Genomic DNA, 53,464 nt, shown 5'->3' with positions numbered 1-53,464 from the left:
CACGGCCGCGACTTCGCCGTCTTCGCCGGCGTAGTCGCCGCGCATGACCTCGACGGTGTCGCCCGCGTTGACGCGGACGTTTCGCTGTCCGTACTCCTCGCGGAGGTCGTCGGACAGCGTCGCCCGCACCTGCTTTTGCTTCTCGTGCAGCGGGGCGCGCCGTTGGTTCGTTCGCTGTTTGCTCGGTTGTCGAGTCATACTATCATCGTCGCGGTGGACGCGACGCTACCGAACCGCTCGGCGACCTCGCGGGCGATCGGGCCCTTGATCTCGGTCCCCTGCGGTTCCTCGTTTTCGTTGATGATGACGGCGGCGTTGTCCTCGAACTTCACGCGGGTCCCGTCCGGTCGGCGGATGGGCTTTCGCTGTCGGACGATGACTGCCTCGAGGACCTGCCGGCGCATTTCCGGCGTCCCCTTCGTCACCGAGACCGTGATCTTGTCGCCAAGGCCCGCCTTCGGGTGGCGGTTCTTCGTCCCGGAGTAGCCCGAGACGCTGATGACCTTGAGCTCTCGCGCGCCCGTGTTGTCGGCGCACGTGATCAGCGAGCCCTTCTCCAGGCCCTGCGTGACGTCGGCTTTCAGCGCCTCCATCACTCTTCACCTCCCGAGTCGGCAGAAGCCACGCTGACTACCACGTGGCTCTTCGTCTTCGAGAGTGGTCGACACTCTGCAATCGTGACCGCGTCGCCGACCGCGAGGTCGAGACAGTCGGGTGCGTGTGCCGGGATGCGGCTCCGCCGCTTCATCTGGCGGTCGTATTTCGGCACCTTGACGTCGTACTCGCGCTCGACGACGACGGTCTTCTCCATATCTGTGGACGCGACGTCCGCCTCGATGGTCTGTCCTCGCACGGAGAGGTCTCCGTGGAAGGGACAGTCTGCATCGGAGCAGGTCTCGTCCGGTTCTGCTACGTTCAGTCCTATCGCCATTGTGAATCACCTGTCGTTTCCGTGCGTCGAGCGGGTCGGGCGACGAGCTTCGACCCCTCCACCCGGGTGCGGTCACCCGACGGGAGGTCGAAGGTAAACGTCGCGCCGTCCTTCGGCACGTGCCACACCCGGTCTGCTCCCTCGATGCCGAGAGTCCGCGTCGTCTCGGTGACGACCCGGCCCTCGATGCCGATTGCGTCCGGGTTGGACGCGGCGACGACCTCGACGTCGAGGCCGACGAGTTCGTGACGCGGGAGCGTCTCGGGCGTGAGGGGCATCAGGCTGCCTCCTCAGCGGCTTCGTCTTCGAAGTCGCCTTCCTCGTTCTGGATCGTCTTGATCCGCGCGATCGCTTTCTTCAGCTCCTTGATGCGGCCGGGGTTCTCCGGCGCACCGCCCGCCGCCTTCACGGCGCGGGTGTTGAGCAGTTCCGTCTCGAGGTCGTCGAGCTCCGCCTCGCGTTCGGCGGGCGTCATGTCGCGGACCTCCTCGACGTGGATGACCGTCATTCGTCGTCACCCTCGTCGTCGGCGTCCGCGTCGTCCTCGGCTTCCATCTCTTCCATGAGCTCGGCCGCCTCTTCGGCGGTCTCCTCGTCGAGGTCGTCTTCGACGGCGTCCTCGGCGTCCGCGGATTCGGCCTCGGTGGCCTCCTCGTCCGCCTCGGGCTCGTCGACGACTTCCTCGACCTCCTCGAACTCTTCGTCTGCCTCGGCGTCGTCCGCGTCGGCCTCGTCGGCCTCGGCTTCGTCTTCGTCCTCCTCGGGCTCGCCCTCGAGGAGCTCCTCGACGGACTCGCCGTCCGTGTCGGCGACGTAGTCCTCGACTTCGGCGTCCTCGTAGACCTCGAAGTCGTCGGGGAGTTCGGCGTTCGGCGGGATGATCTTCACCTGGACACCGATGGTGCCCAGCTTCATCACCGCGGTGCCGACGGCGGCGTCGACGATGGTCTCGGCGGGTTCACCGTTGTGCTTGATGTAGCCACGGTTGAACTTCTCCACGCGTGAGCGTGCGCCCGTGACCTTCCCGGAGAGGACGATCTCGGCGCCGAGTGCGCCGGACTCCATGATCCGGTCGATCGTCGTGTGACCGGCCTTGCGGAAGTACCAGCCGCGCTCGAGCGCGTTGGCCAGGCGGTCCGCGACGATGGCTGCGTTGAGGTCCGGCTCGTCGACCTCCTGGACGTCGATCTGCGGGTCGTCCAGGTTGAATCGCTCTTCGAGCGTGGTCGTGATCTTCCGGATGTTCTTCCCGCCCTTGCCGATGACCATCCCTGGCTTCTCGGCCTTGAGCACGATCTGAGTACCCATCGGCGTCTTGGCGACGTCCATGCCGCCGTAGCCGGCGCGACCCAGTTCGTCCTGGAAGAACTCGTCGATCTGCGTCCGCTGGAGCCCGTCCTCGATGAACTGCTGTTCGTCCGCCATTATTCCTCACCCTCCGGTTCTTCCAGGATGAGTTCGACGTCGACCTGCATCGTGTTCCAGGCCGAGGCTCGTCCCATCGCACGGGGCTTGCGGCCCGGGGACTCGCCGACCTTGTGGGCGGCGACGTGCATGATCTCCATCGTGGAGCCGTCGAGACCCTGGTGGTCGGCGTTGCCGATGGCGTTCTCGAGGAGGTCCTGGAAGGCCTTGCTGGCCTTCTCGGGGAAGCGACCGGCGTCCCAGCCCTCGATATCCTTCCGGTGGCCGACGCCCGAGTTGTGGGACTTGAAGGGGACGGACCGCTCGCCCTCGATGACCGCGTCGAGGTACGAGACGGCGTCCTCGGCCTTCATGCCCTTGATCTCGCGGGCGATGGCCTTGCTGTGCTTGTGGCTCATCTGACGCTCCCGGAGCATCGCTTTCGCCGTCGTGTCCGGGTCCGCGTCGACTGAGTAGCTGATTCCCATGATTTACTTGAGCGGTACGAACTTCGAGGACCGTGTCGCCCCGATACCGGCCTGTCCGTGTTCGACGGACGTGCGGGTGAGCTGGAACTCACCGAGGTAGTGGCCGATCATCTCCGGTTCGACGCTGACGCGCTCGAAGCTCTGCCCGTTGTGGACGGCGAACGTGAGGTCCACGAACTCCGGGACCACCGGCATGTCGCGCAGGTGGGTCCGGATCGGGTTGTTCGCCGTCTCTTCGGACTCTGCGTCGCGGGCCTTCTCGAGGAGCTTGTGTTTCTCCTCGCTCAGGCCGCGTTCGATACTTCGCCGCTGTCGTGCGGGGAGCAGTTCCGCGACCTCGTCCAGCGACAGGTCCTGCAACTCCTCGAGCGTGTGACCACGGTAGGAGAACTCCCCCTCGTGGCCGATTTGATACTCTGAACTCATTCGTCACCACCTCGTCCGGTCCGCTTCGAGGAGATGTCCCCGACCTTGCGGCCCGGCGGTGCGTTTCGCGAGATGGACTTGGGCTTGCCCGGGTGCTGGCGGCCGCCGCCACCGAAGGGGTGGTCGACGGCGTTCATCGCGACACCGCGGACGTTGGGCCACTTCGTCCCTCGCGCCTTCATCTTGTGGTGCTTGTTGCCGGCCTTGACGAACGGCTTCTCCGTCCGTCCACCGCCGGCGACGACACCGATAGTGGCTCGACACTGCGGGTCGAGCCGCTTGACCTCCCCGGAGGGGAGCTTGACGACCGCGACGTTGCGGTCGTGGGTCATCAGCTGCGCGCTGACGCCGGAGGCCCGGGCGAATCGACCGCCGTCGCCCTGGTTGGCCTCGACGTTGCACACCGGGACCCCTTCCGGGATCTCGGCGAGTGGCAGCGTGTTACCCGGTTCGATCTCGGCGGAGACGCCAACCTGAAGGTTGTCGCCCACGCCCACGCCCTCGGGTGCGAGGACGAGGCGCTGGTCGCCGTCCTCGAACTCGACGGCCGCGAGCGGCGCCGAGCGTGCCGGGTCGTGTTCGATGTCGACGACCGTCCCGTTGACGACGTCGCCGTCTTCGACGTTCCGGTGCGACAGGTCCGCCTTGTAGCGGTGCGAGGGGGCCCGGAACGTGGGCGTCCCGCGACCGCGGCGTTGTCCCTGAATGCGTCGTCCCATGGTTAGAACACCCCGATCCTGGAGGCGACTTCCTGGGCGTCGTCGTCGTCGGAGAGTCGGACGACCGCCTTCTTCTCGCCGTCCATCGTGTTCTGCGTGGTGATTCCCTCGACCGAGACGTCGTACTGGTCCTCGATGGCCTCGGAGATCTCGGGTTTCGCGGCATCGGAGTCGACGATGAACTGGAGCTTGTTCTGGAAGTCCATGTCGTTCATCGCCTTCTCCGTGACGTGGGGATGCTTGAGGATATCCCACGTCATCGCTCTGCCACCTCCGAGAGCGCGCTCTGGGTCCAGACGGTGAGTCGGCCCGGGAGTGCGCCCGGTGCGAGGTCTTCCGTGTTGACCTCGCGGGCGGTCGTCACATCCGCACCGGCGAGGTTGCGCGCCGCCTTCGACGGCTCCTCGCTGGTGACGAACAGGATGGAGCTGGGTCGGCGGTACTTGCGTCCGCGCGACTTGCCCTGTCCGGCCTTGATCTTCGTCTCGTCCGCGCGCTCGATGTCGGAATCGACGCCGAGCGCTTCGAGAACGTCGACGACCTCCTGGGTCTTCTCGAGGTCCTCGAAGTCGTCGGAGACGACGAGCGGCAGGTCGAGACCGTCGTCGAACTGGTGACCGCGGTCGGCCACGAGTTCGGCGTCGGCCGTCGCGGCGATGGCCGAGCGGGTCGCGAGCTGGCGCTCCTTCGTGTTGAGGTCGAGCGACTGGTCCTTCTCCGCTTTCGGCGGGTGTGCGCGGCGGCCCGACACTGCCTGGGGGACGCGTCGCGCCTGCCCGTTCTCGCGAGGGACGTGGGCCATGCCACGGCCGCTGCCGTGGGACTCGGCCGGGGTCCGGAGACCCGCGTACTCGTCGCTCCCGTAGTCCTGTTTCCGGTTTGCCTGGGCTGCGCGAACGGCGCGGCCGATGAGGTCCGGTCGTACCGTGGTCTCGAAGACCTCGGGTACGTCCACATCGTCCACGTCGTCGCCGTCCAGGTCGTAGATAGTTGCCTGCATAGATTATCCCTGGTTCGATGCGGTGGAGACGAAGCGCACCTCGGGGTCGAGGCGCGGCTGGTCGTTCGGACGCACCGCCGGTCGGAAGCGCACGACGCGCTGGTCCGGGCCGGGCACCGAGCCCTTGACGAGCGTGTACGGCCCGTCGACCTCGCCGTAGTTGACGAAGCCGCCGTCGACGGAGGCGTCGTCGCCCTCGCCGATGTCGATGATGCGCTTGTTGAGTTCGGTGCGCTGGTGGTAGCCGGTCTGGCCCTGCTGGGGGACCGTCGAGCGGACCCGCGAGGGGTTCCACGGGCCGAGGTTGCCGATACGTCGGCGCCAGCCCTGGCGGGCGTGCTTGCCCTTCCGCTTCTGGACGCCCCATCGCTTGACGGGGCCCTGGGTCCCTTTGCCCTTGGTGACGGCCGCGATGTCGGTGTACTCACCGGCGCGGAAGACGTCGTTCATCGAGTGGTCGCCGCCGTCGGCGAGCAGGTCGAGGGCGTGGTCGAGGCGGTCCTCGACCGATCCACCGCCGACGCGAGTCTCCATCACGTCGGGCTTCTTCTTGGGCACGTTGACCAGTTCGTCGGGGACAGTGTGCGTGATGACGCGCACGTCTCCGAGGTTACCGGCTTCCAGTGCGTCTCTGATCTGTTCCTCTGCGGCGTCAGCGTCGTTGTTCTCGGGAACGTCCAGAGCGCGATCGAGTTCCGAGTGGAACTCGTCGGCCCAGACTTCCGTGAGCGGACGCTGGCCGTACGGCGTGTCTTCGTAGGCTCGGACTGCGACTGCACGCACAGGCGGCGTCTCGACGACCGTCACCGGGACGGTCTCCTCCATCCCTTCGCGGGCGGAGTTGGGTTCGTCGTTGACGAGCGTGACGTGTGTCATGCCCGCCTTGTAGCCGGCGAACCCCTGGACGCCTGGCTGGCCGTCGTCGTCGGGCCAGCTGTTGAAGCGCGGCGTTTCGCTTTCCGCGCGCTTGCGTGGGCCGAAGCCCAGCGAGCCTTTTCGTGGTCTGCTTGGTTGTGGCATCGGATTCTCACTCCGTGAGGGTCAGCGGGGCGAGGGAGGCGAACATCGCTTCTTCGGTTCGCACGACCTCGCTCCCCTGGTTTGGAACCGTATTCAGCCAGAGGTCGAACCCTGTGTCGTCGTCCGCGTGGTCTCCGCAGACGTCGTCCGGGTCCAATCCGAGTATGGGGGGCAACCCGCGCTCGGGTGCCCCGAAGGCGACTGTCAGGTCGCCGTCGGCCTCACGCTGCTCGACCAGATCGCCGAGCCGTGTGACGGTCAGGCGCTCACCGTACCGCGAAGCGGCGATAGTGAGCCCTGCGTCGTCACGCGCGAGCGCCGTAGAGAGGTCCGAAGCGTCGACGACGTACCCCGGTGGGGCTACGTCGACGAGTTTCGCCCGGACTGGCCGTCGCGAAGAGACCCTGACGGTGACGCGCTCCCCCTCGCCCACGTCCATACCGTCTGGAACGGGGAGGGAGGCTGGGTGTTGCAGTCCGCAATTGACCCGAACGCGCCCATCAGCTCCGACCTCGGTCACGATTCCCTGTCTTAACGACCCCGAACCCTCAGATCCGGAGCCGGTCTGTGAACGGACGCGGAGCGGCGGCAGGACGCCGACGTACTCCAGTTCGCCCCGCTTGCCCCAGGCCTCCTTTCGGAGGTAGGGGGGCGTCGCGGCGTACCGCAGGACGGTACGAACGAACCCGTCTTCCCACTTCCCGGCCCCGTCAGGGTCCGGGAAGACCGTTAGCCGATCGACGTCGAATATCGTGGCCGCGCGGGCCACGTATCCGATTTTGCGAGTCGCCTCGCGTCTGTCCTCGGCTTCCCGTACGAGGGAAGACGGCACGAGTACGCTGGTCGTCATGCCGTGACGCTTCCACGTCACGCCACTAGACTGTAGCGATAACACATCTTGCCTACCTTAAAAAGAGCCCGCTTCGCGCACGCGTTGAGAACCGTTCACACGGCTCTAGATGGCCAGTATTCGGGAAATTCTCCGTTCGGTTCGCGTCCAGAGCGGGACAGTCTGGACAAGAAGCTGTCGGCGATGGAGAACCTGTGATCCAGTGTCCCGGGGAGCCTTGCCACGGTTTAGGCCTCAATTCGCAACCCTTTTATCCCTCTCCCCCGCCACAATTGAATGCAGACAGGGCGACGGTAGTGTAGTGGTATCACGTGACCTTGCCATGGTCACAACAGGGGTTCAAATCCCCTCCGTCGCACTTCTTCCGAACGCTACTTCGTGAGCGACCAGCTTGCTGTGTCGCTCACTCGCGTGAGGAGAAGTCGAAGAGAGGGATTTGAACCCTGGCAGTCGCAGCGGCCAAACGTAGTGAGGCCGACCGTCTGCCTCCGGTTCAAATCCCCTCCGTCGCACTTCTCTCACGAACAAACTCGCCGAGCACCGCGTAGCGTGTGCTCGGCTACCGTGAGCGAGTGTGTGCAGAAGATGGATTTGAACCCTGCAAGTCGCAGCCCGCGCAGCCGAACGGAGTGAGGCGAGCAGGACCGTCTTGCTCCGGTTCAAATCCCCTCCGTCGCACTTCTTCCGAACGCTACTTCGTGAGCGACCAGCTTGCTGTGTCGCTCACTCCGCGTGTACACGAAGCTGCGAGGTACGTCCCAGAAAGAGATGACTGATTTGCGTGAACGGCCTACGGACGGGTGAGAGAATGGAATCCCCGCCAGGACGTCGGGTGACCCGGCGGCGATTCGTTCAGATAGCGGGCCTGGGAGCGACGGCTGCGCTCGCTGGATGCGTCGACGAGGTGAACGAACTGGTCGCCGGCTCGACCCGGCCGCTCGAAGTGCTCCACGGGTGGGCCGAAGGCGACGGTGCGGTCGCAGTCCGCGCACTCGTCGACGCCTTCGAGGAGACGGCCCCGAACGTCGAGACGGAGTTCACGGCCATCGAAGGAGGCGGGAACGAGAACCTCAACACCGTCGTCGACTACCGCCTCTACGACGACGATCCCCCGAGCGCGTTCGCGAACTGGCCCGGGAAGAACCTCCAGCGGTACGAGGGAGCGCTGGGGTCGATCGACGACGTCTGGGCCGAGAACGACTTCGCGTCCGTCCACGTCGAGGAGGCCGTCGACCTGCACCGCCAGGACGGGTCGTTCCGCGCGGTGCCGGTGGGCTCGCACCGGCTCAACAACCTGTTCTACAACGTCGAGGTCCTGGAGGAAGCCGGGGTAAAACCCGAAGGGATCGCCAGTCTGGACGCGCTCTTCGACGCGATGGACGCCGTCGCCGCCGAAACCGACGCGGTGCCGATGACCCACGCGATGGCGGCCCCGTGGCCGACGACGCAGCTCTGGGTCGCCGTCTTCCTCGGACAGGAGGGCTACGAGCCCTACGTGGACTTCGTCGAGGGAAGACGGCCCGAGGCGGCGGTCCGAGCGAGCTTCGAGACGACCGCCAGGATTCTGGAAGCGTACGTCACGTACGACGCGGAGTCGCTGGACCTGCCCGCCTCGAACCAGAACGTCGTCGACGGCGACGCCGCGTTCATCCACCAGGGGAACTGGACCGCCGGCGCCTTCGCCAACGCCACTGACTTCGAGTACGGGGACGACTGGGGTGCCAACGCCTTCCCGGGGACGGAGAACATGTACACGCTCCACTTCGACTCGTTCCTCTATCCGGGAACCAACCCGACGCCGGAGCGTGCGAAACGCTGGCTGGCGTTCGTCGGCAGCGAGACCGCACAGGTGGCTTTCAACCAGCACAAGGGCTCGATTCCGACCCGGACTGACGTCGACGTGAGCGAGTTCGACCCGTATCTCCAGGCGGTCGCCGAGGACTTCGAGAACGCCGAGTATCGGCCGCCGACGCTGCAACACGGCCTCGCGCTGGCCCCTGAGAAGGTGACGGCGCTCAACCGCATCGTCGCCAACACGTTCATGGGACCCTACGACGTCGAGGCGGCGACGGCCGGTTTTCTGAACGTCGTCTGAACAGCGGGCTGAAGAAAGCACAGTCCCCCGACGATTATGGTCACGGGCCCGTAGCGTCAGCTATGACCTGTATCGGATTCCTCTCCGTCGCACCGGTCGTCGAAGGGAGCATGGCCGAGTACGTCGCCGACGCCGTCGACGCCCTGGAAGACTTCGACGTCTCCTACGAGACGACGCCGATGGGCACCATCGTCGAAGCCGACGACAGCCGGGAGCTGTTCGACGCGGCTCACGCCGCCCACGAGGCGGTCGACGCCGACCGGGTCGAGACGTTCCTGAAAATCGACGACAAGCGGACGGTCGACCAGTCGGCCGCGGAGAAGGTCGACGCCGTAGAGGACGTGCTCGGCCGTGCGGCGCGGTCCGAGCGGGCGGGTCCGGGCGAGTGACCAGAAAGGAAGTAGCGCGCGACAGAGCGCCAGGCGACCGAAAGTGACGTATTGCAGGGTCGACGAACGGTCGTCATGCCAACTACGGTCGAACTCGTCGCCGGAATCCTCGGCATCGTCGTGGGCGTGGCGTGGGCCATCTGGCCGACGCGGATGCGGGATCTGCAGGCGAAGTACCTCTACTTTGGGATGGCCGAGACGAACGACGAGCAATCGACGACCGAGGTCCTGATCGGTCGGATAACCGGTGTGGCTCTGGCGCTGCTCGGTCTAGTTCTCGTTCTCGGTCTCGTTCCCTGACGGCGAGTCTCGGACGACTCGGTCCCTGAGATCCCGATGCAGCGACGGGCGCCGACCACAACAATCAGCCTAAAAGGGAGGCCGGCCGAATCACCGGTATGGAGAGTCTCAACCGGATGGCGACCGAGCTCGTCGACGAGGCGATCGACTTCGCCGACGAACTCACGATCGGCGTCCACCAGCAGGAGGGGGACGCCGCCGTCCTCGACTTCGGCGTCGAGGTCCCCGGCGCAGTCGAGGCCGGGCTACTGCTCGCCGAGATCCAGACCAGCGGCCTCGCGACCGTCCAGACGGCGATGGACGAGGTCGCCGGCGCGCCGCTGACCCACGTCGAACTGTCGACCGACCACCCCGCCCTGGGGCTGCTGTGCTCGCAGAAGGGGGGCTGGGAGCTCAGCGTCGACGACTTCGAGGGGCTCGGGAGCGGTCCCGCCCGCGCGCTCGTCGCCGAGGAAGAGGAGTTCAACCGCGTCGGCTACCACGACGCCTCGGACTTCGCCGTCCTCGTCGTCGAGAGCGAGGAACTTCCCGACGAGGACGTCGCCGCCCACGTCGCCGAACGAACCGGCGTGCCCGAACCGGCGGTCTTCCTCCCGACCTTCTCGACCGCCAGCGTCACCGGCAGCGTCGTCGCAGCGGCGCGCGCCGCCGAACTGGCCACCTTCCGCCTCTCTGAACTGGGCTACGACCCCATCGAAATCCTTTCCGTGACGGGCAAGGCACCGGTCGCCCCCGTCGCGGGCGACGAGGAGGCCGCCATCGCCCGAACGACCGACGCGCTGTCCTACGGCGCCCAGGTCCACATCACCGTCGAGGAGGAGTTCGACCGCTTCGAGGAGGTCGTCTCCACCGCGGCCGAGGAGTACGGCACGCCGTTCGGCGAGACGTTCGACGACGCCGACTGGGACTTCTCGGAGGTCCCCGTCGACGTGTTCGCGCCCGCCCAGGTCACCGTCGACGTCGTCGGCGGCGACACCTACGTCTTCGGCGACACGCACGAGGACGTCCTGGCCGAGAGCTTCGAACTCTGAAGCGGAGGTCGGAGGATCACCGCCATGCGTTACAAGATCGTTCCCGAACCCAGATCCGTCGAGTTTCTGCGAGACGTGCAGGCCGCGCTCCCGCTCGTCCCCGGCACCGTCGAGGACTGCTGTAGCCGTATTCGGGACCGAACCGGCCTTCCGTCGCGCGACGTCGCCCGCGAGTACCTGACCTTCGCCCAGGCGCTCGGATTTGCCGCGGAGGGTGACCGCGGATTTCACCGGACGCGGGAGGACCCCTCTGAGGACGAATTGGCCCAGCGGTTTCTGGAGCACGTCTTCGGCGCTCGGGAGGTGGTCGAGTCTGTGGACGAGGGCCCCAAATCCACCGAAGAAGCCTTCGACGAGATTCGAGACCTGGTTCCCCGGTGGGAACGCGACCGGCACACGAACTGGGAGGCCGAGTGGCTCGACCGCACCGAACGCCTCCTGGAGTGGGCCGTCGAATTTGGGCTGGTGGAGCGTTCCGAGGAGGGGTATCGGCAGTCAACCACGGCGCTCTGACGGAAACCAACGACAGCAAGAAAGCCCCCGGGCGGTCACGGCGCGGAGCGCCGTTTCCTCGGGAGAGCAAAGCTCTCCCGGCGCTCGTGGGCTGCGACCGCACCTGCGCGCGCCTTCGGCGTGCTTGGTGGGTCTCGCTCCACGAGCGACCGGCCCCTTTCAGTCCCGCCCGGTGATAGTTCAGGCGGGGCTTTCTTGCTGTTCCCGGAACCAGTCTTTGCGGTTCTCACGCAACTCGAAACTCCTCCAGATCATTGAAGCTCAATCAGACAACACTCTCACACATGAGCGAACCAGTCGAGGCGCTCATCTTCGACGTCGACGGCACGATTTGCGAGTACTGCCGGCCGGGGTCGGAGGTACTCACGCTCGCGTTCGAGGACGTCGGCGTCGACCCCGTCTTCACGGCGGAGGACTACTACGCCGTCTTCGACGATTACGTCGAGGACAGCGAGGACGTCGTCGAGAACCGGGAGCGCTGTTTCGCCGCCCTGGCAGAGGAGGCGGGGTACGACCCCGAGATCGGTCGGGCCGTGGCGGAGGCCTACGCAGCAGAACGCGACCAGACGAACGTTCAGTTCCTCCCCGGTGCGCGCGAGGCGCTCGAAACGCTCCGGGCGCGATACACCGTCGCGGCGGTGACCAACGGCGGGCCGGAGATGCAACGAGCGAAGATGGAGGGGCTGGGCATCCACGACCACTTCGAGACTGCCGTGTACGCCGGGTACGGTGTGGCCGCGAAGCCCCATCCGGAGCCGTTCGAGGTCGCACTCGACGCCGTCGGGGTCGGCCCCGAACGAGCGATCAAGATCGGGAACTCGCTGAAAAACGACGTCAGAGGTGCCCACAACGCCGGCCTGCGGTCGGTCTGGATCGACCGGGAGGGAGTAACGAATCCGGACCCCGAACCCCACTACCGCATCGAGGGGATGGACGAGTTGCTGGACGAGCCCTGGGCGTGACGTGCCAGTGCGAGCGCGATGAGCGCGCCGATACCGTCCGCCAGCGCGACCCAGGCAGCCGTCCACCGGAACGGGGTACGCCACCAGCCGGCCGGAATCGCGCCGACGTGGTCGGGGGTCGACAGTAGGTAGTGGAACGCGACGCCGAAGAGAAACGACGCGAGCAAGACCGCTGCGAGAGCGAGGCCGCCAGCGACGGGTCGGCCCCGCCAGAACAGCGCCGCGCCAGCGACCGGACCGACGGTGACGACGAGAACGACGAACGCCGTTTGACCGGGCGTCAGCGGGACGGGGACGCCGCCGTGGGCAACACCGTGAGCGATGTTCGCGACATAGTGGAGTGTGAGTACGCCGGCCAAGATACCCCTCAACCGGTCCATTCGACACCCCCGTCCCTCTCGCGAACGACACCGTCCGCTCGCCACCGGTCGACCACCCGTGCGAGCCCGGACTCGTACGTGGCGTGCTCGGGCTCCCAGTCGAACGCCGCCCGGAACCGGTCGTTGGTCGTCGGCATCGAGTTCGTCACCAGCTCCACCGTGTCCGGACCGGCGAGGAAACGCGCCAGCCAGCCCGGAATCCGTCTCGGCGTCGGCGCCTCCAGGTATCTGGCGAAGGTCCGGAGGAACTGCGCGAAGGTCACGGGTTCGTCGTCGACGACGTGATACAGGCCCATCGCGTCGCCCTCGACGGCGGCCGCGAACGCTCGCGCAGCGTCGGCGACGTGGACCGTGGAGAGCACCGCGTCCCGGCGACCCAGGAGACCGCCGCCCGGTATCGGCATGCGACGGGCGATCAGCGCCTCGCCCATCTGTCTGGTGTGTGCAGCGTCTGGACCGTAGAACCAGCCGCCACGGAGCGTGAGGACGTCGAAGCCGTGTTCGTCGGCGGCGTCGGCAGCGATCTCCTCACCGTCGAGTGCGGCAGCAGTCGTCCGCACCGGGTGGGGCGTCGAGGCCTCGTCGAACTGCGACCCGTCGGGTTGCCGAGCGACCCAGACGACGCTCTGCTGGACGTACCGGTCGACATCCGCCCGCGCCGCGGCGGCGGTGAGGTGCTCGGTCCCTTCGCGACGGAGACGGTCCGTCGCCTCCCAGTCAGCGGTATCAGGCTTGCGCTTCGTCGGGATGGCTGTCGCCGCGTGGACGACGCCGTCCACCGAGTCGGGCATCGCCTCGCTGACTGACGTCGCGTCGAGGAGGTCGCCACGGACCGGTGTTCCGCCGTTCTCCCGAACCGTCACGTCGCCGGCCTCGTCGCGCGTGAGGCCGACGACGTCGTGTCCGCGGTCGGTCAGTCGCGCGACCAGTCGGTGGCCGAGGACGCCAGTCGCGCCAGCGACGAAGACTCGCATCGTGTGTCTATCGAAGCGTCCACCCCGGGAATGCGTATCGCCGAGCCTGCTCGGTGGGTTTATGAGCGCCCTGGTCGAGCCTACGCGCGTGCGTCACCTCCGCCTGCACCTCGACGTGGCCGGCGTCGACGTTCACCCGCTCGTCTCCCTGTGGACCGGCGGCGACGCCGTCGAGCGGGCCCTGGGCCTCCACTGGAACCTGACGAACGACGCGGTGACCGTGATGGGACTCGTCGAGGGGGACCGCGAGCGCGTCGTGGCCGTCGCCGAGTCGACGCCCGTCGTCGCCGACTACGACGTAGTCCCCGTCGACGACGACCGGTTCTACGTCTACTTCGTCGACGAGGGAACCCCGGTCGCCTGGCAGTTGTTCGAGGCGTTCACCGTCGAAGGCCTGATCGTCATCCCGCCCATCCGCTACGACGAGCGTGGAATCACCCTGGAAGTCGTCGGTGCCGACGCGGACCTCCAGGCGGCGCTCGAGGAGGTCCCCCACGGTATCGGAACCACCGTGGAACGCGTCGGCGGATACGACGGAACGGCACCGGACGACGAAGTGACCGACCGCCAGCGCGCGGCGGTCGAAGCGGCCATCGAGGTCGGCTATTACGACGTCCCGCGAACCGGGAGTCAGGACGACGTGGCCGAGCGACTGGACTGTGCTCCCTCGACGGCGGCCGAACACCTGCAAAAGGCCGAGTCGAAGGTGCTGCGGTCGCTGTTCGGCTGACTCTCGGATCGCGGATAGGCAGCAATTTGGTAATCGGTATCTGGGCGGTTGTCGCCCACACACCATCGAAAGAGAGAACCAATTCGAAGCAGTCACCGACGCCTATGGGGGTACTGGTAACTCTTCACGACGACCGGGAGGACAGGTATCCCGGTTATCTCTCTTCGCGGGCCGCTCTCCGTTCGGACATCGAATTCCCGGATTCGATCGAGCGGTACGAGTTGGGACGCCTTCCGGATGACGGCGACCGAATCGAAAGAGCCGGATTCGACCCGCTTCGGTACTACCGGCTGCTCGGCTACGACATCGACGAACGGCCTGCGGATGAGACTACCCTCAGAGAATCGTTCGTCCTGACCGATGACAGCTGTCGAGAGTGGACGACCGAAGAGACTGGATGGATGTCTGAGGCCTGCCACGAAGCGGGAATAGACGGCCTCGCGAAACTCTGTTACGCCGCCATCGTCCTCGGCTACACGTGTCGAGCAACCCGGTCCTGAAAGGGCGAATGTCGTTCTGATAAAGAGGTCTCCCTCGTCGAAGACTCCTTTCATTTGCCAGCAAGAACCTCTTTTGGATATCCGCCGAAGTCTCGAACATGCCCCAGATATCCGCACAGGGCGTCGAAGCGGGCGACGAGTACTACCACGTCACGTACCGCGACCCCGACGACTTCGACGAGATACGGACGCCCGACTGGGCGGCGAACGTCGCCGGATCGGTCGTGGAGGGCGGCGAGGTCCGTACCGGCGACGAGCACGGTAACGAGGACTGGACCGCTCAGAGCGTGCTGATCCCGATAGACGGCGTCGCCGACGAAGACGAGGCCAGGGACAAAGCCGACCAGATCATCGAGAAGATGGAGTCCTGAATCGGCCGATCACTGAACGCCGGTCACGTCAGTCACCGTCCCGACGCCTTTCGACCGCCCTTCCCGGAAGACGAACCGCTGGCCCTCCTCGACGAGGTAGGGTCGGAACTTGAACCGGACGCGGGTGTAGCCCGAGTCGCCGGGGAGGAGCTGACCGCCGTCGGGATAGAACTGGGCGGCCTCGCTGACAGTCTCGAGGTGAACCACGGGCTCGTACCCGTCGCCGATGCGGGTCGGGTGGTTGAGGACCATCACCTCCGCCTCGAACTCCCGGACGGGGTCGGGGTCGGCGTCTCTCGGCAGGAGCACCATTCCCCGTTCGACGTCGGCCTCCTGGACGCCCTTCAACGCGATGCCGACGATGCGACCCGAGCGGGCCTCGTCGACGCGGTGGTAGTGCATCTCGATGGATCTGACGGTCACCTCGCGGAAGGCGCCGTCCTGCATCGGGCCCAGCAGGAGTTCGTCGCCGGCCTCGACGGTGCCGGACTTGATGGTGCCGGAGGCGACGGCGCCGACGCCCTGGACGTTGTAGCTCCGGTCGACGTACATCCTGAACTCGCCGTCCTCGCCGGCGACCTTGGGGAGGCGCTCGAACAGCTCGTCGAGCTGGTCCATCCCGTCCATCGTGACGGCGCTGGTGGTGACGACTGGCACCACCGTCTCGGATATCTCCTCGACGGCGACGTCGACGCCGTGACGGTCGACCCGCAGGGGCGTCTTTTCGGCCTCCCGGAGCGCCGCCTCGACCTCGCGTTCGACCTCGGCGACCCGCTGGTCGCTCACCAGGTCGGTCTTGGTGATGGCGACGATGGTCGGGAGGTCGGTGGCGAGCAGGATGCCGAGGTGCTCGCGCGTGGTCTGGGTCGGCCCGTCGTCGGCCGCGACGGTGAGCAGCCCGTAGTCGAGCTTCTGGCCGACGAGGCCCCGGATTGTGGTCCGGAGCCAGGGCTCGTGGCCGACGGTGTCGACGAAGCTCACGAGGCGGTCGGCCTCCTCGACGACCTGCGCGCGGTCGGTCTTCCGGTCGGGGTTGTCCATCCTGACGGGGCCGTCCTCGTCGAAGCCGTAGACGCCGTAGGACAGGTCCGCCGAGAGACCGCGTTCGACCTCGTGGGGCTGGACGTCGAGGAAGGAGCGAGTGCCGCCCTCCCCGTCGTCGGCCGTGCCGGTGACGAGCGTGCCGACGAGCGTGCTCTTCCCGTGGTCGACGTGGCCGGCGGTGCCGACGACGATGTGGTCGTCGTCCTCGAGGACGGCGCCCTCCCTGATCGTGGCGACGCCGACGATGCCGCGGTCGGCGTCCGCCGTCGAGTCGTCGGCCACGGGGTGGTCGGCGTCGCGCACGTCGTTGATGCCCCAGGTCTGGACCTCCTCGATGTGCGCACCGGCCTCGTCGGCGATCAGCGAGAGGACGTCCATCGACTCCGAGAATTCCTCGGGTGGGATGCCCGCGAGGCCGCCGGCGTCGGTGACGCCGACGACGTAGGTCGCCTCGCCCTCGCCGGAGAGGACCCGGTGGCGAAGCTGGGCAGCGAGGCTCTCCAGGCGACCGTCTGCGAGGTGGAGGTCTTCGGTGAGCCGCTCCTTGAACTCGACGCTCCCGCCCTCCTGCTCGCCGCGCTCCAGGGCGCGGTCGAGGACGGCCCGGTCAGGGCTCATGGGGGTGGGTACCGTGGCGCGCAATAAAAACCTTCCCCGGTCGTGTGACGGAATCGCAGGATAGCGGTTCGTACCCGCCGCGAGTGCACCTGATAGAGAAGGGTGGAACTGTATGTTCGGGTTCGATAAATATAAGGATTAGACGAATCTAATTCCGAGTATGGATGACACCGAACCCCACGAGAACGAACCGGCCCCCGGTCGGATGACCCGCGTCCCGCCGGGCAGGAGGCATCGACGATGGGATCGATAGATTACGGCGCCGCGCGAGACGTGACCGAAACGCTCGAATCGCGGCTTGTCGACGGGTTAGCAGGCGATGGAGGGGCGAGCCGACGGTCCGTGCTCGGTGGCCTCGCTGGCGTGGGTGCGCTCGGTATCGCTGGCAGCCGGTCTGTCGGGGCCAGCGACGACCACGACGAGGAAGGCGGCCACGGCAACTTCGGGGCGCGAGGGGAGTTCGCTGACTCGGCGTTCGATCCCCACGAGTTCCTCACGACCTACAACACCGGATTCGACGGCCAGGACGACCTCCAGCAACGGGTGTTCGAACGCGACGGCCGCCGCGTCCGCGAGTTCGAGATAACGGCGGTCGACACGACCATCGAAATCGCACCCGGCGTCGAGTTCGAGGCCTGGGCGTTCCAGGGGCAGGTTCCCGGCCCGACCCTGCGCGTGACGGAGGGCGATATCGTCCGTGTCACGTTCACGAACGCCGGCCGACACGGCCACACCATCCACCCGCACGTCAAGAACGTCGCCCCGGAGATGGACGGTATCCCGCAGAACGGGCCGGGCGTCCTGGAACAGGGCGAATCCTACACCTACGAATGGGAGGCCCAGCCTGCGGGCGTCCACCTCTACCACTGCCACTCGCTACCGCTCAAGGCGCACATCCACCGGGGGCTCTACGGGGCGATGATCGTCGACCCCGACCCCGAACGCGTGCGGGAACGACCAGCGGAGTACGCGCCGGACCACCCGAGCCAGATCACCGACGAGATGGTCGAGGACCTGGTCGAGACGGCGAAGACGCGCAACCACGAGTACCCGGAGAACGACGAGGTCCAGGAACTCGTGATGGTGATGAACGGCTTCGACACCAACTTCGACGGCGAGAACGAGGTGTACGCGGCCAACACCCGGGCGTTCGCTTACGGGGTCGGCCAGACGAACGGGAGAGGAGAGTGGAAGGCCGGCGAGACCAAGCGACCGATCCAGGTCGACAAGAACCGGCCGGTGCGGGTGTACCTCGTCAACACCATCGAGTTCGACCCCATCAACTCCTTCCATACCCACTCACAGTTCTTCGACTACTACGACCACGGGACGACGCTGCGGCCGACGCACCAGACCGTCGACACGGTCATGCAGTGCCAGGCCCAGCGCGGCATCATCGAGCTCGACTACTCGGACCACGACCCGGGGCTGTACATGTTCCACGCCCACCAGTCGGAGTTCGCCGAACTCGGCTGGATGAGCTTCTTCGAGGTGGTCTGAATGGCGAGTGAATCACCCACCGTCGACGAGAGCACCGGTTCGTTACCGCTCGGTCTTCCGGCGTGGCTCGGTGCAGCAATCCCGATAGTCCTGCTCGTCGTCCTCGTCGGCGGCGTGGTCCTCGTCCAGCCCTTCGCTGGCGTGGAGACCGGCGAGCCGTTACCCGACGTCACCGTCACGCACGCGACGCTCCCGAACGACGGGACGATCGCACTCCACGTCGTCAACAACGGACCGAAGTCGGTGACGATCCAGCAGGTCCTCGTCGACGACGCCTACTGGCAGTATCAGGTCGACGACGGGTCCCCATCGGCCCGGACGCTCGGCGCGATGGAGTCCGCGACGATCCGGATCCCGTACCACTGGAACCCGGGCTGGGACGTCGACACCGCGCTCGTTCTGAGCGACGGGGCCACCGTCCACCACACGATCGTCGCGCCGAGCCAGTCGCCGGGGATCACCGTTTCCCTCCTGGGGACGCTCGCGCTCGTCGGCCTGTTCGTCGGCGTGATACCGGTCGCGCTGGGGATGCTCTGGTACCCCTTCATGCGCGAACTCGACGACCGGTGGCTCCACGCGGTGCTCGCGCTGGCCGGTGGCGTGCTCGCCTTCCTCGCCTTCGACGCGGGCTTCGAGGCGCTGGAAGTCGCCCGGGAGGTCCCCACTGCCTTCGAAGGGGAGCTGGTGGTGGTCCTCGGCGTTCTGGGGACGCTCCTGCTGGTTCAGACCGTCTCGGAGCACTACAGCGGCGGTGACCACCTCAGCCCCCTCGGGCTCGGCTACCTCGTCGCCCTCTCCATCGGCCTCCACAACCTCGCCGAGGGACTGGCCATCGGGAGCGCCGTCGCCCTCGGCCGCGTCTCTCTCGGTGCGTTTCTGGTGATCGGGTTCATGGTCCACAACGTCACCGAGGGACCGGCGGTCGTCGCGCCGATGGCTCGCGAGAAACGGCCCCGACTCCGGCACTTCGCCGCAATGGGGCTACTGGCCGGGGCTCCGGTCATCCTGGGGGGATGGATCGGGAGCTTCGCCTTCACCCCGACGCTCGGCGCCCTGTTCCTCGCCGTCGGCGTGGGTGCGATCCTCCAGGTAGAGTGGGAGATGGCGTCGATGATCCGCCGCCAGGGTCGGCTCGCGACGGCGACCAACCTCGCGGGCTTCCTCGTCGGCCTCGTCGTCATGTACGTCACCGACCTGCTCGTCAGTCTGTGAGGGATCCGTTTCGTCGCCCGTAGCTCGGCGGCGAACGCTCACTCGTCGAAGTACACCCGGATAGCTTCCAGAAAGCCGTCGGCGTAGGCGGCGTCGGTCTGCCAGTCTGCGGCGGCTTTCGCGGTGTCGTCGGCGTTCGCCACCGCGACTGCCTCCCCGGCGAGTTCGAACGTCGGCGCGTCGTTCTCCGAGTCGCCGACGGCGAGGAACGCCTCGGGCGACAGGTCGAGTTCGTCGGCGACGATTTCGAGGCCGGTTCCCTTGTCGACGTCGGGCGCCTTCACGTGGTAGGCGAAACCGGTGTCGACGACGACCAGCCCGTATTCCGTCGCGAGTTCCTGCAGGGGTTCCAGCGGCTGGTCGCGGCTGACCGCGAGTTCCGTCTCGCGCCAGCGATTGGCGAAGTCGAGCGGGCCCCAGCCCAGGTCGTGGCCCCGTTCGCGGTACGCGTCGGCGACAGCCGCCGCTGCCTCTGGCTCCCCTGCCATGGTCAGCGCGTCAGTCTGGCCGACGAACACGACACCGCCGTTCTCGGCGATAACGCACAGTTCGATGCCGAGGAAATCACAGAGGGCGATTGGGAACGGGAACGCCTTGCCCGTCGCGACGACGACCGGTGCTGTCCACTCGCGCAACACTGGGAACACACGCGGGTCGACGGCGCGGTCCGGGCCGGTGAGCGTCCCGTCGACGTCGACGACCAGCGGCGGTACGTCGTTCATGGACTCGCTCGCGCGCGTGTCACTATCCGCGTTGCGGTCGCCGGCTCTGGTCATTGCGTCGCCCCGCGCAGGAGAATCAGTCTGTCAACCGCTCGTAGGCCGCGGTGACCTCCTTGAACGCCTCCTCGTCGCCGCCGTCGGCGTCCGGGTGGACCTGTTTGACCTTCTCGCGGTAGGCCCGCTTGACCGAGGACTCGTCGGCACCGGGGTCCAGCCCGAGCGTCTGGTAGGCCTCCGCCGCGGTCGGGCCGCTGTTCGCGTTCGGCACCCGTTGGCGCTGTCGGCTTCCACGTCGCTGCTGGCGCTGACGCTGGCCGCGAGGGCCCGCCTGTCGCTGGCCAGACCGGCCCGAGTGCGTGGCGCGTTGCCGGCGCGTGTTTCCAGCGGCCGCCGCTTCCCGGGCCGTGGCGCCGTCTCTGGGCGGCGTCCACTCCTCGCGCGGACCGGCGCCGGCGTCGCCCTGGCCCCGGCGGTCGGTCCGCCGGCGCCGGCGGCCACCGCGCTCGGCGTTCACGGCGGCCTGCCGCTCGACGGTCCGGTAGACCCGCGCCGCCAGCCGGCCGCTCGAGTGGAAGTAGACGAGGTACGTCGCGGCGCCGAAGGTGAGCGCGACGAACAGGATGGGGGGCTCGAAGAGGAGCCCCAGCACCGTCATCACGACGGTGATACCACCCAGCACCCCCGCGAGCCCCGTAACGAGACGGTCGTACTGCACAGGGGCGCTTCGCACGGGAGGACTGTAAGCCTCTCGCAAGACACCGCGCGGGTGAAGCGACGGGGACGACAGCAGGTTCAAACCGCTTGACGTGCTACGTAGTGACATGAGTGTCTCGGGCCTGTGTGAGATCTGTGAGCAACGGGACGTCGCCCACACCTGCGACCGCTGTGGCAAACTCGTCTGCGAGCGCCACTGGGACGAGAGCCACGGCGTCTGCGTCGAGTGTGCCGTCCAGATGGGCGAGCGCGACCCCGACACGCTAGACCCCGACGACCTGCCGGACGGCGTCGACACCTACGAGTTCTAGCGGCGGACGGACCGGGCCGGCGAACGCGTTCGACTACCGGAACTCGTTGAGCCGCCGCTTGAGTCGCTTCGCCGCGCGACCCGCCGCGCCGAAGTACTCCTCCTCCGGCGGCTCGCCGCCGCGAGCGCCGTTCTCACCGGCGAAGATGATCCCACGAGAGGAGTTGACCAGGCCGACGCCGTCGGCGAGGCCGAACTCGACGGCGGCCTCCGCGTCGCCGCCCTGGGCACCGACGCCGGGGACGAGGAAGGGAATGTCGGGCACGATTTCCCGTATCTCTTCGAGTTCGTCGGGGTTCGTCGCGCCGACGACGAGGCCGACGTTGCCGTACTCGTTCCAGCCGGCGGCCAGCCCCGCGACGCGCTCGTACAGCGTCCCGCCGTCGTCGAGTTCGAGGTCCTGCAGGTCCGCACCGCCAGGGTTCGAGGTGCGACAGAGCACGAACACGCCCTTGCCCGTGCGCTGGAGGAAAGGCGCGAGCGAGTCCTGGCCCATGTAGGGGTTCGCGGTGATGGCGTCGGCCATATCGAGAATCTCCGCGTACTGGCGGGCGGTGTTGCCGATGTCGCCCCGCTTCGCGTCGAGGAGGACGGGCACGTCCTTCCCGTGGGCGTACGCGATAGTCTCCTCCAGGGCTCGCCAGCCGTCAGCGTCCTCGTAGAACGCCGCGTTGGGTTTGTAACAGGCCGCGTGCTCGTGCGTCGCGTCGATGATACGGCGGTTGAACGACCAGCGCGGGAGGTCCGCGTCGGCGACGCTCGGCGGGAGTCGGTCCGGATCGGGGTCGAGGCCGACCGAGACGACGCTGTCGACCGCCTCGATCCGCTCGCCCAGTCGCTCGAAGAAGTGCATAGCGTTGGTCGGGTCGCCGACCGACACAAGCCTTTCTCATCGACGCGGCCGAGGCGACACAGGTCCGTCCTGACCGTCTCACTTGAGAATCAATCCTGATATGAATACCGCGCCCAGTCACTGGAACGGCACCAGTTCATCGAGAGTCGTTCCGCCTCCCCCGAGATCGAACGATAATAACTGGCCCGGAGAGTATATGTTTCTGGGTATCAACGGCGATAGTATGGCCCGTTCGCTCGACGTCGGACACGTCGCGGAGACGCTGCCCGACCTGAACACCTTCCTCGCCGACCCGCGGCTCCGACCCATCGGACTGGTCGGCGGGTCCTCGCTCGTCGTCGTCGGCGTACTGCTACAGATTTCCCCGTGGAACACTTTCTGGTCGTCCGTCGTCGCCGGCGTCCTCGTCTTCGTCGGGGTCCCGCTGTTCTGCGTCGGCCTGGCAGCGCCGGAACCGGAGAAACCCGACGGTCTGTTTACCCTCGGTATCGAGCTCACGCCGGACCAGCGACGCGCCGTCGCCACTGGGTCGCTGCTCGTCCTCGTCTCCCCCATCACCGTGGCGACGCTCGGTCCGCTGTTCGACTTCGCGGCCGGCGTCTGGCTCACGGCGGCGCTCCTGGCACTGACCGGTTCGGTGCTCATCCTCACGGGGTTCGTAGCGTGGACGTCCCGTCAGCTCGGGGAATCGGCGCCGTCGCGGTAGCATCGGGATCCGGTCGAGGTTTTATCCGGACTGCTCGTCCAGCACGTCGACCAGCAGGTCGACGGTCCGTTTGACGGCCGCCCCGTACTCGACGTGAATGCGGAGGTGGTCCTCGCTGTTCGTCGAAAGGGAGAGTCCGTCGGTGGTCGTCCCCCCGACTTCGAATTCATCTGCCGCCCCATCGCCGACCGAGAGGTCCACGCGTGCGGTCTCCTCGTGGACGAACACCGACCCGACGCGCTGGCCGTCCAGAACGATATCGTAGGCGAAGCTCCCCTCGGGGGACGGTTCGGCGTCCGGGTCTGCGTCGTCGACGCCGAGGCGCGCGACGGGGCCCGTCGAGAGCCCGGTCAGTTCGGACGCGAGCAACTGGGCGATCCGTTTGCCGTCGGTGATCCGGTCCTCGACCATCAGAGGTCACCTCGCGCGCGCTCGGCGAACTCCGCCACGTCGACGCCGCGTCGCCGGGCGTAGACGACCGCCGCGGCCTCCAGCGTCACGCCGAGCGTACTCTGGAGGCGGTTGATCTCCGCCACCGCCTCCTGTTTCTCGATTCCCGTCTCGACGACGGCGTCGAGCACGCGCTCGAACGTCGAGCGCTCCCGCAGGACGTCCTCCTTGGGGACGAAGCCCTCCGGAATCTGCACCTCGTCGGCCGCGAACTCGACCACGAGTTCGTCGTCGTCGCGTTCCAGCAGCCCCTCGCTCGCCGCGACGTCGACGAGGCGCTTGGCCTGGTCGGGCGAGAACCAGTCCCGGTCCAGCGACAGCGCCACCACGAACTCGCTTTCCCCCATGCGGTCGCTGCCCCGCGTCCGGAACGGCGCGGCGACAGCGGTGCGCAAACTCATCGACTGTGGGTGGTTCCGGGCCCGGCATGAGGATTTCGACTAGGATACGTTCGTGTCTCTACAGTGTGAGTTCGACGAGTCGTGGACGGCACTGGAGTTCCGACCGCGAACGACGATGCACCTACAACCGCAAACACCCAGAAAGCCCCCGGACGCTGAACGGCTGCGGACCACCCTGCGCGCGGCCTTCGGCCGTGCTTGGGGGTCCTCGCTCGCTCAGCGCCCGGCCCCTTTCAGTCCCGCCCGCCTGGTTTGCTACATCGGGCGGGACTGAAAGGGGCGGCTGTCTGCGCGAACCCCGGCGAAGTAAGCACGGGAACGGAGTGAGCGCGCGTGGTTCGAGAGAGCGAAGCTCTCTCGTCATCACGAAAATCTCCGATTTTCGGACGACAGCGAGCCGCGGGAGCGCAGACAGCCGGGGCTTTCTGGGTGTTTGCGGTATCGTGAGCATCGTTCTCGAGAACCGTACAGGTCCCACGTGATCGGACTCGCATCGAACGGTTCAAGTATCGCCTGGCCAATTCACACGCATATGAAAGACCACGGACGCTCGACGCGGAAGCGAACAGGTGGGCGACTGCGACCGTTCCGAAAGAAGAAGAAGTACGAACTCGGCAACGAGTCCACCGAGACCCAGGTCGGCGAACAGAAGCTGAAGGTCGTCGACACGCAGGGGAACACGACCAAGTTCCGCGCCGTCACAACCGACGTCGCGAGCGTCGCCGACGGCGGCGAGGTCGTCGAGGCCACCATCGACAACGTCGCGGAGAACCCCTCGAACCCCAACTACGCGCGACGAAACATCATCACCAAGGGCGCAGTGCTGGAGACGAGCGAAGGTCGCGCCCGCGTGACCTCGCGACCGGGCCAGGACGGGCAGGTCAACGCCGTCGCGGTCGAATAGAGCGAGACGCTTTCTCTGCGGTTTTCGAGATTGGCGAGCGATAGCGCCGGCGCGGTCGAGATTCGGTCCGCCGATCAGTTCGACCGATCGACAGTTCCACAACCACTTTGGCCCACGGACTGGCAGTTCCGGGCTCTCATGACCGAATCGCTTGGTCCCCTGGCCCGGACGCTCTCGCTACCGTACTACGAAGACGCCCTCCCTGCACACGACCGGTTCCACGCGAAGCGAGTGCGTGACCTGGCGTTGCGCCTGGCCGAGGAGTACGAACAGACCGTGGAAACGGACGTGCTCTCGGCGGCGGCCTGGCTCCACGACATCGGTCGGCCGCGCGAGCGAACCGGCGAGGTCGACGACCACGGCGAGTGGGCTGCCGTCGAAGCGGCGGACCTGCTCGAAACCGAGGGAGTGGCGACCGACCAGATCGAGGCGGTCCAGCACTGCCTCCGCTCGCACAGCATCCGCGCCAGTTCGCCGGAGCCGACGACGCCAGAGGCCGAGTTGCTGTTCGACGCTGACAAGCTGGACGCCAGCGGGGCCACCGGAATCGTTCGACTGGCCTGTATCGTCGGCGAGCGGTCGGGGAGAACGGGAGAGGCGTACGCCGCGATCGACGACGCGTCGGTTCACGGCGTGGAGACGACGGACCGGCTGGACGTCTCGATCCTCCGCGAGTGGACCACCGAACGGCTGGAAGCGCTGTACACGGAACCGGGACGACGGCTCGGGAAGGACCGACGCCAGTTTATGGACGACTTCTTCGCCCGGTTCGAGCGCGAAATCGGCGCGGGTGCGGAACGGTAACGGTCCGTCGCGTGGACGATCCGGTGGCCGCTCAGGGACTGGGCGCGGCCTGCTGGAGGGCGCTCTCGGCGATGTTGCCGCCGTAGTCGGCGGTCCGGGAGAGCGAGTCGACGACGAGGCCGAGCACCTGCGCGCTCTGGGGGTCCGACTCGCGGACCTCCTTGTCCACCTCACGGGCGGTGTCGTCGAGGTCGCGGATGCTCCGTCGGGCCTCGTTGGCGAGTTCGACGGCCTCGTCGGAGTCCTCGGCCAGGAGCGCGTCCATCGCGGTCTCGGGGACGTACACCGCCTCCTCGCGGAGTTCCCGGAGGAGGCTGGCCGTCTCGCCGGTGATCTCGTCGAGTTCGAGGGCGAGGTTCGCTACCTTCGTCGCGTGGTCGGCGATGCGTTCGAGCTGGCGGGCGCTGGACTGGTAGTCGAAGACGGTCTCTCTGGGGAAGCCGATCTCGTTGGCGGCCGTCGGGTTCCGGAGAACCGTCCGGAACACGCGCGAGACCATGTACCAGAGGCGGTCGACGTCGTCGTCGCGCTGGATGACGTCGTTGGCGAGTTCGTCGTCGTCCTCGATGAGCGCCTCGACGGCGTCGTCGAGCATCGTGAGCGCGACCAGGCGCATGCGCGTGATGGCGTTGTGGACCGACAGCTCCGAGGAGTCGAGCAGGTCCTGGAGGACGACGTGGTCGGCGGTCTCCTCGATGACCTCCAGGCCGACGAGTCCCTGGGTCGCGTCCCTGATAACGCGGCGTTGCGTCGGCGTGATCCGCGTGGTTTCGAGCCTGATGACGTCGAAGCCGCTGACGTACATCGTCATCACGGCGCGGGTAAGTTCGTGTTCCTCCTCCAGGCCCGCGATGTCGAGGGTCCCCTCGACGTGGTCGTCGTCACTGCGAGGCGAGAGCAACAGCAGGTCCGCCTCGTCGTGGAACTCGACGATGCTCCCGGCGCTGACGTCGTTCTCCGTCGCCCACTCCTTCGGCAGGGAGACGGTGTACGTCGAACCACCCGTCACCTGGACCTTGCGGGTCTCCATGTCGAAGTGTGACGCTCAAAACACCATAAATCATTCTAAATCTATATACATTACTTCACTCTCGGTATCGACCGTGTAGCCGGCCACGCATAGACGAGAACCGGTACGGAAATTGGGCACAGCCGGTCTTCCCTGTGGAAAAAGTGATCCGTACGCTCAAGGTGTGCACAGACCTCGCATCTACTCGTTCCAGTGGCAGCAGCCAGTACGGACGGAGCAATACCGGAGGGTGCTCATCTGTCACAAACGTTTGTCTATATAGACTTTGTATCTATCCATAGAATTCATAGTAGAGTATTTACTTACCCGAAAGTACCGATCGGACGATGACACAGGACGAGACCGACGCGCTGTCGCGCCGTTCGTTTATCGCCGGTGCCGGGGCCGCTGGCGCCGTGGCAATCGCCGGGTGTACGGAGCAGGCCGACTCCGGCGGAGAGAACGCCAACGGTGACGGTAACGGCGGCTCGACGGGCGGCGGGTCGGGGAACGGACAGCTCTCCGGGAATATCTCCATCTCGGGATCCAGTACCGTCTATCCGCTGGCGGAAGCGGTGGCGGAGGACTTCATGGAGCAACACGGCGACGTCCAGATCAGCGTCCAGTCCACGGGTTCGGGTGGCGGGTTCAGCAACTTCTTCTGTACCGGCGACACCCAGTTCAACAACGCATCGCGGCCGATCAAGGAGTCCGAAGAGGGACTCTGTGAGGAAAACGGCGTCGAGTGGCACGAAGTGAAAGTCGCCACGGACGCACTCACCGTCATCGTCAACAACGAGAACGACTGGATCGATTGCGCGACGCCGGAACAGCTCGAACAGATCTGGGGCCCGGACGCCGCGACCAAGTGGAGCGACGTCAACTCCGACTGGCCGGACGAGAACATCGAGCGCTACGGTCCCGCCGACACTTCCGGTACCTTTGACTACTTCAGCGAGGAGATTATGGGGGAAGCCGGCGCTCACACGAGCGACTACCAGCCGACGGAGAAGGACAACATCATCGTCCAGGGCGTCACCGGCAGCAAGTACGCCATCGGCTACTTCGGCTTCTCGTTCTACTACAACAACCCCGACCAGGTCACGGCCCTCGCCATCGACAACGGCGACGGCTGCGTCGAACCGTCGCTGGAGACGGCGAAGAGCGGGGAGTACGCGCCGCTATCGCGGCCGCTGTTCACCTATCCCGCGAAGTCGGCCCTCCAGGAGGAACACGTCGCGGAGTTCGCCCGGTACTTCGTCGAACGGAGCGCCGACGAGAAACTCGTCGCCGAAACTGTCGGGTACGTCCCGAACAGCCAGGAGGAGATGCAGACGCAACTCGACCAGCTCAACGAGTTCATCGGTTCGAGCGAATAGCCCGACGCCGCGCGGTTCAGCTCACACTATGTACCCGCTACGTAACGAACCCGAGCCATTTTTCAAACAGTGCGTGAAAGACCCATCAAGATGAGTGACGAGGCGCAAACGCCGGACCTGTCGGGCGGCCGGGGATTCCAGACCGTCCGCGAACGCCTCTATCACGCGCTCTTTTTCGTCTGCGCGCTCCTCTCCGTCCTGACCACGCTCGCGATCGTCATCGCACTCCTGACCGAAGCACTGGGCTTCTTCGCCGAGGTGCCGGTTCTCGACTTCCTCACGGGAACGCGCTGGAGTCCGACCATCCGACCGGTCGAGTACGGCGTGCTCCCGCTCGTGTTCGGGACGGTGATGGTCACGCTCGGGGCCGCGGCGCTCGCGCTCCCGGTCGGCCTCCTGACGGCCATCTACCTCTCCGAGTACGCCAGCCCGCGCGTGCGGTCGATACTCAAACCCGCGCTCGAAGTGCTGGCCGGCATCCCCACCGTCGTCTACGGGTTTCTCGGTCTCGTCTATCTGACCCCCGCCCTCTCCGTTATCTTCCCCTCTATCTCGACGTTCAACATTCTCTCCGGGTCGATCATCGTCGGCATCATGATCATCCCCATGGTCTCCTCCATCAGCGAGGACGCGATGAGTTCCGTGCCCGACTCGCTTCGCAACGCGAGTTACGGGCTCGGGGCCACGAAGTTCGAGGTCTCCACGACCGTCGTGGTTCCCTCCGCCGTCTCGGGCATCGTCTCCTCGTTCATCCTCGCCATCTCGCGGGCTATCGGCGAGACGATGGCCGTCGTCATCATCGTCGGGGCAAAGGCGAACCTGCCGGAGACCAGTTCAATCGGCGGGCTTCCATTCGTCTCACCGACGTCCCTGTTCGACCAGTTCCTCGAACCGGGGATGACGATGACCGTCGCCATCGTCAACCTCGCGGTGGGCGACATCGCGACCCAGTCGCTGGCCTACCAGAGCCTCTTCGCCATCGGACTGACGCTGTTCGCCATCACCCTGATCATGAACCTCATCAGCGACCTCGTCGCACAGCGCTACAGGGAGGAGTACTGAGATGGCTACCGACACCACGACGGACGACGGGTTCGGACAGGTCAGCCGGGTCAAGGGCGTCGTCTTCGAGTACCTCACGCTGGCCGCGTCGCTGCTCGGCATCGTCTCGCTGGCCATCCTGCTCTCCTACGTCAGCTACGACGCGTTCGGCCTCGACGCGGCCGCCCCCGCCTGGTACGTCGTCTTCCTGCTCACGATGGTCGCCCCCTCGGCCGGATTCCTCTGGTACGTCCGCGACCGGTCGACGGTGCGTTCGTCGATCAGCGGTGTCCTGTCGGTGATACTCGGTGGGACGCTCGTCGCGCTGGCGCTCGTCGTCGTCCTCTCGATTATCGTCGGCCCGGACGTGTGGTTCGCCCACTCGCTGTTCATCCTCGGCCCGACGCTCGCGCTACTGGGCTACGCCCGATACGTCGACGACTCCGCGGTCTGGGCCGGGACGGCCGCCGGCGTGTGGCTGTTCGTCGGTGCCGTCCTGACGGCGATCGACGACCTGCTGCTCGTGTTCGGCCAGCAACTGGCGAGTCCGTTCGACCTCGTCACGATGCCCGAAGAACTCCTCCTCCAGGCCGCGATCCTGCTGGGGACGCCGGGGGTCTACTTCCTCACGGTCCTCGTCCCCGCCGTCGTCCTCGCGGACAGGTACGTCGCGTCGCGGTCGAACGACCGCCGGGGCCACTCGCTCGCCGTCGCCCTCGTCCTGGGCACGTTCGCCGCGGTCCCCCTCGTCGACACCGTTCCGGCCGTCTCGCGAGGGTCCTGGCTCCTGGTCGTCGTCGGATTTCTCACCCCCCTCGGCGTCTACGTCGCCCTCAACGCTGCCGACTCGGACAGCCGACTCGGGCTCGCATTCCCGCTCGTCGTCCTCGCCGGCCTGTTCGCCGGCAGGTTCGTCGTCGACGTCCTCGGGGTAGCCCGGCCCGAGCCCTGGTTCGACTGGCAGCTCCTGACGAGTTCTGCCTCGGCGACGCCGGCCGACGCGGGCCTCTACCCCGCCATAATCGGGTCGGTGTTCATCATCGTGCTCGTGGCCGTGTTCACCGTGGTCTTCGGGGTCGGCGCCGCGGTCTTCCTCGAGGAGTACGCCTCTTCGAGCGGACCGGTCGGCAAGGTGACCCGCTTCATCCAGGTGAACATCTCGAACCTCGCCGGCGTCCCGTCGGTCGTCTACGGACTGCTCGGCCTCGCCCTGTTCCTGCGGCTGCTGGGGATGGGGGCCGGGACGGTCATCGTCGCCGCGCTGACGCTATCGCTGCTCATCCTCCCAATCGTCATCATCTCTGCCCAGGAGGCGATCCGGTCGGTACCGGACGACATGCGCCAGGCGGGCTACGGCATGGGGGCGACGCGGTGGCAGGTCATCAAGACGGTCGTCCTGCCGGAGGCCCTGCCGGGCATCCTGACGGGGACGATACTTGCGCTCGGCCGGGCTATCGGCGAGACCGCGCCGCTGATCCTGATCGGCATCGCGAGTTTCGTCACCTGGGCGCCCGACGGCGTCTTCAGCCGGGTGACGGCGATGCCCATGCAGATATACGGCTGGGCGTTCTACCCGGACCCCGGCTTCCGGCACGGCGTCGTCCCGGCCGGCGTCATCACGCTGCTGGCGGTGTTGCTCGCCATGAACTCGGTCGCGATTTTCGTGCGCAACCGCTACGAACGGAGTACATAAACCCATGTCCAAGGACGTGACCCAAGACCCCGAGACGGACAGCGAGAAACTGATTTCGACCGACGTGTCCACCGACGACGCCGACGGCGACGTCCCGGACGAGAGTCAGGTCCGCACCGTCATCGAATCGCAGGATCTGGACGTCTTCTACGGCGACACGCAGGCCCTCCAGTCGATCGACCTCGAAATTCCGGCCCGGCAGGTCACCGCGATGATCGGTCCCTCCGGCTGTGGCAAGTCGACGTTCCTGCGCTGTATCAACCGCATGAACGACCTCATCGACATCGCCCGCGTCGAAGGGGAGTTACTGTTCGAGGGGAAGAACGTCTACGACGACGACGTCGACCCGGTCGCGCTCCGCCGGCGCATCGGCATGGTGTTCCAGCACCCCAACCCCTTCCCCAAGTCCATCTACGACAACGTCGCCTACGGGCTGAAGATCCAGGACAAGACCGAGAACCTCGACCAGAAGGTCGAACAGGCCCTCAAGCGGGCGGCGCTGTGGGACGAGGTGAAAGACCGGCTCGACGAGTCCGCCCTCGACCTCTCCGGCGGGCAACAGCAGCGACTCTGCATCGCCCGCGCCATCGCCGTCGACCCGGAGGTCATCCTGATGGACGAACCCGCGTCCGCGCTCGACCCCATCGCCACCTCGCAGATCGAAGACCTCATCGAGGAACTCGCCGAGGAGTTCACCGTCGTCATCGTCACGCACAACATGCAGCAGGCCGCGCGCATCTCGGACAAGACGGCCGTGTTCCTCACCGGTGGCGAACTCGTCGAGTTCGGGAACACGAACGAGATCTTCGAGAACCCCGAGAGCGAGCGCGTCGAGGACTACATCACCGGCAAGTTCGGCTAGCGACGCCCGGCGACGGGACAGGTTTCTGCGACGGCTGACCCGTGTTTCCGATAGCTCAGTTTTTGTGACCAGTCGACCACCGATCAGATCGTTGCCGCGAATCGGCACGTTCGTCACGAATAATACGACGATCGTCGTATCGAATTTGATAAATGGCCCGGAACGCATAATGGAGCGGTGTAGAGATAGCCAGACGTATGCCGACCGAAACAATCGAGCAAACTGACGAGTACACGGCAGAGATCGACGGCAAGCACGGGATTCCCCTCTTCACGTACAACAAGTACGTGTCGGGAGAGGACCTTCGAGCGGTCGCCCGAAGATGGGCCGAAATCATCGAGGAAGAGAACGCCGAACGGTATCTCGTCAACACCGAAGAGATCGCCGCACACAACGACGATGACAAGCAGTGGCTCGGAAAGACGTGGGTTCCGAACCTGATCGACCAGGGAGTCCGGGCGGGAGCCGGCGTCTACGCGGATTCGGTCATCTCCAAGGGCGATATGGAACGGATCGAAGAGAAGCTGAACTCGATCGATCCAGCCTACGAGTACCGCACGTTCGGCTCGCAATCGAAGGCAGTCGAGTGGCTGGCCGAGCAGTAGCCGTCCCTGCGGTATCGGCCCGAACGACACGGACGCGGTTGCAGTACCGTTTTCGAAGCGGTTTCACGACGGGGGATGAACCAGTTCGTAACTCCGGAGAAGGTATGACCGTCGAGAACGATCGGTTCGACGGTAACGGGAGTCACGTTCGAGGCGAAGTTCATGATTTCGACTGACTACGACGCCATCGTCTTCGACAACGACGGGGTACTGATCGAGCCGACCGACCGCGAGCGGCTGTACGAGGCCGTCCACCGGAGCTTCGAGCACTTCGACGTCGTCGCCGAGGAGGCACTCGTCCGGCGGGCCGTGGAGGAGGACGACCTGCCCTTCGACGACGTGCGGGAGACGCACGGGCTTGATCCGGACAAGTGGTGGCGTCGGCGCGAGGCGGCCGCCGTCGCGATCCAGCGCGAGGAGATCCGGGCGGGGTCGAAGGCCCTCTACGACGACGTCGCGGCACTCGGCGAACTGGACCACACGCTGGCCATCGTCAGCAACAACCAGCACGAGACGATCGAGTTCATCGTCGACCACCACGGACTCGACGCACAGTTCGAGACGTACTACGGCCGGGACCCGACGGTCGAGGGCGCGAAACGGAAGAAGCCGGACCCGCACTACATCGACCGAGCGCTGGCGGAACTGGCAACGACCGACGCGCTGTACGTCGGCGACAGCGAAAAGGACCTCGTCGCCGCTGAGCGCGCCGGGATCGACTCGGCGTTCCTCCGGCGCGAGCACCGCCGCGACCTGACCCTCTCCGTCGAGCCGACGCACGAGTTCGCCGACCTCCGGGGGCTCGTCGACGCGGTGGCGAGCGCCCGTGCGGCCGGGGAGTAATAGAGGGGAAACTTGGGGCCAGGGAAAGGCTGATACGCCCGTCAGCCGCACTTCAGGTATGCCACGCGAATCGTACCAGGACAAGCTAGACGACCTCAGAGAGGACGTCCTCTACATGTCCGAAGTCGTCCTCGAACGGCTCCGCCTGGGGCTGGACGCCCTCGAACAGAAAGACGAGGCCCTCGCCCAGGAAGTCATCGAGGGCGACCACGAGGTCAACCAGATGTACCTCGAACTCGAACAGGACTGCATCGACCTGCTGGCCCTCCAGCAACCCGTCGCGAGCGACCTGCGCTTCATCGCGGCGTCGTTCAAGATCATCACCGACCTCGAACGCATCGCCGACCTGGCGACCAACCTCGGCGACTACTCGCTGGAGGCCGAGGAGGACGTCTTCCCGGAGGTCGACATCCAGACCGTCGCCGACGTCACCATCGAGATGGTCGAGGCCGCGATGGACGGGTACGCGAACCAGGACGCCGAAACCTGTTACCAGATCTCCGAGACCGACGACGAGGTCGACGCGCTCTGCGAGAGGGCCTCCGAGGCCGTCGTCCGGGACCTCATCGAGCGGGAGGTCACCGACGAGGCCACCGAGGAGGAGGTCGAGCGACTGATGGGCGACGTCTCCAGGTTGCTCCTGACGATCCGCGACCTCGAACGGGTCGGCGACCACGCCGTCAACATCGCCGCCCGGACCCTCTACATGGTCGAGAACGACGCGGACCTCATCTACTGACCGCCGCCGATTCGGCTACCGCCGCGCTCGACGGCCACCGTTTCTGCCAAACACCTCGCCGACGTGCCGCCCCGCTCCAGGTCACGCGCGCGTCCGGGGCCCATTTTATTAGGGCGCGGCGCGAGTACGTGGTAATAGATGGACGACGACCCGGTCGTGGAGACGGGATTCACCAGCCGGACGCCGGTGGAACCGCCACAGTCATTCGTCGAGCAGGCCAACGTGGACGAGTCGGACGTCGCCGCGTTCGACGCTTCCTGGCCCGAGTGCTGGCGACGCGCCGCGGACCTGCTCGACTGGGAGACGCCCGCCGAAGCGGTCCTCGACCGGACGGGAGAGCGCGTCAGCTGGTTCCCCGACGGACGGATCAACGCCGCGTACAACTGCGTCGACCGGCACCTCGCGGAGCGCAAGAACCAGGCAGCGATCAAGTGGGTCGGCAAGCGCGGCGAGACGCGGACGTACACCTATCTCGACCTCTACCACGAGGTCAACGAGTTCGCCGCGGCGCTCCGGTCGCTCGGCATCGAGGAGGACGACGTCGTCACGCTGTACATGCCCGCCATCCCGGAGCTTCCGGTCGCGATGCTGGCCTGTGCGCGCATCGGTGCGCCGCACAACGTCGTGTTCGCGGGCTTCTCCGCCCAGGCGCTGGCCGAGCGGATGGACCGGGCCGGCTCCGAACTGCTGGTCACCTGCGACGGCTACTATCGGCGGGGGAACGCCGTCCACCAGAAGAACAAGGCCGACAACGCCCGCATCATGGCGTCCCAGGAGGTCAGCGACATCGTCGTCGTCGACCGTCTCGGCGACGAGGAGGTCCACCTCGGCGACGGCTACCACGACTACGACGAACTCGTCGCCGATCACCACGGCGCGGAAGTCGACCCCGTCACGCGCGAGGCGGACGACGAACTGTTCGTCATCTACACCTCCGGGACGACGGGTCAGCCAGCTGGGATCAGACACACCACTGGCGGCTACCTGGCACACGCGGCCTGGACCAGTCACGCCGTCCTCGACCTGAAGCCCGACGACACCTACTGGTGTTCGGCCGACATCGGCTGGATCACGGGCCACACCTACCTCGTCTACGGGCCGCTCGCGCTCGGGACGACGACGATGCTGTACGAGGGCGTCCCCGACCACCCCGAGAAGGACCGGGTGTGGGAACTGATCGAGCGCAACGCCGTCGACGTCTTCTACACCGCGCCGACGGCCATCCGGGCGTTCATCAAGTGGGGGGCCGACCATCCGGACTCCCACGACCTGTCCTCGCTGCGCCTGCTCGGGACCGTCGGCGAACCGATCAACGCCGACGCCTGGTGGTGGTACTACGAGCACGTCGGGAACGGCGAGTGTCCCATCGTCGACACCTGGTGGCAGACCGAGACGGGGTCGATCCTCGTCTCGACGGTGCCCGGCGTCGACGAGATGAAACCCGGCAGTGCCGGTCCGCCGCTGCCGGGCATCGACGCCACGGTCGTCGACGAGACCGGTGAGTCCGTCGCGCCGGAGACCGGCGGCTACCTGACGGTCACGAAACCCTGGCCCGGGATGCCGCTGGACCTCGCCGCCGACGGGGCGCCGGACGACGAGGACTGGCGGTACGTCACCGAGGACGCGGCGCGCATCGACGACGACGGCTACGTGACCGTGCTGGGCCGCATCGACGACACGGTCACCGTCCAGGGCCACCGCCTCGGGACGATGGAACTCGAGAGCGCCATCGCCGACGTCGAGGGGGTTGCCGAGGCTGCCATCGTCGACGTCCAGACCCCGGGAGGAGGGAGCACCGTCCACGCCTTCGTCAGCACCGACGAGGGTCACCAGGGCGTCGAGGGGCTGCGAGAACGGATCGCCGCGAACGTCGAGCGGACTATCGGCTCCTTCGCCACGCCGGGCGTCGTCGTGTTCACGCCCGAACTCCCGAAGACCCGCTCGGGGAAACTCCTCCGGCGACTCCTGAAGGACATCGCCAGCGGCCAGGAGCTCGGGGACACGAGCGCCCTGCGGAACCCGGAGATCGTCGGCGAGATCGAATCTGCCCTCGACGGCGAGTGACAACCGACCGGCGTCGACCGCGCGCTGCCCCCCGCGTCGGCCGCGGGAATGGGCGACCGAACTCATTTCGCCGAGTTGCATTCTGGCGAAACTAATGTCCCGCCCCAGCGTCACACAGCGTCCGTACTCCAGTCATATTTGCCCTCTACAGACACACTGCGCCGAATGACTTATTTCGCAGTACCGTGTTTGTGCGAAACAGACTCATGGGGACGGCCAGAACTGACGTCGCCGGCGGGGACGGCGTTACGGTGGGCGAGGAGGACTACCGCGCTATCCGGCGGTGTGCGGAGACGTATCGCGAGTCCCTGTTCGTCCGCCTCTGCGGGGAGGTCGGACTTCGCCCGGCCGAAATCTGTCGCGTCACGCCGGCGTCGTTCTCACGGCGGTCGACACGGAACGCGCGCCACCACCTCCTCGCGCTGTCGGACGAGGAGGGCGACGAGCGGACCGCGTACGTGCCAGCTGACGTCCGCTCGGCGGTGGAGCGGTACGTCAACGAACACGGCATTGGCGAGGACGAGCCCGTCTTCGACCTGACGGCGCGGCGCGTCCAGATGATCGTCTCCGAGGTGTCCGACCGGGCCGCCGAAGCCGCTGACGACCCCCGACTGGGAGCGGTTTCTTCGCGCGAACTCCGGCGGTACTACGGCCGCCGCCTCCTCCACGGGGAGGGCGTCGACCCGTGCGTAGTCATGGCGGTCGGCGGCTGGGACCACCTGGACGGCCTCCTGCAGGACACCGGCTCCGTCGACGCGAGCGACGTCCTCGGCGCGCTGGAGGGGACCGACCTCGCGAACGGCGCCGGCGGCTGGGCGGGATGCGACGTCGAACGCGCCGTCGACCAGGCCGGGTTCGGTGTACTGGTCACGGACCCCGACGGCAGGATACAGTACGTCAACGACGGCTTCGCGGCGCTCACCGGACGCACGCTCGACGACCTTGTCGGGCGAGACGCGGCCGTCGCGTACGCCTCCGAGGACGAAGCGCGGACGCACGCGCACGTGAGCGACGACGATTCCTGGGTCAGCCTCGGCCGCGCCGACGGCGGGGAGGTTCGCGCCTTCCGGTCCTCGGCCGCGGTCGTGGACGACCGCGGCGCGCCGGTCGGCACGGTCACCGTGTTCGTCCGTCCCGATGGAAGCGCCGCTGGCGCCGTCGAAGCGTCCACCGAGCGGACGAACGGCCGACTGGCGGACGCCATCGCCAGCCTCCGGTCGGTCAACGAGGTGCTCCCCTCGGCCGCGGACAGGGGCGAGGCCGAACGCCGCGTCTGCGAGCGCCTGGCCGCCAACGACGCCTACCGCTTCGCACTCGTCACCGGCGCGAGCGGGGACCGCCACGTCGAGCCGCGCACCTGGGCCGGCGTGGACGACGACGTGGCGAGGGCGCTCGTCTCCGCGACCGCGCGCCTCGATGACCCGCCAGGACAGACCGCCATCGCCACGGACGAAGTCGTGGTACGCACCGACGTGCCCGAGGACGGGAACGGCCGGCTCGACGGGCTCAGGGACACTGTCGCCAGCGTCGCGTTCGTCCCGCTCACGTACGGCGAGACGACTCACGGTCTGCTGGTGCTCGGTAGCGAGGCGTCCGACGCCTTCGGGAGCGACGAGCGAGAGGTGCTGGCCGGCCTCGGCTGGCAGGTCGGGCAGGCGGTGACGGACATCGAGCGCAAGAAGCTCCTGCTGGCCGACAGCGTGCTCGAACTGGAGTTCCGGGTCCGCGACGAGGACGCCGTCCTGATCGACGCCTCCCGGCGGTTCGACGCCACCTTCGAACTCGAGGGGCTCGTCCCGGGCGAGGGCCAGTCGCTGCTGTACTTCGTGACGATGACGGGCGCCTCGCCCGACGAGGCGCTGACTTACGCCGCCGACGTCGCGGACGTCGAGAACGCCCGCCTGATCCGCGACTACGGAGAGGGGTACCTCCTGGAGTTCAGTATCGGCGGCGAGGAGCCGGCGACGACGCTCATCGAACTGGGCGGCCACGTCAACGAGTTCGTCATCGAAGACGGCGTCCAGCGCATCGAGGCGGAGTTCACGGCCAAGACCGACGTCAGGGCCGTCCTCAGCGGACTGGAATCGTCCTACCGCACGGCCGAGTTGCTGTCGAAACAGGAGGTCGAACGCTCCGTCCAGACTGCCGACGGGTTCCGTCGCTCGCTGGAGGACGACCTGACGGACAAACAGCAGTCGGTGCTCACCGCGGCCTACCACGCCGCCTACTTCGAGTGGCCCCGGGGGAGTACGGCCGAGGAACTGGCCGACTCCATCGGCGTCTCCTCGCCGACGCTCCACAACCACCTCCGGAAGGCCCAGCAGAAGCTACTGACGGCGTTCTTCGACGAGGCCGAGCGGTGATCCCGGCGCCCCCGGACCGCTACTGTAACGATCTTTTTGCTATTTAGACGATCATCTTAAGAGCGTCCTTCGACATGTTCCGCACGTTCTATGCCAACAGGTTACGCGACACGGGCCGCAGCAGACGTGGAGGGTGATCATCGGGCGACCGACCGGGTGGCCGTATCCGACGCGGGGACGGAGGCGGTCCGCCATGAGTGACGACGCGGACGTCGAGGCCGAGGCCGAACTGGAGGCCCGGCTGACCGAGCAGGAGTACTTCCGGCCGCCGACGCAGTTCGTCGGGCAGGCCAACGTCACCGACCCCTCCATCCACGAACGCTTCGAGGAGAACTATCCGGAGTGTTTCGAGGAGTACGCCGAACTCCTGGAGTGGGACGAGCACTGGGACGAGGTGCTCGACGACTCGAACCCGCCGTTCTACGAGTGGTTCACGGGCGGGAAGCTGAACGCCTCCTACAACTGCATCGACCGGCACCTCGACGAGCGCAAGAACCAGGCCGCCTTCATCTGGGAGGGGGCCGACGCCGAGGAGCGCGAGCACATCACGTACCAGGACCTGTACAACCGGGTCAACGAGATGGCCGCGGTGCTGAAAGAGGTGGGCGTCGAGGAGGACGACGTCGTCACCTGTCACCTCCCGATGTTGCCGTCCCTGCCGGTGACGATGCTCTCGTGTGCGCGCATCGGCGCGCCTCACTCCGAGGTGTTCGCCGGCTTCTCCGCGCAGGCGCTCGCGGACCGCATCGACAGCGCCGGGTCGGACGTCGTCGTCACCGTCGACGGCTACTACCGCCGCGGCGAGTTCCTGAACCACAAGGAGAAGTGCGACGAGGCCCTCGAACTGGCCGACTCGGACCCCGACACCGTGCTACTGTGGACGCGCCACGACGAACCGGCAGACGACGTCGAGATCGACAGTGACGACCCGTACGTGCTGGTCGACGAACTGCTGGAGAACAACGAGCGACGACGCGTCGAACCCGTCTCCCGAGACGCCGAGGACCCGCTGTTCCTCATGTACACGTCCGGGACGACTGGCCAGCCCAAGGGGTGCCAGCACCGCACGGGCGGGTACATGTCCTACGTCACCGCGACGTCGAAGAACGTCCTCGATATCAAGCCCGAGGACACCTACTGGTGTGCGGCCGACATCGGCTGGATCACGGGCCACAGCTACATCGTCTACGGGCCCCTGTCGCTGGGGACCACGAGCGTGATGTACGAGGACACGCCCGACCACCCGCACAAGGGCCGTATCTGGGAGATCGCCGAGCGCTACGACGTGGACATCTTCCACACGTCACCGACGGCGGTTCGGATGTTCATGAAGTGGGGCGAGCAACACGTCCAGGACTACGACTTCGACTTCCGGCACATGACGACCGTCGGGGAACCGATCCAGCCCGAAGCGTGGCTCTGGTACTACAAGTACATCGGCGACGAGGACGCCGTCATCGTCGACACCTGGTGGCAGACCGAGACGGGCGGGCACCTCATCACGAACCTGCCGGCTCTCGACGACATGAAGCCCGGCAGCGCCGGCAAGGCCCAGCCCGGCATCAGTCCGGCCATCTACGACGACGACGGCGAACCGATCGAACCGGCGTCCGGCCAGGCCGGCAACCTCGTCATCGAGGACCCCTGGCCCGGCATGCTCCAGACGGTGTACGGGAACGACGAGCGGTTCATCGAGGAGTACTGGCAGGACTTCTCCGACACCGACTCCGACGACCCCGAGGACTGGGTGTACAAGGCCGGCGACGGCGCCGTTCACGGCCAGGACGACTACTTCCGCGTGCTCGGACGGCTCGACGACGTGATGAACGTCGCGGGCCACCGCCTGGGAACGATGGAACTCGAGTCCGCCGTCGCCGAGGTCGAGGACGTCGCCGAAGCCGCCGTCGCCGCGCGCGAGGACGCCGAGAAGGGCGAAGTACCCGACGTCTACGTGGTCTTGCGTGACGGCGTCGAGGAGAGCGACGCGGTCCGCGGCCGCATCGTCGAGGCCGTCGAGGACGAGATCGGGAAGTTCGCCCGGCCGTCGAACGTCATCTTCTGTGACGACCTGCCCAAGACGCGCTCGGGCAAGATCATGCGCCGGCTGCTGGAGAACATCTCCAACGACGAGGAACTCGGAAACACCACGACGCTCCGGGATCCGAGCGTCCCCGAGGAGATCCGCGACCGGATGCGCGGGGACTGAGCCGCCTCCGTCGAGACCTTTATTCCGGTATATCGGCCACCGTACGCCGTATTTTCGCGACCCGTTCGTGTACGTTTGGAATAATTATACCCAACTATTATGAGGGTACTCGACAGGTGGTACTGTGTATGTCAAGCGATGACAAGAGCGTCTCACGACGCTCTGTGCTGAAACAGGCCGGCGCGACTGGTGCACTCGGACTGGCTGGGCTAGCTGGTTGTTCCGGCGATGGTGGTGGCAACGGTGACGACGAATACCCCGCGCTCGGGAACTACCCGATCGAGGGCGACACGGCGACGTTCGGCTTCAACGTCCCGCTATCGGGGCCGTACTCCTCTGAGGGTGAAGACGAGCTCCGAGCGTACGAACTGGCCGTCAAGCACCTCAACAACGGCGGCGGCTGGGTCGACAACTGGGACGACCTCTCGGGCGACGGCGTCCTCGACTACGAGATCGACTACGTGGAGGGTGACACCGCCACGGACGCCTCGACCGCGGACGAGTCCGCCTCGCGAATGATCCAGCGCGACGACGTGATCATGTTCGCCGGCGGTTCCTCGAGCGCGGTCGCCATCGCCCAGCAGGGCGTGGCCCAGCGCGAGAACGTGATGTTCACGTGCTGTCTCACGCACTCGAACGACACGACCGGACAGGACTGCGTCCGTTACAGTTTCCGGGAGATGTTCAACGCGTACATGACTGGGCAGGCGCTGACGCCCGTCGTCACCGAGGAGTACGGTGACGACCTGTCGTTCTACCAGCTGTACGCGGACTACTCCTGGGGGAAGACGGTCGAGGAGTCCATCCGGAAGTTCTTCGGCGAGGCCGGCTGGGAAGAAGTCAACAGCGTCGCGACGCCGCTGGACACGAGCGACTTCTCCTCGTACCTCTCGGAGGCCCAGAGTTCGGGCGCCGACGTCCTGTTCCTGAATCACTACGGGCTGGACGGGGCGAACTCGCTGAACCAGGCCATCGACGCCGGTATCGACGAGGACATGGAGATCGTCATGCCGCTGTACAACCGGCCGATGGCGGAGGCCGCGAGTTCCGCAATCAACGGTATCTACGGCACGATCGCCTGGGACTCCCAGATCGACAACGAGCCCTCGAACTCCTTCACCGAATTCTTCGGCGAGGAGTACGACGGCCGCGTCCCGTCCGGGCCGGCCCAGCTCGCGTACTCGGGCACGCTCCAGTACGCCGCCGCGGTCGAACGCGCCGGAACGTTCTACCCGCCGGAGGTCATCCGGCAGCTCGAAGGATTCGAGTACGACAACATCGGGATGGGTGAGGAGACGATGCGTGCCTGCGACCACCAGGCCCAGCGCGCGATCCCGGTCGTCCGCGGACTCCCCGAGTCCGAGCAGGGCGACGGGCAGTTCTTCGAGATCGTCGACATCACCTCGCGCGACGACGTCGGCTACGGCTGTGACGAAGGACCCGCGTCGCAGTGCGAACTCGGAGAGTACGGAGACGAGTGAACTGTCGGCGGTCTGCTGAACTACCTACATTGACATACCTCATCGACGGAGGCTCACATTACCATGCCTGTTACTGACAATCGAATTCGACGGAGACGGTGCGGCTGTCTCGCTCCCTCCGAGGTGATCGACTCGTGAACATCCTCGGGGATATCATCGTATTGCTGGTCAACGGACTCCAGCAGGGTGCTATCTACGTCCTGCTGGCCATCGGCCTGTCGATCATTCTCGGGACGTTGCGGTTCGTCAACTTCGCCCACGGTGCGCTGTACGTCATCGGGGCGTACGCCGGGCTGTTGATCGCCCAGGAGATCTCGGTCTCGAACGGGAAACTGGCCGACTGGGGATACCAGACCATCGGCCTCGACCTGGGATTCCTGCCCGCCCTGGTGTTCGTCCCCGTCTTCGTCTTCGTCGTCGGGCTCGCCATGGAGCGGTACGTCGCGCGCCCGTTCTACGACCGGCCCGACACGGACCAGATCCTGGTGACGTTCGGGCTCGCCATCGTCGTCCAGGAGGCGCTCCACGCCCTCGTGGGCGGTCGCAGTTACAAACTGGTGATCCCCCCGGAGGCCCTGGGTGTGATCCCGCTCTCGGGACCCACCGACATCCCGTTCACCGCCGTGAGCCTCGGTCTCTGGCGACTCTGGGTCATCGTGATCACGGCCATCCTCGTCCTGGCGGTGTACGCCATCGTCGAGTACACCGACTTCGGACTGGTCGTCAAAGCCGGCACGCGCGACCCGGAGATGGTGCGCCTGCTGGGCATCAAGATCACCCGGCCCTACATCGTCATGTTCGGCATCGGTGCCGCGCTCGCCGGAGTCGCCGGCGTCGTCGGCGCGCCGCTCTCGAACATCAACCCCGAGATCGGGATGTCGATCCTCGTGCCGGCGTTCCTGACCGTCGTCATCGGCGGCGTCGGATCGATTCGAGGCGCCGTCCTCGGCGGGACGCTCATCGGGATGGTTCAGGTGGCGCTCATCTCGCTTGGCAGCGTCTCGCTGCTCGGTATCACCGTCAACTGGACGCCGTGGGCACAGGTCGGCATCTACGTGCTCGCGGTCGTCGTGTTGCTCACCAGGCCACAGGGCCTCCTCGGTGAGGAGGAGGTGGCCGCATGAGCGACGAGGTTCAGACACAGACCGAACCGGAGAGCGCCGAGCGCGGCGAACAGTCGCCGTCGCTGTACGAGCGCTGGACAGCGATCCGCGAACAGGAGTCCACCGTCGCCGTGTTGACGATCCTCGGCGTCCTCCTGGCACCGTTCGTCCTGGTGACGGTCCCGGACGCGATCGGTCTCCCGAGCGACCTGACGTGGTACAACAGCCTCATCACGCTCACGCTGATCTGGGCCATCTTCGCCATCGGCTACGACCTGCTACTCGGGTACACCGGGCTGCTCTCGTTCGGCCACGCGATGTTCTGGGGCACTGCGGCGTACGCCTCCGGCATCTTCAGCGCCGAAGTGTTCGGGAGCCCCATCGCGATGATCATCGCCGGGACCACCGTCGCGGTGGTGCTCGCCTGGGTCATCGGGTGGATCTCGCTGCGCCGCGGCGGCATCTACTTCGCCATCCTCACGCTGGCGTTCGGACAGATGATCTACTACATCTTCCTCTCGCCGCTGTCCACCGTCACCGGCGGCGAGAACGGGTTCACCGGCGTCGAGGTCGGGAACCTGCTCGGCGTCATCGACCTGGGCAGTCAGGTGCCGTTCGTCCCGACGGCGTTCGTCAGCAACTGGATGTACGTCTTCGCCGGCACCGCGCTCGTCCTCGCGGTCGTCGTCGGCTACCGCATCCTCAACTCGCCGTACGGCGTCGTCCTCCGGGCGATCCGGGAGAACGAACAGCGCGCGGAGTTCGTCGGTCTCAACGTCTGGCGATACAAGCTCATGTCCTTTATCATCTCGGGGGCCTTCGCCGGCGTGGCGGGGAGCCTCTACACGATCCAGCGCTCGTACGTGCCGATCGAGAACACGCTGCAGTGGACGGTCAGCGGCGACATCGTCGTCATCACCGTCCTCGGCGGCGCCGGCTCCCTGTTCGGCGCGATATTCGGCGCCGGGCTGTACATGTACGTCGCGAACATCGTCAGCGGCATGGCCGGTATCGGCGACTTCTGGCACCTCATCCTCGGCGTCGTCTTCATCGTCGTCGTCGTCACGATGCCCGACGGCATCTGGGGTGGAATCTCGTGGCTACGCGAGAAGGTGGCAGACGAACTCGGAGGTGAAGACGAATGAGTACCATCCTCGAGACGCGCGACCTGGTCAAGGAGTTCGGCGGCCTCACGGCCACCGACGACGTGAACCTCCAGATACAGGAGGGCGAGTTGCTGTCGCTGATCGGCCCCAACGGCGCGGGCAAGTCGACGCTGATCAACCTCATCACGCGGATGCTCGAAGAGACCAGCGGCGACATCCTGTTCGAGGGCGAGTCGATAACGGACCTCGAACCCCACGAGGTCGTCCAGCGCGGCGTCGGCAAGTCGTTCCAGACGGCCTCTATCTTCCCGGAACTCACCGTGGAGGAGAACGCCAACATCGCGTCGCTGGGCGCCGAGCACGGCGCCTTCCGGTTCAACTTCCTCCGGCACCGGGACAGCTACCCGGAGGTCGCCGAGCGGACCCGCGACGTGCTCGACGCGGTGGAGTTGCTCCCGCAGAAGGACGTCACCGCGACCGACCTCCCCTACGGTGACAAGCGTCGCCTGGAGATCGGTATCGCCCTCGCGAGCGAACCGTCGCTCCTCCTGATGGACGAACCGACCGCCGGCATGTCGCCGGAGGAGACCCAGGAGACGGTCGAACTGATCGAACGAGTCCAGGAGGAGATGGGGCTGACCATCCTGCTGGTCGAACACGACATGGAGATCGTCTTCAGCATCTCCGACCGCATCGCCGTGTTACACCAGGGTGACATCATCGCCAGAGGGACGCCCGAGGAGGTCCAGGGCGACCCCGACGTCCAGGAGGCGTACCTCGGAGGTGTCGAACTGTGAGCCTGCTCGAACTCGACGCCGTCGACAGCTACTACGGCGAGAGTCACATCCTCCGCGACGTGTCGATGCACGTCGAGGAGGGCGAGATATGCGCGTTGCTGGGTCGTAACGGCGCGGGCAAGACGACGACGCTCAGGAGCATCGCGGGCGCCCGCCCGCCGACGGTCCGCGACGGCACGGTCACCTACAAGGGCCGGGACATCACGGACCTGCCGACCGAGGACATCTCGGCGCTGGGCATCTCGCACGTCCCCGAGGAGCGGCGCGTGTTCGCCAACCTCACCGTCGAGGAGAACCTCCACCTCGCCGAGGTCGTCTCGAACCCCTCGAACACCTGGGGGCGGGACCTCGACTTCGAACACACCGGCATGACGACCGAGGAGGTGTACGAGGACTTCCCGCGACTCGGCGAGCGCGCCAGTCAGCAGGCCGGCACGCTCTCGGGCGGCGAACAGCAGATGCTCGCTATCGCCCGGGCGCTCAAGCAGAGCACCGACCTGCTGATGCTGGACGAACCCTACGAGGGGCTCGCGCCGCAGATCATCCAGACCGTCGAGGACGCCATCGAACGCATCCGCGACGACGGGACGACGGTGTTGCTCGTCGAACAGAACGCCGCGGCGGCGATGCAGATCGCCGACCGGTGTTACGTCGTCGACCAGGGTGCGGTCGTGTTCAGCGGCTCCGCCGAGGAGCTACGAAACGACGACGAGACGCGCCAGCGGTACCTGGGGGTCTAACACAGTGAACGAAGCCCAGGTAGACAGCTACGTCGACGTACTCGTCACGAAAGGCGTCCTCGTCGAGGACGACGCGACGGGGGAGCTGGCGACCACGGACGACTTCGAGCAGGACCGCCACGTCTACTACGACACCTACCTCGACGTCACCGAGGCGGAGTTCCACCAGGCGGTCGCGGACACGTTCGGCTTCGACTCTGCCGAGGCCGCCGCCGAACACGTCGAACGACACGAGGTCACGCGTGAGGAGTACGCGACGTACCTCACGCTCTACGCGACGCTCGAGGACTGCTCGGTCGCGGAACTCGCCGAGATGGCGAGCATCGTCACCGAGGTCGGTCCCCAGTCGCCGGTGCCCGAGGCCCTCGTCGAACTCGACGACGAGTATTACGGCGACTTCCTCACCACGCACAACCGGGCCGTCGTGACGGTGTGGAAGCGGGGCTGTGCCCCCTGCGACGCGATGAAGGAGGAACTCGACGACGTCCTGGCCGCGTTCCCCGGCGACGCCCGGGTGGCCGGGCTCAACGGCGAACAGTGCCCGGGGTTCTGCAAGGAGTACGAGGTCAACGCAGCCCCCGCGGTCGTGCTGTTCGAGGACTGTGAGATGCTCGACGTGCGGACCGGGCGGACGGAGCCCGAGACGCTCGCGGAGTGGGCCGCGGACGTCTACGACATCGAGTGAGCCGGTACTGGGTTCGTCTCCCGACCGACCGGCCACGCGGTTCGATTTCTGGACAGACGGCGAGTCACCGCAGCTGAGAATTGTCTGTGTGTGAGTGAGTACGTACGCGAAGCGCGACGCGAGAGCGCCTACCGAGTCGAGGAAGAAGAGAAGGGCGGAAGGACGGAAGAACGGAAGGACGGAGACTCAGTCGTCGGTCGACAGTTCCTCGACGCTGTCGACGAGTTCCCTGACGGACTGGGACTGGGAGCCGGTCGCGTCGACGATCTGGGCGGCGGCGGCCTCCGCGTCCTCGGCGTGGCTCCGGGCCTCCTCGATCGTGGTCGTGATACCCTCCACGGCGCTGGCCTGGCTGTCGTTCGCGTCGGCGACCTCGTTGATGCCGGAGGCGGCCTCCTCGACCGCCGCGGAGATGTCGTCCAGGGCGTCCAGCGCGTCGGTTATCTTCGTCTCGGCGCGGAGGATCTGCTCGTTGGACTTCTCGACCGTGTCGACGGTGTCGGTCGCCTGCTGCTGGATCGCTTCGATGTTCCCGGAGATCTCCTCGGTGTACTCGCTGGTCTCGTTGGCGAGCGTCTTGACCTCCTCGGCGACGACGGCGAAGCCGCTGCCGCTCTCGCCGGCGCGGGCGGCCTCGATGTTGGCGTTGAGCGCGAGCATGTTGGTCTGCTCGGCGACGTCCGCGATGATGTCGATGATCTCGTTGACCTGGTCCATCCGGTCGGCCAGTTCGCCGACGCTGTCGACCAGGTCGTCGCTCGTCGCCGTCAGCTCGTCGGTCACCGCCTGGGCTTCCTCGCTCGCGGTGGCGCCGTCGTCGACCGCGTCCAGCGCCCGGGTCGCCGCGGAGGCGACCTCGCTCGACGTCGCCGCGATCTCCTCCATGCTCGCGCTGACGTCCTGGACGTCGTTTGCGGCCTCCGAGAGGATCTCGTTCTGGGCGGTGACGTACGCCTCGACGTCGTGGGCGGCGTCGGCCGACTGGTCGGTCGCCGAGGCCAGCGAGTTCGCGCTCCGGTCGACGCCCTCGATGAGACCTTCGAGCGCACTCGCCATCTCGTTGAGTTCGGTGACGACGGCGAGCAGCGACTCGTCGACGTGGCCGCCTTCGTTGTCGAAGGAGGCCCGCGCCGACAGGTCCCCGTTCTGGATGTCGTGCATCGTCTCCTCGAGTTCGGTGACGAGGGCGGCGGTCTGCTCGTGGCGGAGCGCGTCGTCGGTCCGGTCCTGGACCATCTCCACGACGCCGAGCAACGCGCCGTCGTCGTCGTAGATGGGCGCCGCCGAGAAGGAGATGTGGACCTCCTCGCCGTCGGGGTCGACCATGACGCTCGTGTCCCGGTACAGCGTGAAGTCGGCGTCCTCGACTCTCGGGACGTCGTACTCGGTGTCGGTCGCCTCGGGCGCGTCGAGCACCTTGTCCGCGAGCGTCTGTCCGCGCCGCCCGTCGGGATAGAAGGCCATGCTCGCCATCTCCATGGACTGGGCCGCTGCCTCGGAGACACCGGTGAGGTCTTCCAGCTGCGAGTTCCAGTTCAGAATCTCGCCGTCCGGGTCGAGGACGAACAGCGGCGTCCCGACGTGGTGGAGGACCCGGTGGTAATCGAGTCCGTCGCCGTCTGACGAGTCACCGACCGTCGCCGCGTCCTCGTCACCACCGCCGCCCGCCGCGTCGTAGGCCCCGACGCCGGCCGCGAACACGTCCGTCGACGCGCCGAGGCCGTCGACCAGCGTCGCCTCGCTCTCGTCGAGCGCCGCCCGCGCTTCGGGGTCGAGTTGCTCCCGTAGCTCGTCGAAGACGGCGCCGACGATAGCCTCGTTGGCGACGCGCTGGGAGGCGACGAACGACGACGCGTCGATGCCGGCCTCCCGGTAGTCGTCGACGAGCGCGGCGACGTCGGCATCCTCCAGTTCGAAGAGATCGGTCAGATGGGCATCGCCGACGGCCGCCCCGTCGGCCGACCCGTAGAGCGCCGCGAGCGCCTCGAGCGACGGGTCGTAGCCCCTCGATATCGTATCGAGGTGGGCTGCGGTGGGAGCGTCGACCACGGCACCGCCGTCCGGTGCGAGTGATCGGGCCTCCCCGGTCCCCCATCGTCGCGCCAGCCACCTGCGTACGCGTGTGAAGCGTGGGTCTGCCATCAGTAGTGACACCTATTGGCACATCGATCATGATACTCCGGGATAAACCTACCTCGGCCATTATCGATGGGGATAATCCGAGCCCGCGAAACCCTCGCGTGGAGACGGGAACGGCCCGGTCAGCGGCGGCGGTCGATCACTGGCGAGGACCGTCCTCGACGCCCTCGAGCCCCGCGTCGGTGACGCGGAAGCGGGCACTCTCGCCGGCCGGCTGTGCGCGGTGTTTCTCCAGCGTCGCCCGGCGGTTCCCGCCGCGGAACCGTTCGAGCCGGACTATCGCACCCGACCAGTGATTCAGCGTGTGGCCACCGAGGGCCCGGCTCCGGTCGCCGTCGGGGTCGGAGAACACCTGGTTCGTGAAACAGACCGCCAGGTCGTGTTTGCGGGCCAGCGAGAGTAGGTGGGTAATCTGGCGGGCCACGTCGCGCAGCGCTTCGCCCTCCTCCTGGGCGGTGCGTTCCAGCCGGTAGAACCCCGTCGCGCTGTCGAGGACGATCAGGTCCAGTTCGGCGGCCAGGTCTGCCGCGTCCTGGACGGCCTGTTCCTGCTGTTCGTAGTCCAGCGCGTCGGAGATGATGATGCGACCGGCCAGGTCCTCGATGCTGTCGTCGGTCCGCTCGGCGCGGGCGCCGGCGACCTGCTGCATCCGGTCGGCGGAGAGCCCCTCGGTGTCGATGTACAGCGACGACCGGCCGCTCGCGGCCACCTCGATGGCGGCGCTCAGCGCGAGGTTGGTCTTCCCCGAGGCGGGCGGCCCGTATATCTGGGTCACCGCACCCCGTTCGAAGCCACCGCCGAACAGCTCGTCGATGGCCTCACAGCCGGTCGGGACGTGTGTACTCACGGGAGTGGGTAAGGGAACGGGTGATTAAACGCTGGCGAAGCTCATCCTGCCGGCTGTAACAGCTCGAAAGGACTCGCCACCACGCGGGACCGAGTATCGTTGCTAACGGACAGCCGGCAGTATCAGGCCCGTGCCGGGAGGTGGCGAGCGAGCGCGTCCGCGACGGCGTCGGGGTCCGCCAGGTCGTCGGTCGCCAGCCGAACGTCCACCCGCCAGGGACGACGGACTTCGATGGCGTCGTCGGTCCGGTCCCAGCCCTCGAACGCAGACCACGGAACCAGTCGCGTCCGGAGCGGCTCGTCGACGGCCAGCCCGGCGGACGTCACGCGGTAGGTTCGTGAGCGGCCGAGGACCGACGTGACGAGCCCGAGGGAAAAGCCCATCTGCCCGAGCGTCACGAGCCAGTCGAACCCCGCAACGACGCCGGCGATCCACCCGATGGCCGAGAGGCCGGCCAGGACGCCTGCGACCGCGTACAGCCGGTTTCGAGCGGGCGTCGGCCAGCCCGCTTCGACGGTGGTCTCCTCGTCGACGTCCTCCAGGACGGCGGTCGCGTACCGCGAACGGGCGAGCCCACCGAGCGCGAGTCCACCGAGCGCCGCGAACAGCCCGAGGAAGGCGCCGATGACCGAGAGACCGCCGCCGAGTAGATGGGCGTTGAAGGCGGCCAACGAGCCGACGGCAACCACCACCCCCAGGACGGCGGGGAGCCACGCCAGCCTCGACGATCCGAGCCAGGGAACCAGCCCGGGGCGACGGCTGAAAACCACGCCGGCCAGTGCGAGCGCGCCGACGCCCGTCGCGAGGAACGTACCGTACAGCAGCGCCGGGTCGCTCCAGCCGGCGACCGACACCGCGAGGAGGACGGCTGGCGAGAGTAGCAGGGCGAGGTAGAGGCCCGCGGCGATGCCGAACACGGGGTCCGATCGCCTGGCCGGTGTCGGGTCCGCGACCTGGAGGGCGAGACGGGACATGTGAGGCGCTTGGTCCGGGGGTGAGAAAACAGTTGTTCTCGTGACGAGACGAGGTCGCAGCCGTCGCTCTCACTCCGCCGTGGTGGACTGGAACTCCAGGACGGCGACGGTCCCGCGAGGGTCGTTGTCCTCGAACCAGACGGTACCGCCGTAGAGGTTCATCACGACGGAGACGAAGTAGAGACCGAAGCCGCTCGCCGTCTGGTTCGTCGCGAGGGCCCGCTCGAAGACCGACTCCTTCATCTCGTCGGACATCCCCGGCCCGTTGTCGGCGACGCGGACCTGGACCCGGTCGGCTGCCAGCTGCGTCGAAATCTCTACGCGCGGTTCGGCCACGTCGTTGTGGTCGACGGCGTTGCGGATCACAGTGTCCAGGACCCGGCCGGCGAGTTCGTTGGCCCGCACCTCCAGGTCGTCGCCGACGTCGCGTGTGACGTCGACGGACTCGAACTCCAGTGCGACCCGCTCGGCCCGCGACCGCAGCAGCGCCGTCAGGTCGACCGCCTCGAAGCGCTCGCTCTCCGTCGCGGTGACGGTGTCGTTGAGCGCTTTGATCTCGTCGCTGAGCGTCGACAGGTCCTCACACCAGTGCTCGATGACGTCGAGGTGGGACTCCTCCGAGGCGTCGACGTGGTCGCGCAGGTGGTCGGCCCGGCCCTGGATCACGAGCAGGGCGTTTCGCATGGTGTGGCGGAGGACGCCGTTGAAGAACTCTATCTGCTCGCTCCGGCGCTCGACGGAGGCCCTGCTCTGTCTGAGCGCCCCCTCGCGCTCGACCTGCGAGAGCGCCACCTGGGTCGTCCGCGCGAGGATGGCGGCGAACTGTTCGTCGTCGCTGGCGAAGCCGGACTCCTCGCGCGACGCGATGGCCACGACGCCGTGGTCACCGAGCGGGAAGAAGGTGAAGACGGTGAAGGGCGAGTCGTCGTCGGCGACGATGGCCCGCTGCTCCCCCGTCTCGTAGGCCTCGAAAGGGACGCTCTCGGGGCCGAGTGTCAGGTCCTCGTCGTCGTAGTAGCCGGCAGTCGTATCAGTGAGCGCGGCCGGTCGGAGCGTCGAGTCCGCGTCGTCGACGAGGAAGACCCCGGCGCCGTGGTGGTCGAGGGCCTGTTCGAGGAAGTCGACGGCCAGCGACGCGATTTCTTCGTCGGTGGACGCGGCGATGAACCGCTGGGTCGCCGCCTGGAGGGCCTCGAGGCGGTCCTGCCGACGCTGCTGGCCGGTCACGTCCCGGAGGACGACGAGCCGGCCTCGCTCGGTGTCGTGCTGGTCGTCGATGGTCTCGACCTGGGGGTCGTAGAACCGCGTGAGGCCCCCGTCGGTCGCGTGCTCGGTCGGGACCGAGTAGATGCCCTCCTCGGAGAGCGAGCGGATCAGTCCGGGAGCGACGTCGGAGACGTACTCGCCCTCGACGTCGTCACCGACGAGTGCCGCGGCCGCCGCGGGATTGCTGTCGACGACCCGGTCGTCCCTGTCGAGGACGAGAACCGGGTCGGGCAGCCCGGCGATCAGCACGTCGCTGGCGAGCGGCGTCACGGACAGGAAGTTGTGCCTGAACAGCCCCCAGCCGATGATACCGCCGCTGAGAACGAACGTCATCGGCGTGGGATCGAGTCCCGGATGAGACAGGAAGCCGGTGTAGAACGCGACGTTCGCGAAGAACGGGGCGACCGAGCCGACGACGACGGCCGCTGCCTGGCCCCGGTGGGACGTCCGCGTCCGGTGGAGGAGTCGAAAGAGGACGACGTACACCAGCACCATGACGACGTAGGCGAACGCGAGGTGGACGGCCTTGGCGGGACCCACCGGCACGACGGGCGCCGTCACGCCGGCGACCGTCTGGAACGTCACGGCGGCCGGACCGGTCGCGAGCCCGTGGAATGGGGCGGTCACCGAGAGGAGAGTGTAGATCACAGGGTACGCCCAGAGGAGCGCGAGCCACTTCGGCGTGAGCCACTCGTCGAGGCCTCCGTAGGCCAGGACGAACGTGAGCGCGAGCGGGGGGACGTGCGTCGACGAGACCCGGACGAGCCGGTCGAACAGGTACGCCTCCGCCGTCGTCGGGGCGACCATCTGGGCGGCGGCGAAGACGCACCAGCTGGCCACGGCAACCATGAGCAGGGCGAACTGCGTCGCTGCGGGGCGCTCGCGGTTGTTCCAGGCGATCGCGGCCACCACCAGGCCGACGAACGCGCCTGCGAGGCTCCCGGCGGCGACGAGTGTCAGCGTGTGGGCACCCATAGCAGTCGGTATACCACCTGATTGCCAGACGCTGGCTTAGTGCTTCCGGGCGAATTTTCACGTGTGAGACTGGCGAGGATACCACTGGTGGCGAACGGGCCAGCCTGTCGTCGCGACGGTCCGAGCCGTCGGCGGACCACCACGGTCCGCTACCTTTTTGCCGGCACTGGGAAAACTGCGAGGTATGCTGACCGTCCGGGCGCCGGCGACGAGTGCCAATCTCGGGAGCGGCTTCGACGTGTTCGGCGTCGCCCTCGAGCGCCCGGCAGACGTCGTTCGCGTGGAGAAGGCCGACCGGACCACCATCGACGTCACGGGTGCGGGGAGCCAGTTCATCCCGGAGGACCCCGAGAAGAACACCGTCGGCGCCGTCGCCGAGGCCCTGGACGCCCCCGCGCACATCCAGATAGACAAGGGTATCCGGCCGGCGTCGGGCCTGGGCTCCTCGGCCGCCAGCGCGGCCGCGGCCGCCGTCGCGCTGAACCAGCTGTACGACCGGGGCCACTCACGGGAGGAACTGGTCCCCATCGCCGCCAAGGGGGAGGCCGTCGTCTCCGGTGACGCCCACGACGACAACGTCGCCCCCTCCATCATGGGCGGGTTCACCATCGCCACGCCCGACGGCGTCACGAAGGTGTCCGCGGACATCCCGCTGGTGGCCTGTCTCCCCGACATCGTCGTCTCGACGCGGGACGCCCGAGAAGTCGTCCCCGACGGCGCCCGCGTCTCCCAGCTGGTCGAGAACGTCGGCAACGCCGCGACGCTGACCACCGGGATGCACCGCGACGACCCCGAACTCGTGGGCCGGGGGATGGAGGACAGCGTCGTCACGCCCGCCCGCGCGAAACTCATCGACGGCTACGAATCCGTCCGCGAGGCCGCTTTCGACGCCGGCGCGACGGGCGTGACCATCAGCGGTGCCGGCCCCGCGGTCATCGCCGCCTGTTACGAGCGCGACCAGCGCGCCATCGGCACGGCGATGCTCGACGCCTTCGACGACACCGGCGCCGACGCGACGGTGTACCAGACGCGCATCGGCAACGGCGCGTCCATCTACGACGAGGCGTAGGCCCACTGCGCCCGGAGGATCGATTCTCCAGGTCTGGACCACTCTTCGCTCACACTCGGCGGAAAGCACTCTCCGTCGCTTCGCACTCCACTTCCCCCACCACATCGTCTCCGTGAGTGACACTTATCACCAGCGGCGTGTTACGTGATGTCATGCC

59 protein-coding genes and 1 tRNA gene (2 of these 60 running past the window's edge) are annotated in these 53,464 nt (G+C 66.9%); 34 read left to right on the top strand and 26 right to left on the bottom strand.

The genetic code is table 11. The annotated features are described in order from the left end of the window. The 13 genes in view from rplX to AC5FRV_RS12760 are tightly spaced (at most 7 nt apart) and all read right to left on the bottom strand, a layout consistent with a single transcriptional unit that may run on beyond the window. Positions 1 to 198, bottom strand: partial view of a 50S ribosomal protein L24 gene (gene rplX / locus AC5FRV_RS12820; RefSeq protein WP_493561483.1) — the 5' portion only. The gene continues 165 nt to the left of window position 1, outside the view; only the first 198 of its 363 coding nucleotides appear in the window; the start codon lies at positions 196 to 198; its stop codon lies beyond the left edge, outside the window. Beyond that, positions 195 to 593 (bottom strand): 50S ribosomal protein L14, encoded by a 399-nt coding sequence (locus AC5FRV_RS12815; protein WP_089815154.1) that lies wholly within the window; start codon positions 591 to 593, stop codon positions 195 to 197. The genes rplX and AC5FRV_RS12815 overlap by 4 nt, the downstream gene beginning before the upstream one ends. Next, positions 593 to 931 carry a 30S ribosomal protein S17 gene (locus AC5FRV_RS12810; RefSeq protein ID WP_493561482.1) on the bottom strand — a complete coding sequence of 113 codons (339 nt, stop codon included), beginning with the start codon at positions 929 to 931 and terminating at the stop codon, positions 593 to 595. Before AC5FRV_RS12810 ends, AC5FRV_RS12815 begins: the two co-directional genes overlap by 1 nt. Next, positions 922 to 1,209, bottom strand: coding sequence for a ribonuclease P protein component 1 (locus AC5FRV_RS12805; RefSeq protein ID WP_493561481.1), 288 nt, complete (start codon positions 1,207 to 1,209; stop codon positions 922 to 924). Before AC5FRV_RS12805 ends, AC5FRV_RS12810 begins: the two co-directional genes overlap by 10 nt. Beyond that, a complete protein-coding gene (gene rpmC / locus AC5FRV_RS12800) occupies positions 1,209 to 1,439 on the bottom strand; it encodes a 50S ribosomal protein L29 (RefSeq protein WP_493561480.1) in 231 nt (76 codons plus the stop codon). The genes AC5FRV_RS12805 and rpmC overlap by 1 nt, the downstream gene beginning before the upstream one ends. Further along, positions 1,436 to 2,356, bottom strand: coding sequence for a 30S ribosomal protein S3 (locus AC5FRV_RS12795; protein WP_493561479.1), 921 nt, complete (start codon positions 2,354 to 2,356; stop codon positions 1,436 to 1,438). Before AC5FRV_RS12795 ends, rpmC begins: the two co-directional genes overlap by 4 nt. Continuing rightward, a complete protein-coding gene (locus AC5FRV_RS12790) occupies positions 2,356 to 2,823 on the bottom strand; it encodes a 50S ribosomal protein L22 (protein ID WP_493561478.1) in 468 nt (155 codons plus the stop codon). The genes AC5FRV_RS12795 and AC5FRV_RS12790 overlap by 1 nt, the downstream gene beginning before the upstream one ends. Positions 2,824 to 2,826: 3 nt before the next feature. Further along, on the bottom strand, positions 2,827 to 3,249 hold the full coding sequence (locus AC5FRV_RS12785; RefSeq protein ID WP_493561477.1) for a 30S ribosomal protein S19: 423 nt from the start codon (positions 3,247 to 3,249) through the stop codon (positions 2,827 to 2,829). Continuing rightward, positions 3,246 to 3,968 carry a 50S ribosomal protein L2 gene (locus AC5FRV_RS12780; RefSeq protein ID WP_493561476.1) on the bottom strand — a complete coding sequence of 241 codons (723 nt, stop codon included), beginning with the start codon at positions 3,966 to 3,968 and terminating at the stop codon, positions 3,246 to 3,248. Before AC5FRV_RS12780 ends, AC5FRV_RS12785 begins: the two co-directional genes overlap by 4 nt. A 2-nt stretch (positions 3,969 to 3,970) precedes the next feature. Next, positions 3,971 to 4,228, bottom strand: a complete 258-nt coding sequence (locus AC5FRV_RS12775; RefSeq protein ID WP_493561475.1) for a 50S ribosomal protein L23 — start codon at positions 4,226 to 4,228, stop codon at positions 3,971 to 3,973. Next, the gene (rpl4p, locus tag AC5FRV_RS12770; RefSeq protein WP_493561474.1) at positions 4,225 to 4,968 is read right to left on the bottom strand and encodes a 50S ribosomal protein L4; all 744 of its coding nucleotides are present in this window, start codon (positions 4,966 to 4,968) and stop codon (positions 4,225 to 4,227) included. Before rpl4p ends, AC5FRV_RS12775 begins: the two co-directional genes overlap by 4 nt. A 3-nt stretch (positions 4,969 to 4,971) precedes the next feature. Continuing rightward, positions 4,972 to 5,988, bottom strand: a complete 1,017-nt coding sequence (gene rpl3p, locus AC5FRV_RS12765; RefSeq protein ID WP_493561473.1) for a 50S ribosomal protein L3 — start codon at positions 5,986 to 5,988, stop codon at positions 4,972 to 4,974. 7 nt (positions 5,989 to 5,995) lie between these two features. Beyond that, positions 5,996 to 6,838: a putative RNA uridine N3 methyltransferase gene (locus AC5FRV_RS12760; protein ID WP_493561472.1), complete on the bottom strand. Its 843-nt coding sequence runs from the start codon at positions 6,836 to 6,838 to the stop codon at positions 5,996 to 5,998. A gap of 287 nt (positions 6,839 to 7,125) precedes the next feature. On the opposite strand from AC5FRV_RS12760, the gene AC5FRV_RS12755 reads away from it, so the two are divergent. The 7 genes from AC5FRV_RS12755 to AC5FRV_RS12725 all read left to right on the top strand — a co-directional run bounded on the left by AC5FRV_RS12755 (position 7,126) and on the right by AC5FRV_RS12725 (position 12,128). Continuing rightward, positions 7,126 to 7,196 (top strand) — tRNA-Gly (locus AC5FRV_RS12755). Between the two features lie 585 nt (positions 7,197 to 7,781). Further along, positions 7,782 to 8,933, top strand: a complete 1,152-nt coding sequence (locus tag AC5FRV_RS12750; protein WP_493561616.1) for an ABC transporter substrate-binding protein — start codon at positions 7,782 to 7,784, stop codon at positions 8,931 to 8,933. Between the two features lie 62 nt (positions 8,934 to 8,995). Then, on the top strand, positions 8,996 to 9,322 hold the full coding sequence (locus AC5FRV_RS12745; protein ID WP_493561471.1) for an MTH1187 family thiamine-binding protein: 327 nt from the start codon (positions 8,996 to 8,998) through the stop codon (positions 9,320 to 9,322). Positions 9,323 to 9,397: 75 nt separating this feature from the next. Beyond that, positions 9,398 to 9,622: a DUF6199 family natural product biosynthesis protein gene (locus tag AC5FRV_RS12740; protein WP_493561470.1), complete on the top strand. Its 225-nt coding sequence runs from the start codon at positions 9,398 to 9,400 to the stop codon at positions 9,620 to 9,622. Positions 9,623 to 9,720: 98 nt separating this feature from the next. Further along, positions 9,721 to 10,653 carry a methenyltetrahydromethanopterin cyclohydrolase gene (gene mch / locus AC5FRV_RS12735; protein ID WP_493561469.1) on the top strand — a complete coding sequence of 311 codons (933 nt, stop codon included), beginning with the start codon at positions 9,721 to 9,723 and terminating at the stop codon, positions 10,651 to 10,653. 24 nt (positions 10,654 to 10,677) lie between these two features. After that, positions 10,678 to 11,166, top strand: coding sequence for a double winged helix-containing putative transcriptional regulator (locus AC5FRV_RS12730; RefSeq protein ID WP_493561468.1), 489 nt, complete (start codon positions 10,678 to 10,680; stop codon positions 11,164 to 11,166). Between the two features lie 284 nt (positions 11,167 to 11,450). After that, positions 11,451 to 12,128 (top strand): HAD family hydrolase, encoded by a 678-nt coding sequence (locus AC5FRV_RS12725; protein ID WP_493561467.1) that lies wholly within the window; start codon positions 11,451 to 11,453, stop codon positions 12,126 to 12,128. On the opposite strand, the gene AC5FRV_RS12720 is transcribed toward AC5FRV_RS12725, so the two are convergent. Together AC5FRV_RS12720 and AC5FRV_RS12715 are read right to left on the bottom strand one after the other, a co-directional pair. After that, on the bottom strand, positions 12,080 to 12,508 hold the full coding sequence (locus AC5FRV_RS12720) for a hypothetical protein (protein ID WP_493561466.1): 429 nt from the start codon (positions 12,506 to 12,508) through the stop codon (positions 12,080 to 12,082). The two genes, AC5FRV_RS12725 and AC5FRV_RS12720, sit on opposite strands and share 49 nt — an antisense overlap. Beyond that, positions 12,496 to 13,482 (bottom strand): NAD-dependent epimerase/dehydratase family protein, encoded by a 987-nt coding sequence (locus tag AC5FRV_RS12715; protein WP_493561465.1) that lies wholly within the window; start codon positions 13,480 to 13,482, stop codon positions 12,496 to 12,498. The genes AC5FRV_RS12720 and AC5FRV_RS12715 overlap by 13 nt, the downstream gene beginning before the upstream one ends. Positions 13,483 to 13,543: 61 nt before the next feature. On the opposite strand from AC5FRV_RS12715, the gene AC5FRV_RS12710 reads away from it, so the two are divergent. The 3 genes from AC5FRV_RS12710 (at position 13,544) to AC5FRV_RS12700 (ending at position 15,083) form a co-directional block, all read left to right on the top strand. Beyond that, positions 13,544 to 14,212 carry a helix-turn-helix domain-containing protein gene (locus AC5FRV_RS12710; RefSeq protein WP_493561464.1) on the top strand — a complete coding sequence of 223 codons (669 nt, stop codon included), beginning with the start codon at positions 13,544 to 13,546 and terminating at the stop codon, positions 14,210 to 14,212. A gap of 104 nt (positions 14,213 to 14,316) precedes the next feature. Further along, the gene (locus AC5FRV_RS12705) at positions 14,317 to 14,712 is read left to right on the top strand and encodes a hypothetical protein (protein ID WP_493561463.1); all 396 of its coding nucleotides are present in this window, start codon (positions 14,317 to 14,319) and stop codon (positions 14,710 to 14,712) included. 98 nt (positions 14,713 to 14,810) lie between these two features. Continuing rightward, on the top strand, positions 14,811 to 15,083 hold the full coding sequence (locus AC5FRV_RS12700) for a hypothetical protein (protein WP_493561462.1): 273 nt from the start codon (positions 14,811 to 14,813) through the stop codon (positions 15,081 to 15,083). Between the two features lie 9 nt (positions 15,084 to 15,092). Here AC5FRV_RS12700 and AC5FRV_RS12695 read toward each other — a convergent pair whose 3' ends face one another. Next, entirely contained in the window at positions 15,093 to 16,745 is a 1,653-nt protein-coding gene (locus tag AC5FRV_RS12695; RefSeq protein WP_493561461.1) for a GTPBP1 family GTP-binding protein, read from the bottom strand. A gap of 240 nt (positions 16,746 to 16,985) precedes the next feature. On the opposite strand from AC5FRV_RS12695, the gene AC5FRV_RS12690 reads away from it, so the two are divergent. Together AC5FRV_RS12690 and AC5FRV_RS12685 are read left to right on the top strand one after the other, a co-directional pair. Continuing rightward, on the top strand, positions 16,986 to 18,245 hold the full coding sequence (locus AC5FRV_RS12690) for a multicopper oxidase domain-containing protein (protein ID WP_493561460.1): 1,260 nt from the start codon (positions 16,986 to 16,988) through the stop codon (positions 18,243 to 18,245). Next, positions 18,246 to 19,457, top strand: coding sequence for a ZIP family metal transporter (locus tag AC5FRV_RS12685; RefSeq protein ID WP_493561459.1), 1,212 nt, complete (start codon positions 18,246 to 18,248; stop codon positions 19,455 to 19,457). It abuts the gene before it with no gap. Positions 19,458 to 19,495: 38 nt separating this feature from the next. Here AC5FRV_RS12685 and AC5FRV_RS12680 read toward each other — a convergent pair whose 3' ends face one another. Both AC5FRV_RS12680 and AC5FRV_RS12675 read right to left on the bottom strand, forming a co-directional pair. Then, positions 19,496 to 20,179: a phosphoglycolate phosphatase gene (locus AC5FRV_RS12680; RefSeq protein WP_493561615.1), complete on the bottom strand. Its 684-nt coding sequence runs from the start codon at positions 20,177 to 20,179 to the stop codon at positions 19,496 to 19,498. 76 nt (positions 20,180 to 20,255) lie between these two features. Further along, positions 20,256 to 20,894, bottom strand: coding sequence for a J domain-containing protein (locus AC5FRV_RS12675; RefSeq protein WP_493561458.1), 639 nt, complete (start codon positions 20,892 to 20,894; stop codon positions 20,256 to 20,258). A 106-nt stretch (positions 20,895 to 21,000) separates the two neighbouring features. On the opposite strand from AC5FRV_RS12675, the gene AC5FRV_RS12670 reads away from it, so the two are divergent. Further along, positions 21,001 to 21,204 (top strand): hypothetical protein, encoded by a 204-nt coding sequence (locus tag AC5FRV_RS12670; protein ID WP_493561457.1) that lies wholly within the window; start codon positions 21,001 to 21,003, stop codon positions 21,202 to 21,204. A 33-nt stretch (positions 21,205 to 21,237) separates the two neighbouring features. On the opposite strand, the gene pyrF is transcribed toward AC5FRV_RS12670, so the two are convergent. Continuing rightward, positions 21,238 to 22,056, bottom strand: a complete 819-nt coding sequence (gene pyrF / locus AC5FRV_RS12665) for an orotidine-5'-phosphate decarboxylase (protein WP_493561456.1) — start codon at positions 22,054 to 22,056, stop codon at positions 21,238 to 21,240. Between the two features lie 223 nt (positions 22,057 to 22,279). Between pyrF and AC5FRV_RS12660 the strand changes: the two genes are divergently transcribed. Continuing rightward, the gene (locus AC5FRV_RS12660; protein ID WP_493561455.1) at positions 22,280 to 22,762 is read left to right on the top strand and encodes a hypothetical protein; all 483 of its coding nucleotides are present in this window, start codon (positions 22,280 to 22,282) and stop codon (positions 22,760 to 22,762) included. Positions 22,763 to 22,783: 21 nt separating this feature from the next. On the opposite strand, the gene AC5FRV_RS12655 is transcribed toward AC5FRV_RS12660, so the two are convergent. Both AC5FRV_RS12655 and AC5FRV_RS12650 read right to left on the bottom strand, forming a co-directional pair. Next, positions 22,784 to 23,173: a DUF7993 family protein gene (locus tag AC5FRV_RS12655; protein ID WP_493561454.1), complete on the bottom strand. Its 390-nt coding sequence runs from the start codon at positions 23,171 to 23,173 to the stop codon at positions 22,784 to 22,786. Then, positions 23,173 to 23,613 (bottom strand): DUF2240 family protein, encoded by a 441-nt coding sequence (locus AC5FRV_RS12650; RefSeq protein ID WP_493561453.1) that lies wholly within the window; start codon positions 23,611 to 23,613, stop codon positions 23,173 to 23,175. Before AC5FRV_RS12650 ends, AC5FRV_RS12655 begins: the two co-directional genes overlap by 1 nt. Positions 23,614 to 24,145: 532 nt before the next feature. Here AC5FRV_RS12650 and AC5FRV_RS12645 point away from each other — a divergent pair. After that, complete coding sequence (locus AC5FRV_RS12645) at positions 24,146 to 24,517, top strand: 30S ribosomal protein S8e (protein ID WP_089815089.1); 372 nt, start codon at positions 24,146 to 24,148, stop codon at positions 24,515 to 24,517. A gap of 138 nt (positions 24,518 to 24,655) precedes the next feature. Continuing rightward, positions 24,656 to 25,321, top strand: coding sequence for an HD domain-containing protein (locus AC5FRV_RS12640; protein WP_493561452.1), 666 nt, complete (start codon positions 24,656 to 24,658; stop codon positions 25,319 to 25,321). 31 nt (positions 25,322 to 25,352) lie between these two features. Here the strand turns inward: AC5FRV_RS12640 and AC5FRV_RS12635 are convergent, their stop codons facing one another. Then, positions 25,353 to 26,351 carry a PhoU domain-containing protein gene (locus AC5FRV_RS12635; protein ID WP_493561451.1) on the bottom strand — a complete coding sequence of 333 codons (999 nt, stop codon included), beginning with the start codon at positions 26,349 to 26,351 and terminating at the stop codon, positions 25,353 to 25,355. 326 nt (positions 26,352 to 26,677) lie between these two features. Here AC5FRV_RS12635 and AC5FRV_RS12630 point away from each other — a divergent pair, with 326 nt between their 5' ends. From AC5FRV_RS12630 to AC5FRV_RS12555, 16 genes are all read left to right on the top strand, one after another. Then, on the top strand, positions 26,678 to 27,709 hold the full coding sequence (locus tag AC5FRV_RS12630) for a PstS family phosphate ABC transporter substrate-binding protein (protein WP_493561450.1): 1,032 nt from the start codon (positions 26,678 to 26,680) through the stop codon (positions 27,707 to 27,709). A gap of 90 nt (positions 27,710 to 27,799) precedes the next feature. Next, entirely contained in the window at positions 27,800 to 28,771 is a 972-nt protein-coding gene (gene pstC, locus AC5FRV_RS12625) for a phosphate ABC transporter permease subunit PstC (protein WP_493561449.1), read from the top strand. Between the two features lies 1 nt (position 28,772). Continuing rightward, entirely contained in the window at positions 28,773 to 30,443 is a 1,671-nt protein-coding gene (gene pstA / locus AC5FRV_RS12620; protein ID WP_493561448.1) for a phosphate ABC transporter permease PstA, read from the top strand. 4 nt (positions 30,444 to 30,447) lie between these two features. Further along, positions 30,448 to 31,305: a phosphate ABC transporter ATP-binding protein PstB gene (gene pstB / locus AC5FRV_RS12615; protein ID WP_493561447.1), complete on the top strand. Its 858-nt coding sequence runs from the start codon at positions 30,448 to 30,450 to the stop codon at positions 31,303 to 31,305. 197 nt (positions 31,306 to 31,502) lie between these two features. Beyond that, complete coding sequence (locus tag AC5FRV_RS12610; RefSeq protein WP_493561446.1) at positions 31,503 to 31,910, top strand: hypothetical protein; 408 nt, start codon at positions 31,503 to 31,505, stop codon at positions 31,908 to 31,910. A gap of 162 nt (positions 31,911 to 32,072) precedes the next feature. Then, entirely contained in the window at positions 32,073 to 32,753 is a 681-nt protein-coding gene (locus AC5FRV_RS12605) for an HAD family hydrolase (protein WP_493561445.1), read from the top strand. A gap of 58 nt (positions 32,754 to 32,811) precedes the next feature. After that, positions 32,812 to 33,492 carry a phosphate signaling complex protein PhoU gene (gene phoU / locus AC5FRV_RS12600; RefSeq protein ID WP_493561444.1) on the top strand — a complete coding sequence of 227 codons (681 nt, stop codon included), beginning with the start codon at positions 32,812 to 32,814 and terminating at the stop codon, positions 33,490 to 33,492. Between the two features lie 138 nt (positions 33,493 to 33,630). Further along, complete coding sequence (gene acs, locus AC5FRV_RS12595; protein ID WP_493561443.1) at positions 33,631 to 35,556, top strand: acetate--CoA ligase; 1,926 nt, start codon at positions 33,631 to 33,633, stop codon at positions 35,554 to 35,556. 191 nt (positions 35,557 to 35,747) lie between these two features. Further along, positions 35,748 to 37,919: a bacterio-opsin activator domain-containing protein gene (locus tag AC5FRV_RS12590; RefSeq protein ID WP_493561442.1), complete on the top strand. Its 2,172-nt coding sequence runs from the start codon at positions 35,748 to 35,750 to the stop codon at positions 37,917 to 37,919. 193 nt (positions 37,920 to 38,112) lie between these two features. Beyond that, complete coding sequence (acs, locus tag AC5FRV_RS12585; RefSeq protein WP_493561441.1) at positions 38,113 to 40,125, top strand: acetate--CoA ligase; 2,013 nt, start codon at positions 38,113 to 38,115, stop codon at positions 40,123 to 40,125. Between the two features lie 128 nt (positions 40,126 to 40,253). Continuing rightward, positions 40,254 to 41,606 (top strand): substrate-binding protein, encoded by a 1,353-nt coding sequence (locus AC5FRV_RS12580; RefSeq protein ID WP_493561440.1) that lies wholly within the window; start codon positions 40,254 to 40,256, stop codon positions 41,604 to 41,606. A 134-nt stretch (positions 41,607 to 41,740) separates the two neighbouring features. Beyond that, positions 41,741 to 42,730, top strand: a complete 990-nt coding sequence (locus AC5FRV_RS12575) for a branched-chain amino acid ABC transporter permease (RefSeq protein WP_493561439.1) — start codon at positions 41,741 to 41,743, stop codon at positions 42,728 to 42,730. Then, complete coding sequence (locus AC5FRV_RS12570; RefSeq protein WP_493561438.1) at positions 42,727 to 43,854, top strand: branched-chain amino acid ABC transporter permease; 1,128 nt, start codon at positions 42,727 to 42,729, stop codon at positions 43,852 to 43,854. Before AC5FRV_RS12575 ends, AC5FRV_RS12570 begins: the two co-directional genes overlap by 4 nt. After that, complete coding sequence (locus tag AC5FRV_RS12565; RefSeq protein WP_493561437.1) at positions 43,851 to 44,612, top strand: ABC transporter ATP-binding protein; 762 nt, start codon at positions 43,851 to 43,853, stop codon at positions 44,610 to 44,612. Before AC5FRV_RS12570 ends, AC5FRV_RS12565 begins: the two co-directional genes overlap by 4 nt. Further along, positions 44,609 to 45,352, top strand: coding sequence for an ABC transporter ATP-binding protein (locus tag AC5FRV_RS12560; protein WP_493561436.1), 744 nt, complete (start codon positions 44,609 to 44,611; stop codon positions 45,350 to 45,352). Before AC5FRV_RS12565 ends, AC5FRV_RS12560 begins: the two co-directional genes overlap by 4 nt. Positions 45,353 to 45,356: 4 nt before the next feature. Further along, complete coding sequence (locus AC5FRV_RS12555; RefSeq protein WP_493561435.1) at positions 45,357 to 46,037, top strand: thioredoxin domain-containing protein; 681 nt, start codon at positions 45,357 to 45,359, stop codon at positions 46,035 to 46,037. A gap of 186 nt (positions 46,038 to 46,223) precedes the next feature. On the opposite strand, the gene AC5FRV_RS12550 is transcribed toward AC5FRV_RS12555, so the two are convergent. From AC5FRV_RS12550 to AC5FRV_RS12535, 4 genes are all read right to left on the bottom strand, one after another. After that, positions 46,224 to 48,179: a methyl-accepting chemotaxis protein gene (locus tag AC5FRV_RS12550; RefSeq protein ID WP_493561434.1), complete on the bottom strand. Its 1,956-nt coding sequence runs from the start codon at positions 48,177 to 48,179 to the stop codon at positions 46,224 to 46,226. 136 nt (positions 48,180 to 48,315) lie between these two features. Next, entirely contained in the window at positions 48,316 to 49,023 is a 708-nt protein-coding gene (gene radB, locus AC5FRV_RS12545; protein ID WP_493561433.1) for a DNA repair and recombination protein RadB, read from the bottom strand. A gap of 122 nt (positions 49,024 to 49,145) precedes the next feature. After that, on the bottom strand, positions 49,146 to 49,997 hold the full coding sequence (locus AC5FRV_RS12540) for a hypothetical protein (RefSeq protein ID WP_493561432.1): 852 nt from the start codon (positions 49,995 to 49,997) through the stop codon (positions 49,146 to 49,148). A 69-nt stretch (positions 49,998 to 50,066) separates the two neighbouring features. Then, the gene (locus AC5FRV_RS12535) at positions 50,067 to 52,238 is read right to left on the bottom strand and encodes a sensor histidine kinase (RefSeq protein ID WP_493561431.1); all 2,172 of its coding nucleotides are present in this window, start codon (positions 52,236 to 52,238) and stop codon (positions 50,067 to 50,069) included. A gap of 184 nt (positions 52,239 to 52,422) precedes the next feature. On the opposite strand from AC5FRV_RS12535, the gene AC5FRV_RS12530 reads away from it, so the two are divergent. Both AC5FRV_RS12530 and AC5FRV_RS12525 read left to right on the top strand, forming a co-directional pair. Beyond that, positions 52,423 to 53,307: a homoserine kinase gene (locus AC5FRV_RS12530; RefSeq protein WP_493561430.1), complete on the top strand. Its 885-nt coding sequence runs from the start codon at positions 52,423 to 52,425 to the stop codon at positions 53,305 to 53,307. A 152-nt stretch (positions 53,308 to 53,459) separates the two neighbouring features. Next, positions 53,460 to 53,464: the 5' portion of a hypothetical protein gene (locus tag AC5FRV_RS12525; RefSeq protein WP_493561429.1), read on the top strand. Its footprint extends 313 nt past the window's final position; 5 of the gene's 318 nt are visible here — the first part of the coding sequence; the start codon lies at positions 53,460 to 53,462; the stop codon falls past the right edge of the window.

It is taken from the genome of Halomicrobium sp. HArcel3, from assembly GCF_058933135.1.
Note: the sequence above shows the minus strand (reverse complement) of the source record. Positions and strands in the feature narration are given on the sequence as shown.

What these genes read in the sequence shown, in the direction of transcription:
- AC5FRV_RS12700 (WP_493561462.1), top strand. Translation starts at nt 14,811, where the DNA reads ATGCCCCAGATATCCGCACAGGGCGTCGAAGCGGGCGACGAGTACTAC.
- AC5FRV_RS12610 (WP_493561446.1), top strand. Translation starts at nt 31,503, where the DNA reads ATGCCGACCGAAACAATCGAGCAAACTGACGAGTACACGGCAGAGATC.
- mch (WP_493561469.1), top strand. Translation starts at nt 9,721, where the DNA reads ATGGAGAGTCTCAACCGGATGGCGACCGAGCTCGTCGACGAGGCGATC.
- pstC (WP_493561449.1), top strand. Translation starts at nt 27,800, where the DNA reads ATGAGTGACGAGGCGCAAACGCCGGACCTGTCGGGCGGCCGGGGATTC.
- AC5FRV_RS12815 (WP_089815154.1), bottom strand. Translation starts at nt 593, where the DNA reads ATGGAGGCGCTGAAAGCCGACGTCACGCAGGGCCTGGAGAAGGGCTCG.
- AC5FRV_RS12740 (WP_493561470.1), top strand. Translation starts at nt 9,398, where the DNA reads ATGCCAACTACGGTCGAACTCGTCGCCGGAATCCTCGGCATCGTCGTG.
- AC5FRV_RS12605 (WP_493561445.1), top strand. Translation starts at nt 32,073, where the DNA reads ATGATTTCGACTGACTACGACGCCATCGTCTTCGACAACGACGGGGTA.
- pstB (WP_493561447.1), top strand. Translation starts at nt 30,448, where the DNA reads ATGTCCAAGGACGTGACCCAAGACCCCGAGACGGACAGCGAGAAACTG.
- AC5FRV_RS12670 (WP_493561457.1), top strand. Translation starts at nt 21,001, where the DNA reads ATGAGTGTCTCGGGCCTGTGTGAGATCTGTGAGCAACGGGACGTCGCC.
- AC5FRV_RS12655 (WP_493561454.1), bottom strand. Translation starts at nt 23,173, where the DNA reads ATGGTCGAGGACCGGATCACCGACGGCAAACGGATCGCCCAGTTGCTC.
- AC5FRV_RS12775 (WP_493561475.1), bottom strand. Translation starts at nt 4,228, where the DNA reads ATGACGTGGGATATCCTCAAGCATCCCCACGTCACGGAGAAGGCGATG.
- AC5FRV_RS12790 (WP_493561478.1), bottom strand. Translation starts at nt 2,823, where the DNA reads ATGGGAATCAGCTACTCAGTCGACGCGGACCCGGACACGACGGCGAAA.
- AC5FRV_RS12570 (WP_493561438.1), top strand. Translation starts at nt 42,727, where the DNA reads ATGAGCGACGAGGTTCAGACACAGACCGAACCGGAGAGCGCCGAGCGC.
- AC5FRV_RS12640 (WP_493561452.1), top strand. Translation starts at nt 24,656, where the DNA reads ATGACCGAATCGCTTGGTCCCCTGGCCCGGACGCTCTCGCTACCGTAC.
- AC5FRV_RS12760 (WP_493561472.1), bottom strand. Translation starts at nt 6,838, where the DNA reads ATGACGACCAGCGTACTCGTGCCGTCTTCCCTCGTACGGGAAGCCGAG.
- AC5FRV_RS12690 (WP_493561460.1), top strand. Translation starts at nt 16,986, where the DNA reads ATGGGATCGATAGATTACGGCGCCGCGCGAGACGTGACCGAAACGCTC.
- AC5FRV_RS12705 (WP_493561463.1), top strand. Translation starts at nt 14,317, where the DNA reads ATGGGGGTACTGGTAACTCTTCACGACGACCGGGAGGACAGGTATCCC.
- AC5FRV_RS12565 (WP_493561437.1), top strand. Translation starts at nt 43,851, where the DNA reads ATGAGTACCATCCTCGAGACGCGCGACCTGGTCAAGGAGTTCGGCGGC.
- pyrF (WP_493561456.1), bottom strand. Translation starts at nt 22,056, where the DNA reads ATGCACTTCTTCGAGCGACTGGGCGAGCGGATCGAGGCGGTCGACAGC.
- AC5FRV_RS12810 (WP_493561482.1), bottom strand. Translation starts at nt 931, where the DNA reads ATGGCGATAGGACTGAACGTAGCAGAACCGGACGAGACCTGCTCCGAT.
- rpl3p (WP_493561473.1), bottom strand. Translation starts at nt 5,988, where the DNA reads ATGCCACAACCAAGCAGACCACGAAAAGGCTCGCTGGGCTTCGGCCCA.
- AC5FRV_RS12710 (WP_493561464.1), top strand. Translation starts at nt 13,544, where the DNA reads ATGAGCGCCCTGGTCGAGCCTACGCGCGTGCGTCACCTCCGCCTGCAC.
- AC5FRV_RS12580 (WP_493561440.1), top strand. Translation starts at nt 40,254, where the DNA reads ATGTCAAGCGATGACAAGAGCGTCTCACGACGCTCTGTGCTGAAACAG.
- acs (WP_493561443.1), top strand. Translation starts at nt 33,631, where the DNA reads ATGGACGACGACCCGGTCGTGGAGACGGGATTCACCAGCCGGACGCCG.
- AC5FRV_RS12540 (WP_493561432.1), bottom strand. Translation starts at nt 49,997, where the DNA reads ATGTCCCGTCTCGCCCTCCAGGTCGCGGACCCGACACCGGCCAGGCGA.
- pstA (WP_493561448.1), top strand. Translation starts at nt 28,773, where the DNA reads ATGGCTACCGACACCACGACGGACGACGGGTTCGGACAGGTCAGCCGG.
- AC5FRV_RS12695 (WP_493561461.1), bottom strand. Translation starts at nt 16,745, where the DNA reads ATGAGCCCTGACCGGGCCGTCCTCGACCGCGCCCTGGAGCGCGGCGAG.
- AC5FRV_RS12680 (WP_493561615.1), bottom strand. Translation starts at nt 20,179, where the DNA reads ATGAACGACGTACCGCCGCTGGTCGTCGACGTCGACGGGACGCTCACC.
- AC5FRV_RS12685 (WP_493561459.1), top strand. Translation starts at nt 18,246, where the DNA reads ATGGCGAGTGAATCACCCACCGTCGACGAGAGCACCGGTTCGTTACCG.
- AC5FRV_RS12730 (WP_493561468.1), top strand. Translation starts at nt 10,678, where the DNA reads ATGCGTTACAAGATCGTTCCCGAACCCAGATCCGTCGAGTTTCTGCGA.
- AC5FRV_RS12745 (WP_493561471.1), top strand. Translation starts at nt 8,996, where the DNA reads ATGACCTGTATCGGATTCCTCTCCGTCGCACCGGTCGTCGAAGGGAGC.
- AC5FRV_RS12785 (WP_493561477.1), bottom strand. Translation starts at nt 3,249, where the DNA reads ATGAGTTCAGAGTATCAAATCGGCCACGAGGGGGAGTTCTCCTACCGT.
- AC5FRV_RS12780 (WP_493561476.1), bottom strand. Translation starts at nt 3,968, where the DNA reads ATGGGACGACGCATTCAGGGACAACGCCGCGGTCGCGGGACGCCCACG.
- AC5FRV_RS12805 (WP_493561481.1), bottom strand. Translation starts at nt 1,209, where the DNA reads ATGCCCCTCACGCCCGAGACGCTCCCGCGTCACGAACTCGTCGGCCTC.
- rpmC (WP_493561480.1), bottom strand. Translation starts at nt 1,439, where the DNA reads ATGACGGTCATCCACGTCGAGGAGGTCCGCGACATGACGCCCGCCGAA.
- AC5FRV_RS12535 (WP_493561431.1), bottom strand. Translation starts at nt 52,238, where the DNA reads ATGGGTGCCCACACGCTGACACTCGTCGCCGCCGGGAGCCTCGCAGGC.
- AC5FRV_RS12550 (WP_493561434.1), bottom strand. Translation starts at nt 48,179, where the DNA reads ATGGCAGACCCACGCTTCACACGCGTACGCAGGTGGCTGGCGCGACGA.
- AC5FRV_RS12645 (WP_089815089.1), top strand. Translation starts at nt 24,146, where the DNA reads ATGAAAGACCACGGACGCTCGACGCGGAAGCGAACAGGTGGGCGACTG.
- AC5FRV_RS12720 (WP_493561466.1), bottom strand. Translation starts at nt 12,508, where the DNA reads ATGGACCGGTTGAGGGGTATCTTGGCCGGCGTACTCACACTCCACTAT.
- AC5FRV_RS12630 (WP_493561450.1), top strand. Translation starts at nt 26,678, where the DNA reads ATGACACAGGACGAGACCGACGCGCTGTCGCGCCGTTCGTTTATCGCC.
- acs (WP_493561441.1), top strand. Translation starts at nt 38,113, where the DNA reads ATGAGTGACGACGCGGACGTCGAGGCCGAGGCCGAACTGGAGGCCCGG.
- AC5FRV_RS12715 (WP_493561465.1), bottom strand. Translation starts at nt 13,482, where the DNA reads ATGCGAGTCTTCGTCGCTGGCGCGACTGGCGTCCTCGGCCACCGACTG.
- AC5FRV_RS12650 (WP_493561453.1), bottom strand. Translation starts at nt 23,613, where the DNA reads ATGAGTTTGCGCACCGCTGTCGCCGCGCCGTTCCGGACGCGGGGCAGC.
- rpl4p (WP_493561474.1), bottom strand. Translation starts at nt 4,968, where the DNA reads ATGCAGGCAACTATCTACGACCTGGACGGCGACGACGTGGACGATGTG.
- AC5FRV_RS12795 (WP_493561479.1), bottom strand. Translation starts at nt 2,356, where the DNA reads ATGGCGGACGAACAGCAGTTCATCGAGGACGGGCTCCAGCGGACGCAG.
- phoU (WP_493561444.1), top strand. Translation starts at nt 32,812, where the DNA reads ATGCCACGCGAATCGTACCAGGACAAGCTAGACGACCTCAGAGAGGAC.
- AC5FRV_RS12635 (WP_493561451.1), bottom strand. Translation starts at nt 26,351, where the DNA reads ATGGAGACCCGCAAGGTCCAGGTGACGGGTGGTTCGACGTACACCGTC.
- AC5FRV_RS12660 (WP_493561455.1), top strand. Translation starts at nt 22,280, where the DNA reads ATGGCCCGTTCGCTCGACGTCGGACACGTCGCGGAGACGCTGCCCGAC.
- AC5FRV_RS12530 (WP_493561430.1), top strand. Translation starts at nt 52,423, where the DNA reads ATGCTGACCGTCCGGGCGCCGGCGACGAGTGCCAATCTCGGGAGCGGC.
- AC5FRV_RS12725 (WP_493561467.1), top strand. Translation starts at nt 11,451, where the DNA reads ATGAGCGAACCAGTCGAGGCGCTCATCTTCGACGTCGACGGCACGATT.